Raw genomic sequence first — 50,276 nt, forward strand, 5'->3', positions numbered from 1 at the left:
TGAATCGCCCCGGATTCTTTAGACACCTTGCAAACTCATTGCGTAACGTTTTTCAAACTCTACCGGTGACAGCTGATTGTTGAAACCATGGCGGCGTTTTGCGTTGTAGAACATCTCGATGTAATCGAACACATCACTCCGAGCATCTTCCCGCGTGATGTAGATTTTTCGCTTGATCCGTTCCCGTTTCAGAAGCTGGAAAAAGCTCTCGGCCACGGCGTTGTCATGACAATTGCCTCGGCGGCTCATGCTGGCGACCAAATTGTTTGCCTTCAAAAAGCTGCGCCAATCGGAGCTGCTGTACTGGCTGCCCTGATCAGAGTGAACCATCACCTCCTGTTTCGGTTTTCGCCTCCAAACCGCCATCAATAACGCATCAATGGCCAAATCACTGGTCATCTGCGACTTCATTGACCAGCCAACGACCTGACGGGAAAACAGATCCAGCACCACCGCCAAATACAGCCAGCCTTCATACGTACGAATATAGGTGATGTCGGTGACCCAAACCTTGTTGGGTTCCCCGACATCGAACTGGCGCTTCAGCAAATTGGGTGAGGCGACCGCTGGCTTACCGCCGTACTTTCCAGGGCGACGTCGATACCCTGTCTGAGAGCGTAGACCTTCAAGACGCATCAACCTCGCCACACGATGCCGACCACAATCTTCACCGACCTCGCGCAGGTCGTCATGGATTTTGCGATAGCCATAAACTCCGCCGCTCTCCAGCCACGAGTGCTTGATCAAACCCAGCAATCGCTGGTCGTCTTTAGCGCGTGCAGATTGCGGCTCAGACAACCAAGCGTAATAACCACTGGGATGGACTTTCAGCGTCAGGCAAAGCCGTCGAATGGAATAGTCGCCCGCGCGCTGCTTGATAAAGGCGTACTTCAGCCGCACTCCTTGGCAAAGTACGCGGCGGCCTTTTTTAAGATGTCTCGCTCTTCAGTGACCCGCTTGAGTTCCGCTCGCAGACGACGCAGTTCAGCGTGCTGATCATCGTCTTGCTGCCGTTCTGCCTGAGGTTTGCTGTAGCGCTTTATCCAGGCATAGAGGCTATGCGTCGACACGCCAAGACGCGCCGCTACGTCAGCGACGGGAAGCTTCTTTTCGGTCACTTGATTGACCGCTTGGATTTTGAATTCTTCGGGATAACGTGGGTTGCTCATGGCACCTCCTGATTGGCCTCAGTTTAAGGCATGGAGGTGTCTACGAAACCCGGGGCGATTCAGACCTTTCAAGAGTTCCAAGAGCACGCTCCAACTCGGTTATAGCGAATTCCACCTCATTCACCGCCTTGCTGAGCGCCTCCGGCGAAGCTTGCGGATCCGCACAGACAACCTCCATGCGCCGGCAAGATTCAACCAATTGCTCTCCCTTCACCACACGCGCAGCACCTTTAATTCTGTGAGCCAACGCCCCTAACTTATCAGTCTCACCGTTCTGGAGTAGAACTCTCAGTGACTGACAATCTCTGCGATTATTATTGATCAGCTCGCCGAGTATCTCGCGGAACTTCACCGGGTCGCTGTTGATGAGCAACTCCAAAGGCCCCAGATCAACCAGCCGTTGCGAGTCTGGCGCCATCAGTGGCAATGCGGTCTCAGGATACTCGCTTTCTATTTCCCGATCCTGGTGTAGCGCCAACAACCTCGCGTCCAGTTCGTCGAGACCGATTGGCTTGATCAGGCAATCATTCATGCCGGCTTTAATACACTGCTCTAATTCTTCCGGCTGTGCATCGGCAGTAAGGCCAATAATCACCGTGGGCTCAAGCCCTTGCTCCTGTTCGACTTTGCGAATTGCTCGTGTGAGGTCAACACCATTCATGACCGGCATGTGGCAATCGGTAATGACAACATCGAAGGGCTGCTCGCCCCAGCAGTCGAAGGCACGCTGACCGTCTTCTGCCTCATAGACATCGTGCCCCAAAAATTCTAGTTGTTGGTGTAACACTTGGCGGTTGACCTGGTGATCATCCACAACCAGAACTTGCAAACAGCAACGTGGATGAGTCAATGGTAAGGCAGGCAATTGCGCGATACTGATGCGCTCTAATACCTGAAAGCGCAGCTCTACTTCTATCATCGTGCCACGACCTAACGCACTGCTCATAGTTACACGGCCGCCCATCATTTCGCACAGCGAACGACAGATCACTAGCCCCAGCCCCGTACCTTCGGTCTGTTGCACATTGCGTTGTGCCTGGACGAAAGGTCTGAACAAGCGCTGCTGGTCAGTAGGGCTTATGCCAACCCCGGTGTCTTCCACGCTGAGGTGAATATTGAGCAGGCTGGTATCAATCAAAACCCCGGAAATACTGATCTTGATCGAGCCTTCTTCGGTGAACTTGATGGCATTGCTGATCAAGTTAGAGAGGATTTGCTTGAAGCGCAGGGCATCGACCAGCACATCACAGTTGATGCTCGAATCGATGTCGAGGATAAGGGTCAGGCGCTTTTGCCTAGCTAGCCCCTCGAACACTCTGGCCACCGACTCGATCAGTTCGCGCAAGTTGGCACGCTTGGGCGATAGACTAAGTCGTCCGGATTCGATGCGTGCGATGTCGAGGATATCGCCGATCAACTCCAGCAGGCTTTTTGCCGAAGTATGGGCTATTTCAATACTGGCGCGGTCGATCGGCTGGCTTTCGGCGCGCTTAAGCGCCAGTTCAAGGATGCCGATTACGGCGTTCATCGGCGTGCGGATTTCGTGGCTCATGGTCGCCAGAAAGCTGGTCTTGGCACGGCTGGCGTCATCCGCGTGGACCTTCGCTTCTCGCAACTGCTCCACCAACTGACGGTGCTCGGTGATATCCAACCAGCCACAGATAACCCCCTTTATGTCACCTTTGGAGTCCTGGAACGGTTGCACCCAGTGGTTGATCCACGCCTCCCTGCCCTGGAGCTGAATGGCATGCACCGACTCGATCGTCTGGCCGTCGCGCATCGCCTTAAAGTAGATGCGATGAAAGTCCGGGAGGCTCTCGAAATTTTCCTTGGGTAGCTGGCGCACCGTTTTGTTCAGCACCTGCTCGGCACTTAAGCCGACACTTTTCAGGTAACTGCGATTGCACGAGAGCATGCGCCCCTTGAGATCACGCACGTAAAGCGGCGGCGGCATGCAATCAGTCAGCGTTTCGACAAACTGCAGTTGATCGTTGAGCATTCGCTCTGCCCTCGCCCGGGCTTTGATCTGGCGACGCAGGTATACCACCCAGACCAGCGATATCAACAGCAACAACGCCGCACCCGCGATGATATTGATGATCACCCGTTGGTAGTCGACCCAGGTTTGGCCGCTCATCCCTGGTGGTGAACGCCAGCGGTTGGAAATCGCATTGATCCCATCCGGAGCAATGCTTTGCATGACCTTGTTGATAATCGATTGAAGTTCAACATCACTTCGACGCATCGCAAAGTTGAGCGTGGCCGGCCCAACATCAAGCATCTGGTTGATCACCAATTTGTCGCGAAATAAGCGCTCTATGTAATAACGCGCTGCGGGCAACGCCACGATGGCGGCATCGGCCTTGCCTTTATAGAGCATGTTCATTGTATCCAACGTGGTGCCAGCGTCGATTATCACTGCGTCGGGGTAGCGCTTGCGCAGTTGCTGTGAGCTCACGTGCCCAGTAGGAATCGCCACGCGCTTGTCGGCCAGATTTTGCAGCTTGCCTTGCTGCTCTTTGCTGCTAAGCAACACAAAGGGACTGGCATCCAGTGGTCTGGAAAAGCGCAAGTACGCTTCACGCTCAGGACTAGCCGTCATCAAGGCCAGATCAGCCTCGTTATTTTTCAGTGTTTCGATCATCTGCGGATAGCCGCCGCGGCGCATAACGACATCAAAATTCAGGCCAGTACTTAGTGTTATCACTTCGAGCAGGTCAGCGAACCCGCCGGAAAAGACGCCGTTGGAGTCGAAGTAGGCACCCGGTGCCATGTCGTCATTAATCACCAATCGCGCTACCGGGTTACGCTTGATCCAGCGTAACTGCTCTAAGGTGAGGTCTAAGGGTTCTTCACCTGGAATGAAGCTGTTGCCGACCCACCGCTTGGCCAGGTTGTGCAACGTATCGTCGCCGATAGCCTCGATGGCAACGTTGATGAGCCGCTGCAAGCGTGAGTTATCCGTGCGCAAGGCAAAACCGTAGCCGCCTACCGGTAGGTCGCTGAAACGCTCAAAGCGCAAGTAACCATAATATGAGCTGTTGATTCGGTAGTAGGCGCTGTACAGATCGTCTAGGTAAACGTCAGCTTGGCCAAAGGCGGCAGCGGCAATCGCCTCGTCATGCTCGGCAAACACCCGCAAATCAGCCCGCGGATAGCGTTGCTTGAGCTCGGCGCTATGTTCATCGGTGATCGCTACGCGCAAGCCGGCAAGATCAACGGGAGAATGCCGGGGTTCGGCACTGCGTTTGAACACCGCCAGCCTATCCTGGGCGTAGGGAATGCTCAGTAGCAGGTCCGGGCGTGGCCCAGTGCTGCCGTGAATACTGATCACATCAACGCTTCCGACCTGTAATGCCTTGCGCGCATCTTGCTCATTGGCGAAGACCACAACCTTCACCTGCAGTCCCAATAGCTGCGCGATGAGAGCAGTTGCATCGGCACTGATACCCTCATACAGGTTGTCTTGGGCGTTGATCGAAAACGGCGCAGACGCGGATGCCGATACGCCGACCTTGAGCTCGGACTTGTGCCGCAGCCACTGCCAGTCTTCGCTTGAAACCGCCATATCGGGACGATCAACACGCAACTGGCTGGACAGCACCTGTGGGGCTGGAGGCAACGATGTAGCCATCCCCGGGGTGCAACCCAAAAACAGCCCGACGGACAGACAGAAAAGACGTAGATACATGCGAGATAGAAGACCGAAAGTGCCTGAAGTACGGGAATCCGTTGGCTGAAGGCTATTCATTCAAGAGTCCAGCATGATGCTGGCGCCCCGTCATGGCTGTGGCAATAATAGTTCAAAGTCGTCTCTGTCGTTCAATCTTCAACGGTCCCGATCCGCTTGAACGCTACAAAAGGCAATGAAATGAGTTTCTGGCATGGGGCGTGCAAAAAGAAAGCCCTGGGCAAGGGTGCCACCTAGTTCAATGAGACGTAGCTGTTGCTCGGTGGTCTCTACACCTTCGATGACCAGCGAGACTCCCAACGCTCTGGCTAAAGCAACAGTACAACTAATGATTGCGGCACATTTGGGCTGGCTTTGCATCTTGCGCGTAAACGTCCGATCGAGCTTGATCTGGCTAAACGGAAGCTCGCTGAGCCGGTCCAGTGAAGAATAACCAGCGCCAAAATCATCCATGGCCAGGCCGCAGCCAAGCATGCGTAGCCGCACTAGGTTCTCCAGGCTACTGGCCGGTGCACTAACAACGCCGACTTCAGTGATTTCGAACATCACGCTGCCCGCTGGAACCTGAAATCGCTTGAGCAGAACGGCAATGCGCTCCGCCAGCTCGGCGCAGGCCAGTTGTGCGGCGTGCAGGTTGAATGCCAGGTTGATCATCCGTCCTTGCGTTGCCAGCCTTTGCTGCAGGGCCAGGCCCTGCTCAAACAGTTGCCAGAACATCCTATCGACCAAATTGTGTTCTTCCATGACTGGCAAAAAATGCGCCGGAGATAACACTCCCAACTGCGGATGCGTCCAGCGCGCCAAAACTTCTGCTCCGGCCAGCAATTGCCCCTCGAGGGTAACTTTGGGTTGGTAGTAGGCTTCGAATTCGCCATTATCCAGGCCGCGTTGCAGGTCGCTCAAGGTTGGTAACTCTGCAGGTGACAACAGCCTCGGAACAGAATTGCAGTACTCCCGGTAACGCTTGACCAATAAACTAAATCCATCAAGTTTGAACGGCTTGCCCAAGTCACCCAAAAAAGTTAGGCCCAGACAGCGAATCATCGCGACCGTGGCCTGACGTAGCAGCGGATCCAACTCGCTGCACAACACCACAGCACCGACTTTGCCGCTGCTGCTAGCATGACGCAGGAACGCCAAGCCATCCATACCGGCCATTTTCAGGTCACAGAGGACTATGTCCACGGCGTCACAAGCGTCGAGGACAGCAATGGCTTCTTCTCCGTCAGCCGCTTGCAAAATGGGTCCCGGCAGCACCTTTTCCAACGCGGTCACGGTGACAAGGCGCTGAAAGGGCTCATCCTCCAGCACCAGAACAGTCAAATTTTGCATTGCAGATCTACACGCACGCAATTAAAGGAAGAACAGTCTGCAAGGAGAACTTCCTGCGTCTCCATGAGAGATTTCCCATGCACACTGGGAAATTTCCTAAGGCAGGCACTACCCTGTACGTACAGCTCTGCTGGCAATAGCCAATGGTGTTAACCTTGTACCGCCAAGGCTATACCGCTCCGTAACAAACGCTCTTCAAGGTAGAAATCACACTATGCACAGCGTTCTGATAGTTGACGATCATCCAGTCATTCGTCTTGCCGTCCGGGTACTGCTGGAAAAGCACGGTATGCGTGTGGTGGGCGAAGCAGACAATGGTATCGACGCTGTTCAGCTCGTGAGAGACCTGACGCCACAAGTGGTCGTCCTCGACATTGGTATTCCAAAGCTGGATGGCTATACCGTTATTTCTAGAATCAAGGCCCTAAATGTGCGCAGCGCGATTCTGATATTGACCTCTCAACCCGCTGACGCTGTGTGCCGACGTTGCATCCAGCTGGGTGCTCGTGGCTTCGTCAATAAAGAAGAAGACTTGGGCAGCCTGATCAGCGCAATCAAAGCCGTAGATACCGGCTATACCTTTTTCCCATCTATGACCTTCGACAGCGTCAATGCAGCGGAGCAACTTACTGAGCTCGAACAAATTCAGTCCCTGACAGATCGTGAAGTGACGGTATTGCAGCACTTGGCTCAGGGGTATTCCAATAAGCAGATTGGTGAAATGCTCTTTCTCAGCAATAAAACTGTTAGCACCTATAAAACCCGTTTACTACAAAAGCTGGGGGCTGCCTCGCTGGTCGATCTAGCTGAATTCGCCAAACGCAATGCTTTGATTCCCTAACCGTCAGCCGCAAGCTTGTAGGAAATTTCTCAGGCATGCGTCAGCAACGTCCTACTCACTTCTTCCCCAGTCATTCCTAAAATTACTCCAGCTCAAGGGTGCAGAGATACCCCGGCGTAAAGAGAGTTCAATTGAGTCCCCGTCAAGGACATCAACATCAATTTAGGAGTATCAAATGAAAGTTAGTACGTTGGCCGGCGCGATAATGGCAATCACCTTGGCAGCCACCTCTGCTGTTAGTGTTGCTCAAGATCAGGGCCACGGTGTGATTACCTTCAAGGGCGCGATTATCGATTCGCCGTGCTCGATCTCTCAAGAGTCGCAGTACCAGACTGTCGACATGGATCAAATCTCCAACGTCTCCCTGAAAAACGGTGGCAAATCCAACCCAACCGCTTTCAAAATCGAACTGCGTGGCTGTGACCTGGGCGCTCTGAAGTCCGCGACAGCCACATTCACCGGTTCACCCTCGTCGAACCCTGACCTGCTGTCGCTTAAAGGTACTGCCCAAGGTGCAAGCCTGGCCATTGCCGATCACTCCGGCGCGCTGATCAAACTCGGCAGTACTTCGCCTGCGCAGTCGCTGTCCAATGGCGACACCTACCTGCAGTTCAATGCTTATCTGCAGGGCGACATGGTTGCTCCGGAAGGCGGCGGTGAAGTAGCCGCAGCCGAAATCGTACCGGGTAACTTCGAAACTTTCGCTAATTTCACCCTCGCTTATCAGTAACAGATCTCATTACTGAGACGCCCCGCAGTTCGCACGTGCTGCGTACTGTGGGGAAACTTGCGGAGGTGTAGATGATTCGCTCAACCGCATTGTTACTGCCCCTGGCCCTTTGCACCTTGGGCGTGCCTTTCTGTTTTGCTGAGCCTGTGGTTACCACCGCGCTCAAGGGACGAGTGCAAATGACCGGAAGCATTGTCGATAGCGCCTGCACCATCCGTGTGGGTAATGACAGCCAGACGATTGCGTTTAAGCCTACAGTGCTTAACGGTTTAGTCAATGGAGATACTTCTTCTAAACAGCCCCTTAATATTTATATCAATGATTGTATTGAATACCGCACGGACGACGACACAGAACTTTCGCAGCGTTTCAAGCTGACATTTGAGGGTGCATCCGAAGGCAAATATTTCAGCATCCAAGGTGCCGCACAGGGTATTGCCTTGCAAATAAAAGACTCTCAAGGACAGTTAATTTCACCCGGCATGCTACTTCAACTCAACAGCGCGTCTCCCGACATGCTGACGCTTAACTACTCGCTGTCACTCGTCGGCAGTGGACATACACTGGAAGCGGGCGACTATCACGCCACGATTAAGCTGAGTATTCAGCACTTCTGAACAGCCGTTACGCAGTACGCAGTTTCGCTCAAGGATTTAGTCACGTGGATCACCGTAAGGCATTGGCTGCTACGGCGTTGTGTTGTGTCGCGACGTGGGTAAGTGGCGCCGAAGAATTCCAATTCAACACCGATGTACTAGACCTCAAGGATCGCGAGAACCTTGATCTTGGGGTGTTTGCGTCAGCTAACTTCATCATGCCCGGCCAGTACAGCCTGACGGTCTACGTGAACCGCGATGCGTTGACAGAATTCCCAATCGATTATCTCCCTGCCGAGGACGATCCGAAAAGCAGCGTCGCCTGTCTTTCCCCGGTACTGGTCAATGAACTGGGTCTGAAAGAACACGCCCTCAAGTCCCTGACTTGGTGGCATGACGGCGCCTGCCTGGACCTCAAAAGCGTTCCTGGCATGCAAGTACGTGGCAACCTAGGCACTTCGGCTCTTTACGTGAGTATCCCCCAGGATCAGCTGGAGTACACCGCGGCAAACTGGGACCCGCCTTCACGCTGGGACGACGGCATTGCCGGCGTGCTGTTCGATTACAACCTCAATGCCCAGACCACCGAACGCAAGCAGGGTAAAGGTCGCACCGATAACCTCAGCGGCAACGGTACCGCCGGTATCAACCTGGGTGCCTGGCGCTTTCGCGGCGACTGGCAAAGCCAGCTGCAACGCAGTGCCGACCAGCCTTCACAACAGCAATTCGCCTGGAGCCGCTTTTACGCTTTGCGCGCTGTGCCGTCGCTGCGCTCGAACCTGATCGTCGGTGAAGACTACCTGGACTCAAACCTGTTCGGCAGCTTCCGCTATACCGGCGGCAACCTGAGCAGTAACGACAACATGCTGCCACCCAACCTCCGGGGTTATGCCCCGGAGGTCAGCGGTGTGGCCCGTACCAACGCACGCGTGGTGATTCGCCAGCAAGGCCGGGTGCTCTATGACACCCAGGTCCCCCCCGGCGCTTTTCGTATCCAGGACCTCAACGATGCAGTCTCTGGCCAACTTGACGTGCGCGTTGAAGAGCAGGACGGCAGCATCCAGGAGTTCCAGATAGACACCGCCAGCATCCCCTACCTGACCCGTCCGGGTACGGTGCGCTACAAGCTAGCTGCCGGCAAACCCTCAGACTGGGAGCATCAGCTTGACGGCCCGGCCTTCGCCACCGGTGAGTTTTCCTGGGGCGTGAGCAACGGCTGGTCGCTGTATGGCGGTGGCCTCGGCGCCAAGGACTACGGTTCCTTGGCCGTGGGCGTAGGGCGCGACCTGATGGCATTTGGTGCGCTGTCGTTCGACGTCACCCAATCGCGAGCGACGTTGCCGGAACGCAACACATTGAGCGGTAAGTCCTACCGCGCCAGTTACTCCAAACGCTTCGATGAGTACGACAGCCAGGTCACCTTCGCCGGTTACCGGTTCTCCGAGGAGAACTACATGAGCATGAACGAATTCATCGAAGCCCGGCGAGGTGACCAGCCACTAAACCAGAGCAAGGAGATGTATACCGCTACATTGAGCAAACAGTTTCGCGACTCCGCGCTCAGCGTGTACTTGAACTACAACCACCAGACCTACTGGAACAGCCAGGCGAGCGATCGCTACAGCCTGTCGTTGTCGCGCTACTTCGATGCCGGAGGGTTGAAAAACCTTAGCCTGTCGCTGACCGCCTACCAGAACAAGGCCAACGGCACCTCCGACGACGGCGCCTACCTGTCGGTCAGCATTCCGTGGGGCAACACAGGCTCATTCAGCTACAGCTCATCGGTCAACCAAGGCGAAAGCAGCCATAGCCTGAGTTACTACGACCGTATCGATGAGCGTAACCACTACATGCTCAGCGCCGGCAAGGCCGCAAGCGGTGAAACGGCCAGCGGCTTCCTCTCCCATGATGGTGACCAGGCCCAGGTAACGGCCAGCGCCAGCTACCAGGCCGGTGAGTACACCTCGGCTAGCCTGTCTCTACAAGGCGGCGCAACCTTGACCGGTCAAGGCGCGGCTCTGCACCGCAGCGGTGTCATGGGCGGCACTCGCCTGCTGGTCGATACCCAAGGCGTCGCCGATGTACCGGTTCGCGGCAACGGCGGAGTTACCCGTACCAACCGGTTCGGTAAGGCGGTGGTGGCCGATGTCAACAGCTATTACCGCAACCAAGCCAGCATCGTGCTGGACAGCTTGGCCGAAGATGTCGAAGCCACCCAGTCAGTCACCCAGGCGACCCTGACCGAGGGGGCCATTGGCTATCGCCGTTTCGATGTGATCGCCGGGCACAAGTCCATGGTCATCATTCGCATGGCCAACCACAACGCTCCGCCCTTTGGTGCGACGGCCCAGAACAGCCGCGGCCAGGAAACCGGCATTGTCGGTGAAGAAGGATCGACTTACCTGAGCGGCATGAAGCCTGGCGAAACCATGTCGCTGCATTGGGACGGCAGCGCACGATGCACCTTCACCCTGCCCGACCGGGTTACATCGCTTGAGCGACAACTGGAACTGCTTTGTCAGCCCGTCAGCGAGGCGGATAGCTCCGCCGCTTAATCTATTCAACAGGTACCTTTATGAATACCAGCTTCAAGCGTAACACCCTGCCCCTGCTCGCCTTGATCGGCGTGTGCAGCGCACAAACCTGCCTGGCCGCCGTGTCGCTGGACCGCACCCGGGTGATTTTTACCGGCAGCGAGAAATCGGTCAGCCTCAGCGTCAGCAATCAGAATACGCAACTGCCCTATTTGGCCCAGGCCTGGATTGAAAACGAACAGTCCGAGAAGATCACCAGCCCCCTGGTGGTGCTGCCACCGATCCAGCGCCTGGAAGCCGGTGCCAACAGCCAAGTGAAAATTCAGGGCTTGCCTGAACTGGGCCTGCTGGCCCAGGACCGCGAATCACTGTTCTACTTCAACCTTCGCGAAATTCCGCCGCGCAGTGATAAGCCCAACACCTTGCAGATCGCGCTGCAAACGCGCGTGAAGCTTTTCTATCGACCTGCGGCTATTGCCCCAAAAGCCGGTCTCAATGAAGCCCCCTGGCAGGAAAAGCTAACCCTTACCCGCCAGAACGACCGCTATCTGGTTAACAACCCGACGCCCTACTACATCACCGTGATCGATGCCACGCCCGACCTCAAAACCGCCAACGCAATGGACTTCAAGCCCTTGATGATCGCCCCCCGAGGTCAGCTCGATCTGGGTGTCAGCAACAAGGTTCTGGGCGACAAACCTGTACTGACCTACGTAAATGATTACGGCGGCCGCCCGCAACTACAGTTCAGCTGTACCGCAGGCACCTGCACTGCCAGCCCCGTCACCAGCAAACACTGACACCAAGCCATGACCTGTTCAAGTGAGGGCAAATCATGATGCCTGTAACCCGTAGCTGCCTGGTAGCCTTGCTCTGCAATGCCAGTGTTTCGAGCTGGTCTCACGCCGCCGGCATCGTTGCACAGACGGCCGAATTCCAAGTGACCGGAACCTTGCTTGAAAGCGCCTGTTACCTGGACCCGAGCTCAGCCTATCAGACCTTGGCCCTGGGTGACCTGAGCACCGCGCACCTGTCACGCATTGGCGATCAGGGCACGCCTGTGGCCTTGCACCTCAAGTTGCAAGGCTGTGTGCGCAGCGATGGCGGTCGACGTGATGATCAGCAAGGCACTCTGGTTTGGAGCGCGATCGAGCCGGTGGCCACGCTCGTCTTCAACTCGGTGACCGATGCCGATACCCCCGAGCTGATCAAGGTGGTCGGCGCCGAGGGTTTTGGCCTGCGCGTGCTTGATGTCCAGGGCAACGACGTACGCCTGGGCCGCAGTGCACCGGCCTGGTTCGTCTCTCCTGGAGATAGTCAGCTGACGTATTACATCCGTCCTGAGCGCACCGCAGCCACTTTGCGCCCGGGCGCCTTTCGCGCCAGTCTAAATGTGTACCTGACGTATGATTGAATTTTCCTCGATGAATGTCGGCAGCACTGTACTTCTCGTCGCTCTAACTAGTTGTGCATCCACTTCCCCCGCTGCCGAACAAACACTAAGAATTCAAGGTTTTGTATACGCCGCAATTCCTTGTGTCATTAACAAAAATGAGCCCATCACTCAGACATTTGGCGATGTACAGACCACCAGTATTGATGGACATTACAAGACTATCACTCTTGAGTATTCCCTGGACTGCACAAGATCATTGACATATGACTTACGCATGCAGGTGCGTGGTAGCGACGCTGGTTTCGACTCCACGCTGCTGAGGGTTCCGGGGTATGAAAACATCGGCATTGCCTTAAAAAAAGACGGTGTACCGCTTGCAGTTAACACCTGGGCTAACTTTGACTCTCAAAAACTACCATCATTGCAAGCGGTGCTGGTTAAACGCAAGAACAGCGATGTCAAGTCTGGCCCATTTAGAGCAGGCGCAACCTTAGTGGTCGACTATCAATGAAGACGTTACATTGCATGTTATGGACACTATTGCTCGCAACCTTAAGTTTACCGAGCCTGGGCGAGGAAAATCTGCAATTTACTGGAAGTCTACTGGCGCCTCCCGCCTGCATCATTAGCAATAAGGGTGGCCGTATAGACGTGCGCTTCGAGCGCAATATCGCCGTCAATCGCATTGATGGCGAGCTATATCGCCAGGCGATCGCTTACCAGATCGAATGCCCGAATGCAGATGGCACTGGTATTGCCTGGCACATGCGCCTGACTCTAAAAGGAGCTTATGCGGACTTCGACCCTACAGCCCTCAAGACCTCGGTGGAACATTTAGGCATCAAAGTACTGCTCGGTGGCACTGTGCTGATACCTAACGAATCCCGAGAGATCGATGTCAGCACATCGACACCACCACAACTCGAAGCCGTACCGGTAAAGCTGGCCGCTGCTCAGTTGCCCAGCACTGATTTTACCGCCTCAGCGCTGTTGATGGCCGAACTATATTAGGGGGATCTATGGGTAAGTGCACAACGACCTTAAGTACCTGGATAGTCGTAAGCCTGTGGCTGCCTGCCGTACAGGCGACACCGGATAACCTGTACTTTTCTGGCACGCTGGTAAATGAACCTTGTGTGCTCGCGGAGAATGACAGGCAGATCCTGCAGGACTTCAGCACCGTAATCGACAAGGAACTTTACTTGTACGGCAGAACTAAGGGCTTCCCGATTGACCTGCACCTGACGAATTGCGACCCGGATGTCGGCAAGCGCTTGGTCAGCATCACGTTCAGCGGCAATGAAAGCAAAGACCCTACCGGGCTGCTGGTGCTTCAAAGCGCCACAGTACAAGGTCTGCTGGTCGGGTTAGAAACTAAAGGTGGCACTGCTCTGCCGTTGAACAAGACCCACCGTATGGGGGAGCTTACTAAAGGAGACAATCTTCTCAGCTTCAATGCGTACCTGCAAGGTGAGCCCAAGGCACTTACCGATCACGCCCTAGGGCTAGGTGATTTTGAAGCGTCTCTTACTTTCTCCCTAAGTTACGATTAAACAACACGAGAAGAAAATCCGTGACCAAATTGCAAACAATCCTAGCATCAGCACTACTATTCGGTTCAGTACTAAAAGCACAGGCCTACTACGAAATCATCACGACAGAAAGCCATATAGAGCCTGCCGGAGTGCGCTATTATTTTGTAGTATGGGGATGGACCACTGGCGATAATAGCCCAAACCCTTGCGCATCGGACGACCCAGCTTTCACCATCTGTGGGATTGACATCGTTGCGATGCCGCCACGTTCACTACTCGATGTAGGTAGGTACGGTACCCCTTGGGAAGTACCTGTTCGCCCTAGCTCCTCTACTTTGGGCCAATTACTCTCAGACCTTCAGAGGAAAGGATTCAGAATACCCCTAAGCGGATCGATTCTAGTCCCTCGCCAATCTGCCAACAATGATCTCTGCATAACATTTAGACAAGTTACAACAGGTCCCGGCATGGGAGGCGCCTACAATCGGTTCGGGCCATGTGCAAGAGTAGCCCCTGCAACAGTTCAATGCGATATTTCGGGAAATATAACTATTGACCATAAAAGCCTTCCTGACAATAAGTTAGACGGGGCAAAGGCTTCAACCCAGCTCAATTTGCAGTGCAGGGGCACGACCAGCGTGACTGTCTCGGCCTCCAGAACAAATACATATGGCGTACGACTCAGAGACGACAACAGCCTATACTCGAAGATTACGGTCAATGGCAAGGACGCCACGACGGGCATCAATGTTCCGGTTAACGATAACGTGGCCAGCCCACTCAACATCACCTCGACCTTGATCAGTCGCGGGACCGTCACCCCAGGTGCGTTCTCCGGCTCGACGGTGATTACGGTGTCACCACCTTAAGTTCTAAGTGAACGAAACATTTTGGCAAGGAGTGCACTCAGCCGCCGCCGGCTTTATGGGATGATGAGTTCGACGACCTGGGCCGGCGTCACTTGGCTCAGCGGCCTGATGGGCAGCTCGGTGTTGTTGAGCCTGGCCACGGTGTTGGTGGGGTTCGGGTTTGCGACCGTGCTGGTGTTGGGGCGCAAGGTCAGTAATAACCTGGTGGCACAGCCTGCCTGACCGGGTTGTATGCGCAAAAAAGCCTGCTGAGCGTTGAGTTCAGCAGGCTTTTTTCGTTTCAGGGAGCAGGTATTTATTTGGCCGTGGGGAAATCACGCTCGAGTACGGCGTCCACCAAGGCTTGCGCGTTCTCGATCAATTGAGCCAGGGCCATGATCACGGGCGACTGCGTGCTGTGTGGATCTTCGGCGCATTGGTAGGCGGTTTGAAGGGCGGATGAGAGGATTTCGGTGGCGTTTGTGAGGGCTTCTTCGGTGCCAACATCTGCACCTACATGGAAGATTTTCCGAGGGGAAAATTCGGAGTCAGAATCGAGATTGCTCATTGTGTAGCTCCTGTATGCAATGGGAGCTGCCACATCCCGCTGTCAAACAGAATCAGGTGGCAGCTATGCGCGGGTTGACAGACCGGTATACAGGACCCGGCGCACCCGAAGATGCCCCACGCACAGCCGCCATAAAACGACGTCACAGCAGAAAAGCCTGTAATCGCATGGAGGTCGTACACCTGTAAATCAGTCTGTCAAAACCGGTCGCCATGAGGGCGACGGCGAAAGGTTAGCGTCCTGCCCCAGTCAACGCAACCCTGCTGGAAAACTGTCGAACCGGCACAACGTAAGCACCTGTTTCGGAAAAGCTTGGTAACCAGAATTCCGGCGAGGAACCTTGTGTGCATAAGCCTGCAAGCTAGCCTCAAAAAGGTCGCCGCCGTGGCGACATACTGTCAAGGATGCTGATATGCCAACGAGATATCGCGATGCGGTCACAGGTGAATACGTAACCGAGCAAGAGGCGAAGAAAAGACCAAGGGAAACGGTGAAGGAAACCGATAAAAAGCGCCCGGCAAAGCCGCCGGCCAAGAAGTAGGATCAACAGATGAGAGCGACTGCCGTATGTCCAGACAGACTTGCCAATGAAACCCGATTGCCCCAATGTAATGACCAACGTCATTACACAAGGAGCTATCCCTTGGCATCTATCAACATCCGTATCGATGACGACCTGAAAGCTCGCGCCTACCTTGAGCTGGAGAAACTCGGTGTCACCCCTTCCGAACTGATACGTCAGGCGTTGCAATATGTTGCCGAACGCGGCCAGTTGCCATTTAAGCCTGTCCTCATGACTGAAGAGGATGAAGCCTTGATGGCGACCGTACGTGAGCGCCTTGCGTCGCCTCAACGCGTGAGGGTTTCTTTGGATGACCTATAGCCTTGATTTTGATGCGCGTGCATTGAAGGAATGGCAGAAACTCGGCGACACCCTCCGTCAGCAACTCAAGAAGAAGCTGATGGAAATCCTGAACAACCCACGTATTGAGGCTAACCGCCTACATGGCCTGCCTGACTGCTACAAGATCAAACTGCGTAGTAGCGGGTACAGGCTGGTCTATCAAGTGATAGATCAGGAAGTTACCGTGTTCGTGGTCGCTATTGATAAACGTGAACGAGATCAGGCTTATCGCAAAGCGTCTGAGCGCCTTGATCAGCGCTAGGCAGGACTGGAAAAAATCACTGAAGCAGTCGTAGATAAAGGCTGGAAACGAAAAAGCCCCGCAGCTTATTCAGATACGGGGCTTTCTCTATGTAATGGCGGAGAGATAGGGATTCGAACCCTAGGTACCGGTGAAGGTACAACGGATTTCGAATCCGTCCCATTCGGCCACTCTGGCATCTCTCCAACGGCGCGCATCATAACAGCATGATTGATGGATGCAAAGCGCCGAAGCGATTTTTTTCCGTGCTATCAGATGCTTGCGTCGATTACAGCGGTACGCCGAGACGATTGGCGACTTCTTCGTAGGCTTCGATCACGTCACCGAGGCCCTGGCGGAAGCGGTCTTTGTCCATCTTTTTCTTGGTGTCCTTGTCCCACAGGCGGCAGCCGTCCGGGCTGAATTCGTCGCCCAGGACGATGGAGCCGTCGTGGAACACGCCGAATTCGAGCTTGAAGTCCACCAGCAACAGGCCTGCGTCGTCGAACAGCTTGGTCAGCACGTCGTTGACCTTGAGGGACAACTCCTTCATGCGCGCCAGTTGTTCAGCGGTGCCCCAGCCGAACGCCACAACGTGGGATTCGTTGATGAACGGGTCGCCCTTGGCGTCGTCCTTCAGGAACAGTTCAAACGTGTAAGGGTTGAGCTTGAGGCCCTCTTCCACGCCCAGGCGCTTGACCAGGCTGCCGGCGGCGTAGTTACGCACGACGCATTCCACCGGGATCATGTCGAGCTTCTTGACCAGGCACTCGTTGTCGCCCAGCAGTTTGTCGAATTGGGTCGGGATACCGGCCGCTTCGAGCTTCTGCATGATGAAGGCGTTGAACTTGTTGTTCACCATGCCCTTGCGATCAAGCTGTTCGATGCGCTTGCCGTCGAACGCCGAGGTGTCGTTGCGAAACAGCAGGATCAGGCGGTTGGCGTCGTCGGTCTTGTACACCGACTTGGCTTTGCCGCGGTAGAGTTCTTCACGTTTTTCCATGATGGGCTCCGCTTTGAGTAAGGTGGGCTAGGCGATGTGTCGCCAATCGAGCCCTGAATCTTGATCGGCCAGTTGCAGCCAGTCCGGGTCGCACCCGAGGGTGTCGACAAAACATTGCCGGGCAAGCGTCGGCAGGTTGTTCTTGCTGCTGAGGTGAGCCAGGACCAGGTGTTGCAGGTCTTGCCAGCCCAACTCATACACCAGGTACGCCGCCTGGTGATTGTTCAAATGTCCCAGCTCGCCGCCCACCCGCTGCTTGAGAAAGTAAGGGTAGTGACCGCGCGCCAGCAGATCCCTGCAGTGGTTGGACTCGATCATCAAGGCATCGAGGTCCCGGTAACCGTCCAGCACCCTGGCGCAGTAGGAACCCAGGTCGGTCAGCACGCCAAAACGCCGCTGGCCGTCACTGAATACGTATTGCGTAGGCTCCTGGGCATCGTGGGCAACCGCGATGACATTGATGCTCAAGGCACCGATTTGCAGTTGCTCGCCACCGGCCAGAAAACCTGCCGGCTCGATGGGTTTGCGCATCCCGCGCAGCGTGCCGCGACTCAAGTACACCGGCAGATTGTAGCGCCGAGACAGTAAACCCACGCCATGCACGTGGTCGGCATGTTCGTGGGTGACCAGAATTGCGCTCAACTGCGTGGGGTGAACCCCGAGGCGCAGCAGGCGTCGCTCGGTTTCTCTTAACGAGAAACCACAATCGACCAGCACATACGTGTCATCGTGGGCGACCAGCGTACCGTTCCCTTGGCTACCGCTGCCGAGAACGGCAAAACGCACCGAATCAGCCCAGGTTGTCTTGAATCACGCCCAACACTTTGCGCGCTGTTTCAGCTGGCGCGACGGTGTTGATGTTCTTCTCGACGGTGACTTGCACGCTTTCGCCAACCTTGCTCAAACGAACCTGATAACGCTCGGCACGGGTTTCGATCTCTTCCTTGGTCGGCGCGCTGCCGAACAGTTTGCCGAAGAAACCTGGCTCGTCGTCTTTCTTCTCGGCCTTTTCAGCCACGTTGATGTAGTACAGGCCCAGGCTGCGGTTAATGTCTTCAACGCGCCAAGGGCCTTGCTCCAACGCACGGCCAACACTGGCCCAGGCACGGTCGAGGTCTTCACCCAGGTTGAGCACCACGTTACCGCTGCCGTCTTCGGTGAGGCTGACGCGGTTAGGGGTGTCGTAGTCACGGGCGGCGAGCAGGGAAACGGAACCGCCCTTCTCGGAGATACGGCTCATGCTGGCGAGCATCTCGTCGACCAGCGCGGCATCGACGCCGGTGTTGACCGAACGCGGGGTGAAATCGACGTTGGCCGTGCTGCCGGCAGGGCGCTCGGCGCTGACCACATAGACTTCACTGGTATTGCGCTGCACGCCTGGCTCGATGCGCACACGCACACGGGCCTCGCTGTCGGCGGCTACACCGCCGGCCAGCAGGCGCTGAGCCATGTTGGCGGACAACTCGCGGCCTTGCTGCCACGCCGTGGTGAACTCACCGGTTTGCGGGCGTTGCTGGTCGAGACGGAAACCGTTGTCCTGGAAGAACTGCACTGCCACCGGCCAGACTTCGGCAGGTGGGCGCTGAGCCACGATCCAGCGGTTGTCGCCACTTTTCTGCAGGCTGTAGTCGCTGGCATCGGCCACTGCCGTGATCGGCTGCGGGCGTGGTACTACGTACTCGCCCTTGACGGTGTCGTCGGCAACGTTGCGTGGGATCGGCAACAAGGGGTCAAGACGCTTGGCGACATTGACATCAGGCGGCAACTGCATCGGTTTGGTTGCTTGCGCTTCCAGGTAATCGCTGCCGCGGTCACGGAAGTAGCCTTCCGGGCCCCATACCCAACCGCAGCCACTGGTGCTGGAGATAATCAAGGCAAGTGCGGAAAGTCCGGCCAATCGCTTCATGCGTAGTGCTTCCTCAATTAAACCAGGACGCCGGACTGGCGCAGGGCCTGTCGCAGCGGTTCGTGACAGGCTTCGCTGAGCCGGGTGAGCGGCAGACGGATACCGTCCGGCATCAGGCCCATCTCAGTCAGCGCCCATTTCACGGGAATAGGATTGGATTCGATAAACAGTGTCTTGTTGAGCGGCATCAGCTTCTCGTGGATCGCACGGGCCGTCGCGGCATCGCCGGCGATAGCGGCGGCGCACATTTGGCTCATGGCACGCGGAGCCACGTTGGCGGTCACGGAGATGTTGCCCTTGCCACCCAGCAGGATCAGTTCGACAGCGGTGGCGTCGTCACCGGAATACACCAGGAAGTCACTGCTCACGCCGGCCAGGATGTCCTTGGCGCGCTGCAGGTCGCCAGTGGCTTCCTTGATACCGATGATGTTCGGCACGGTGGACAGGCGGATCACGGTCTCGGCCTTCATATCGCACGCGGTACGACCCGGTACGTTATAGAGGATCTGCGGGATCTGGACGGCTTCGGCGATGGCTTTGAAGTGCTGGTACAAGCCTTCCTGGGTCGGCTTGTTGTAGTACGGGGTCACCAGCAGGCACGCATCGGCGCCGGCTTTCTTGGCGTTGCGGGTCAGCTCGATCGCTTCGCGCGTGGAGTTGGCGCCCGTTCCGGCGATCACGGCGATGCGGCCCGCAACGCGCTTGACCACGAACTCGATCACCTGGATGTGTTCTTCCACATCGAGGGTGGCCGATTCACCTGTGGTGCCGACCGCCACGATGGCGTTGGTGCCCTCTTGCAGGTGGAAGTCCACCAGTTTGCCCAGGCTGTCCCAGTCGAGACGACCTTGTGCATCCATGGGTGTGACCAGTGCCACCATACTGCCCGCAATCATGCAACCGCTCCTGCCGGAAAAAGAGAGCCGTAATGGTACTGGCGCCAAGATGCTTGTACAAGCGAAGTACCGCGTGAGGATGCGTTCTGGAGCAACTAAACGTCGGGCAATGCCATCATTGGGCCAAAGCACCGCTTCAAGCCGGCCGATCACGCAATGAAAACGCCACCTCCTAGCCCTTGGCGACGCTTTTCGCTACCCTTGATCCTTTGATCGATACGGCCCACACAGTATTGACCGCTCATCGCTTTAGGAAGGCTGCATGTCCACCCCCACAGTTCGCGAACAATTCCTTGTTATCAGTGCCCTCGGCGCCAACCCCATGGAGCTGACCAACGTCCTGTGCCGCGCCAGCCATGAGAACCGCTGCGCGGTCGTGACCTCGCGCCTGACTCGCCACGGCGAGTGCAGCGCGCTGGTCTTGCAGATTTCCGGCTCCTGGGACGCATTGGCGCGCCTGGAAACCGGCCTGCCGGGCCTGGCCAAAAAGCACGACTTCACCGTCAATGTGGTGCGCAGCGCCGCCCTGGAAAATCGCCCACAGGCCTTGCCTTATGTGGCGTACGTCAGCTCGGCCTACCGCTCGGACATCGTCAACGAGTTGTGCCAGTTCTTCATCGACCACAACGTCGAGCTGGAAAACCTGACCTGCGACACCTACCAGGCGCCTCAAACCGGCGGCACCATGCTCAACGCCACGTTCACCGTTACCCTGCCGGCCGGCGTACAGATCAGTTGGTTGCGCGACCAGTTCCTGGATTTTGCCGATGCCCTGAACCTCGACGCGCTGATCGAGCCATGGCGCCCACAGAACCCAATGTAAGGAAAGACTCATGCCGGTAGCCATCGACAAACCCGTCGCCGATTTCGAAGCCCAGGCCACCAGCGGCCAGACTTTCAGCCTCGCAGCTATCAAGGGCAAGCAAGTGGTGATCTACTTCTACCCCAAGGACAGCACCCCGGGCTGCACCACTGAAGGCCAGGGCTTTCGTGACCAGTACGCAGCTTTCCAGGCCGCCAACACTGAAGTGTTTGGTGTGTCGCGTGACAGCGTGAAGTCCCACGAAAACTTCAAGGCCAAGCAGGAGTTTCCTTTCGAGCTGATCAGCGACAAGGACGAAGCGGTCTGCCAGCTGTTTGATGTGATCAAGCTCAAGAAGCTGTACGGCAAGGAATACCTGGGCGTGGATCGCAGCACCTTTCTGATCGACAGCGAAGGCGTGCTGCGTCAGGAATGGCGCGGCGTGAAAGTGCCGGGGCATGTGGATGCCGTGTTGGCGGCAGCGCAGGCGCTGAACAAGGCCTGATTATTCGTCGATAAGGCCGTCAGGCCTTGCGCAACCAATACCGGTACACACCCTCGGCGTCTTCTTCATGCTCCAGGGTGTGGCCGGCGAGTTTGGCAAAGGTGCGGAAGTCACGCTGGGAGCCAGCGTCGGTGGCGGTCACCTTGAGCACCGCACCGCGGGCCATTTTATTGAGTTCCATCTTGGCCTTGAGCAAGGGCAACGGGCAGTTGAGGCCGCTGGCATCAAGTTCGGCGTCAAAGGCTAAAGCGTCGGTCATGGTGTTACTCCAGGCAAACATTCGGGTTGCTTAGAATATCTGGTCCCAGGCGCAGTGTCCGGCTACAGTAAGCTCTTTGTCGAAAGGCTTTGTGCATGACTTTTTTGCGCCCTACCCTGCTGACGCTGGCCTGCCTGCTGGCCTCCCCGGCCTTCGCTGATGAGCTGCCGTCACTTGGTGACGCCAGTTCTGCCATTGTCTCGCCCCAACAGGAATATCAACTGGGCCGCGCCTGGCTGGCCTATTTGCGCGGTCAGGTGTCGCAGCTTAACGACCCGCAACTCAAGGACTACGTAGAAACCAGCGTGTACAAGCTGGTGGAAACCAGCCAGGTCAACGATCGGCGCCTGGAATTCATCCTGATCAACAGCCCGCAGCTCAACGCCTTTGCGGCACCCGGGGGGATCATTGGGGTGAACGGCGGCTTGTTCCTCAATGCCCAGACCGAAGGTGAGTACGCGTCGGTACTGGCCCACGAACTGGCGCACTTGTCCCAGCGTCACTTTGCCAGGGGCGTGGAAGCCCAGTCACGCATGCAACTGCCAATGATGGCGGCGCTGCTTGGCGGCATTATTGCCGCCGCCGCGGGTGCCGGCGATGCGGGTATCGCCGCAATTGCCGGCTCACAAGCGGCTGCGATCCAGGAGCAGCGCCGGTTCTCCCGGCAGAACGAACAAGAGGCAGACCGCATCGGCATCCTCAACCTGGAGAAAGCCGGCTACGACCCGCGGTCGATGCCCACCATGTTCGAACGCCTGATGCGTCAGTACCGCTTCGATGCCAAGCCACCGGAGTTCCTGTTGACGCACCCAGTGACCGAATCGCGTATTGCCGACACCCGCAACCGCGCCGAACAGGCCAAACTCGGCGGCAAGGAAGACAGCCTGCGCTATCAACTGATTCGCGCACGCGTGCAATTGAAATACGAAGACACGCCTGGCCTGGCTGCCAAGCGCTTCCAGGCGCAGTTGGACGACAACCCCAAAAACGATGTAGCGCGTTATGGCCTCGCCATTGCGCAGATCAAGGGAGTCCAACTCAAGGAAGCACGGGAAAGCCTGGCACCGCTGCTGGCCAAGGCACCCAATGACATCACCTACAATCTGGCGCAGATCGAACTGGACATTACCAACAACCGCATGGCGGATGCCCAGCAACGGACTGACCGTATGCTCACCCAGTACCCCAGCAACTATCCGCTGAACCAGGTGCGGGTAGACCTGCTGCTTAAGCAGAACCGCACCGCCGATGCCGAAAAGGCGCTGGATGGCTTGCTCAAGTCACGCCCCGACGATCCGGACGTGTGGTATCAGGTGGCCGAAACACGCGGCCTGTCCGGCAACATCATCGGCCTGCATCAGGCCCGCGCCGAATACTTCGCACTGGTGGGGGACTTCCAGCAGGCCATCCAGCAACTGGACTTTGCCAAGCGCCGCGCCGGCAGTAATTTCCCACTGTCCTCACGTATCGACGCACGTCAGCGTGAGCTGATCGAACAGGAACGCCTGGTGAAAGGGATGATGAGCTAAACCCGTCACCCACAAAAAAGCCCCGCTGCCGTTAACCGGCAGCGGGGCTTTTTGTTTCTATTGCAATGCAGGCTTGACGATTACTCGGCCAACTTGAAGGTAATGAAGCTGGCACGACCTTGACGCAGTACGCGCATCGACACCGAACGGTTCTTCGGCAACGCCTTGGCGATGTCGGTGAACTCCTTGGTGGTGTTGATCGCCTGATTGTTCAGGTGAGTGATCACGTCGCCCGGCTGCAGGCCGATCAGGGCGGCTGGGCCGTCCTGGACTTCCTTGATCACCACACCGCTTTGCAGGTCAAACGTCTTCTTCTGCTCGGCGGTCAGTTCAACCACGGCGATGCCCAGGCGGTTACTGCTGCGCTCTGCACCCGGCTTGGCATTACCCAGGGCATCCAGCGTCGCGCCTTCTTCCGGGATCGCACCAACGGTCAGCTCTACGTTCTGGCGCTTGCCGTCACGAATCACTTCCAGTTTGGCCTTGCCGCCAGCCTTGAGCGCGCCGACCAGATGAGGCAGGTCCGCCGACATGACGATGGGTTGGCCGTTCATGCTCAGAATCACGTCGCCGACTTTAAGGCCGCCTTTGGCCGCTGGACCATTGTCCTGGATTTGCGCAACCAGAGCACCGGCCGGCTTGTCGAGGCCGAAGGATTCAGCCAGGTCTTTGTTGACTTCCTGGATCACTACGCCCAACCAGCCACGGCTGACTTTGCCACCGCTTTTGAGCTGATTGGAGACGTCCATGGCTACGTCGATCGGGATCGCGAAAGACACGCCCATGAAACCACCGGAACGGGTGTAGATCTGTGAGTTGATGCCTACCACTTCGCCAGCCAGGTTGAACAATGGCCCCCCAGAGTTGCCCGGGTTGATCGGCACGTCGGTCTGGATAAACGGTACGTAGTTTTCATTCGGCAGGCTGCGGCCAATAGCACTGACGATACCCTGGGTGACGGTATGGTCAAAGCCGAACGGCGAACCGATCGCGACGACCCATTGCCCGGCCTTCAAGTCCTGGGATTTGCCCAGCTTGAGAACCGGCAGGTCCTTGCCATCGATTTTAAGCAAGGCTACGTCGGAACGCGGGTCGGTACCGATCAGCTTGGCCTTGAGCTCACTGCGATCAGCCAGGCGCACGAGGATTTCGTCGGCATCGGCAATCACGTGGTTGTTGGTCAGAATATAGCCGTCAGGCGAAATGATGAAGCCGGACCCCAGGGATTGGGCTTCGCGCTGACCACCGCCACCACGAGGGGTGCGCGGTTGCGGCATACCGCGCTCGAAGAACTCGCGCAGCATGGGCGGCAAGCCTTCCAGGTCGGGCATCTGCTGGTTCGAAACTTTGCGATCCGGCAGTTTCTGGGTGGTACTGATATTCACCACCGCCGGTGAGGCTTGCTCTACCAGTTGGGTGAAGTCAGGCAGCTCAACTGCTTGCGCAGGTAAGGCCTGACCCAGTACCAGCACTGTGGCGACTATGGATAGGTAAGACTTCAAACGTGGTATCGACATACAGCTCCCGTTACGACGAGCAGGGTTAAGCGACAGGGTCCAATAAACGCCGAATGCGGCAAACGACATTTTTGTTCCGCGAACAAAACAAGGCCAGAGCCAACAAACCCTGACCTATAAAAAACATGGGAAGTTTTTGCAAGTGAAAATGCTGATCCAGAAATTTCATACGATCGGCCCTCAACCTAACTTGAGCACAGATTGAAAGGTCAGGATGAACATAGAATTAACAATCTCACGGCCTGGCAGCGGTATTTTCACCGCGTACCGACAGCGCGATACGCTCAGCAGTGCCGACGGGGATCTCCCCTACTACGGTGACCATCATCTCACCGTCAACCGTATTCAAACGCCGAGAAACCGCCACCGTCGGGCCGAGCTGAGCGCGGGTTTCATTCATGTCGGCGCCCTTGGCGGACTCAAGAAATACAGAAAAGCGTGCGAGCCCATCATCATACATCAGGCTATCGACGGTCGATTTCGTTTGGCTGTCTTTGCGCGTGGTGCTGCTGACCTGCTGGAAACCAGGCGGCAGCCAATCCAGATGCCACGCCTGGGAGGCAGGCATGTCAGAGGCTTTATCGGTGGAAGCAGCAACAGGCGAGCATTCGCTGCCAGGCTGTAAGTCATGCTCGGCAGGAACGACCGAGGTATCCAGGCGCGCATACTGAAAGCGCTCCAGCAACTGCCCCTGATCATTGAGCAGCAGGGATTTGAGCGGCAGAGCCGTCTCACGATCCAGGTGCAATTCAAAGCCGTAGCGGTAGTGATCTCGCGGGCTGATTGACACAATCACAGCATGACGACCGGCCACGCGGGATTTGCCAATGACGGCAAGTTCATAGAATTGAGTGAGTTTTTTTGAATCGAGAGCACGCGAAGGTGCATCAGAAGAAGCAACCAACCCAGCACTCAGAGCACCACTGACGCAGTGCGTCCGGCCATCCAACCGTACGGTTTCCTGAGGCGAGCCGTCCAGTTGCAGCAACCGCTCACGGACATGACCGTCCTGCACACGGTGCCAGATAGCGTGGGTAGAAAAACTGCCATTACGTTCGTAAACAAACGTACCTTCAAAGCTTTGCTGCTGCTCTGCACGCCCAAGTCGAGTCAGCCAGTCTTGGGCTTCATCGGCATGGGCGGACTGTGCAATCCAACTACTGAGCAACAGCGCAAGGAGCGGTATGGCGCGCATAGAGCTCCCTAACGGATCAGCGGTTTTCCTGACTGGCTGCGCGAGCGTATGGCAGAGCGCTTTCGGTGCCTTTGGCGGCCGATTCCTGTGCGTGCTGACGCAGGTAGCCTGGTAGACGCTGATCTTGCCAGCCGGATTGCCCTTGAAGCACACCATTGGCCATCGGACCTGTGGTATCAGAGCTTTCCTTGTAGCCTGCCAGTACAGCCGGGCCTTTGACTTGCGGACCCGCCATGACGGGCTGCTGAGTTTGCTGGGCCAGTTCGGCACCGGCAATTTCGTCTTGGTTGTACAGGCGAACACCAGCCAGTACGGCGACGGTCACCGAGGCAGCCACTGCCAGTCGACCCAGGCTACGCCACGGGCCACGAGCAGCTTTGGCCGGAACGGCTTCATCAGCCAGCGCGGCAGAAACGGCCGCAGCAATATCCAGACGAGGGATTAAAAGATCCTTGTGCATCACCGCCCGAGCGACTTGGTAACGAGACCAGGTATCACGGGTTTCGGCATCATCAAATGCGTTAAGCACTCGACGAAGTTCCAGTTCATCCGCTTCGTTATCCATCACTGCGGACAGCGATTCCTGCAGGGCATCACGACTCATGGCGGTTCCTCTCTTGGCTGTCGCCGCTGTCTTTAGTTTTCCTGCAACAATGGTTGCAAGGCTTTGTCGATGGCTTCCCGGGCCCGGAAAATCCGTGACCTTACAGTCCCCACCGGACATTGCATGACGCTCGCAATGTCTTCGTAACTCAGACCATCGAATTCACGTAAAGTTAATGCCGTACGCAAATCTTCTGGCAGTTGCTGAATTGTTCGATGGACGGTGCCTTCGATCTCGTCGCGCAGCAATGCACGCTCCGGCGACTCGAGATCTTTGAGGCCGTGATCACCATCGTAAAATTCAGCATCTTCTGAACTGACATCACTGTCTGGTGGGCGGCGGCCGCGAGACACCAGATAGTTCTTCGCCGTGTTAATGGCGATGCGATATAGCCACGTATAAAACGCACTATCACCGCGGAAATTTCCAAGTGCACGGTACGCCTTGATAAAGGCTTCCTGTGCAACGTCCTGCGCTTCATGGGTGTCGTGCACAAACCGCACGATCAACCCGAGAATTTTGTGCTGGTATTTCAGCACTAGCAGATCAAATGCTCGCTTGTCGCCGCGTTGTACGCGCTCGACCAGCTGCTGATCCTCTTCCTGGGTTAGCATGAACACTCCTCGTTGTACTTGAAGGAGGCTTGCATAACTAAACGATCAGGCTTGCAAACATAGACTCGGGCTTTTCGCAAAAGTTCTCCCCCTTCAAGCAAGTTTCCGGCATGCACTGATTTGGCACACACGAAAAACGCAGCCCGGGCGGGGCCGGCTGCGCGAATAATCTTGTCGCCGGTTTCGTGACGCGTCCAATGCTCCCGACGGGCCAATAAACTCAACGTTTTCCCAGCTTTCGGGCAACCTGCTATTGAGTCGGGGCCCATGCAAAAAGTTCCCGTCCCGCCAACCGGCTGTTTCCCAAAGCTGCGCAGCATAATCTCACAATGCCACGAATGCGTGGCTATTGTGCCGCTCCACCCCTCTATATACTAGTGGCCCGTGTGACCCTTTGATTCGCCGATCCAGGCGTCCTGTTTGCGCCGCTCCTTCGGATCGCTTTTTGCGGAATCCTTCCAATGAGCCAACAGTTTCAACACGATGTGCTGGTGATCGGCAGCGGCGCAGCCGGCTTGAGCCTTGCCCTGACCCTACCCAGCCACCTGCGCATTGCGGTTTTGAGCAAAGGCGACCTGGCCAACGGCTCGACATTCTGGGCCCAGGGCGGTGTCGCGGCGGTACTGGACGACACCGACACGGTGCAATCGCATGTCGAAGACACCCTTAACGCTGGCGGCGGCCTGTGCAATGAGGAGGCCGTGCGCTTCACCGTCGAGCACAGCCGGGAAGCCATCCAATGGCTGATCGACCAAGGTGTGCCCTTCACCCGTGATGAACATGCCGGCAGCGACGACGGCGGCTTTGAGTTCCACCTGACACGCGAAGGCGGCCACAGCCATCGCCGTATCATTCACGCCGCCGACGCCACGGGTGCCGCGATTTTCAAGACCCTGCTCGACCAGGCTCGCCAACGGCCCAACATCCAATTGCTGGAGCAACGCGTCGCTGTCGACCTGATCACCGAAAAACGCCTAGGCCTTGCGGGCGAGCGCTGTCTCGGCGCCTACGTACTCAATCGCACCAGTGGCGAAGTCGATACCTACGGGGCGCGCTTCACTATTCTTGCCTCGGGCGGGGCAGCCAAGGTTTACCTCTATACCAGCAACCCTGACGGCGCCTGCGGTGACGGCATTGCCATGGCCTGGCGCTCGGGCTGCCGGGTGGCCAACCTGGAGTTCAATCAGTTCCACCCCACCTGCCTGTATCACCCGCAAGCCAAGAGTTTCCTGATCACCGAAGCCCTGCGCGGCGAAGGTGCGCACTTGAAGCTGCCCAATGGCGAGCGCTTCATGCAGCGCTTCGACCCACGCGCCGAGCTGGCACCGCGCGACATTGTCGCCCGCGCCATCGACCACGAGATGAAGCGTCTGGGGATCGATTGCGTCTACCTGGACATCAGCCACAAGCCCGAAGCGTTTATCAAGGCCCACTTCCCGACCGTCTATGAACGCTGTCTGACGTTCAATATCGATATCACCAAAGGCCCGATCCCGGTAGTGCCGGCCGCGCACTACACCTGCGGCGGCGTGATGGTTGACCAGCACGGGCGCACCGACGTGCCCGGCCTCTACGCCATCGGCGAAACCAGCTTTACCGGTCTGCACGGCGCCAACCGCATGGCCAGCAATTCGCTGCTCGAGTGCTTCGTGTACGCTCGCTCGGCAGCAGCGGATATCCTTGAACAACTGCCGCGCATCAAGGTTCCAGCCGCCCTGCCCCGCTGGGACGCCAGCCAGGTCACCGATTCGGACGAAGACGTGATCATCGCGCACAACTGGGACGAGTTGCGGCGTTTCATGTGGGACTACGTGGGCATTGTGCGCACCAACAAGCGCCTGCAACGGGCGCAGCACCGGGTACGTTTGCTGTTGGACGAGATCGACGAGTTCTACAGCAACTATAAAGTCAGCCGCGACCTGATCGAATTACGCAACCTGGCGCAAGTAGCCGAGTTGATGATCCGCTCAGCCATGGAGCGCAAGGAAAGCCGGGGCCTGCATTACACCCTCGATTATCCGCAGATGTTGCCCGAAGCCCGCGACACTATTCTGGTGCCAACCACCTACGGCGGCTGAACTTCAGGCGTACCCGCAGGCGCCGATGCACATCGGCGGCCTGCGCGTCCTTGGGCACACAGACCGCGCGTACTCGCCGCTCACCCTGCACGCGATAACGCAACACCACGATCAACGGTAACGCCAGGCTGTCGGGGCGAAGTTGCACGGCGTGCCAGCCGCGCGCAGAGTTCCATAACTGCCAGCCATCTTCGTCGCGGCGCAGGCCACGAATCGACGAACGGTGAGTAAGCAGAACATGGCGCGGTAGCACCCACGCACAGTGTGCCAGGCATAACAGGATGCCGAGGCTCGAATAAGGCAGGTTCAAAACCAGCAGGCTGCCCAGTGCGATCAGCAGGGCAAGCAGATACGCCGCCAGCAACCGCCGCGAGGCCTGCCAGCGGCATTCAAAACGATTACTTGGGCTGGACACGATCCAGGATCATCCGAACCATGCGCTGCAGCTCTGGATCTTCAGATTCAGCGCGCTCCATGAACCAGCCGAACATGTCCTGATCTTCACAGGTCAGCAACCTGACGTAGAGCTCGCGGTCCACCTGATCGAGCGTTGCGTACACCTCTTTGGTGAAAGGCACCAACAACACATCCAGCTCCAGCATGCCACGACGGCTGTGCCAGTAGAGGCGATTGATTTCTACATCTTCGACCATGGAGCCCTCCTCAAATAGAGCGCAAGTATACAGGCCCGGCGACACCGGAACAGTCGGCTTTGGTCGCCCGCGACGAAACTATGCATTTGCCGGACGCCCCTCTATGATGCACCCATGATTTTTTAACCTGCGATGACCCATGGCTGACTCTGCTTTCTTCTGCCCCCTGTCCCACGAAGGCGTTCTCGCCGTCCGCGGTTCTGATGCTGCCAAATTCCTGCAAGGCCAGCTGACCTGCAACCTCAATTACCTGAGTGATACCCAGGCCAGCCTGGGCGCGCGCTGCACGCAAAAAGGCCGGATGCAGTCCAGCTTCCGCATCCTGCTGCAAGGTGACGGCGTACTCCTGGCCATGGCCACGGAGCTGCTCGAACCGCAGTTGGCAGACCTGAAGAAATACGCGGTGTTCTCCAAATCCAAACTTACCGACGAAAGCGCCGCCTGGGTACGCTTCGGATTGGCGAACGCAGACGCGTCCCTGGCCGCCCTTGGCCTGACGCTACCCGCCGAAACCGACAGCGTGGTGCGCACCGACACCTTGATCGCTATTCGCGTGTCCCCTGGCCGTGCCGAACTCTGGGTGCCCACCGAACAAGCCGACACCGTGCGCAACCAACTGGCCGCACAATTGCCACAGGCTGAGTTGAATGCCTGGCTACTTGGCCAGATTCGCGCGGGTATCGGCCAGGTAATGGCGCAGACCCGCGAACTGTTCATCCCGCAGATGCTCAACCTGCAAGCCGTGGGCGGCGTCAGTTTCAAGAAAGGCTGCTACACCGGCCAGGAAATCGTCGCGCGCATGCAATACCTGGGCAAACTCAAGCGACGCCTGTATCGACTGAGCCTTGAAGCCACGCAATTACCCGAGCCCGGCACGCCGTTGTTTTCCCCAGGCCATAACAGCGCGGTTGGCGAGGTCGTGATCGCGGCAAAAGCTGACCAGTCGATTGAACTTCTCGCTGTGCTGCAAGCCGAAGCTGCCGAGAGTGGCGACGTGCGTACAGGCAGCCTGGAAGGGCCCGGCCTGCAGCTGCTTGATCTGCCTTACCAACTGGACCGTGATCGCGAGATCCAGCGTTAATCGCCATACCTTTTTGCAGCACCCTAGAGAGCATGAATGAACAAGCTGGCGGAAAAAGTCCAACAGGCGTTGGTGACGGCCATCGACAACGATGACCTGGTTCTGCCGACATTGCCGGAGGTGGCCCTGAAAATTCGCCAGGCCGCCGAAGACCCTGAGATCAGCATCAGTCATTTGAGCAAGGTGATCAGTCGCGACACCGCCCTGTCGGCGCGCCTGATCAAGGTGGTCAACAGCCCGCTGTTACGGGCGAGCCAGGAAGTCACCGACCTGCACACGGCCATCACGCGGCTGGGCACCAACTACAGCAGCAACCTGGCCATCGGCCTGGTGATGGAGCAGATTTTTCACGCCCGCTCCGAAGTGGTCGCACAGAAAATGCGCGATGTGTGGTGCCGTAGCCTGGAAGTCGCCGGCGTCAGCTATGCCTTGTGTCGCCGGCATAGTCACCTCAAGGCCGACCAGGCGGCCCTCGGCGGGTTGGTGCATCAGATCGGCGTGCTGCCGATCCTCACCTACGCCGAAGACCACTACGAGCTGCTTTCCGACCCGGTCAGCCTCAACCACGTCATCGAAAGCATTCATCCGTTACTGGGCGACAAACTGCTGAGTGGCTGGGACTTCCCCGAAATGCTGGCGAAACTGCCGGGCCAGTACCTGAACCTGGAACGCAACTCTGCCACACTCGACTATGTGGATCTGGTGCAGATCGCCGTGCTCTACTGCCATCACAACACCGACCATCCGCTGGCGAAAGTCGACATTACCAGCGTACCTGCGATGAAAAAGCTGCGAATTGATCTCTACAGCGAGAAATCGCGCACCGAACTGGATGAAGCACGGTCGATGTTCTACTGATCAACCGGCGATAAAACTCACGCGCACTTTCAACCCAGCCAACTCGCCATCATGCAGGCTGATCTGCGCCAGGTGCGCACGGCAGATCTCCCCGACAATTGCCAGCCCCAAGCCCGACCCCATGCCCTGCTGGCTACGGCGATAAAAGCGCTCGAATACCCGGTCCCGCTCATCCAACGGGATGCCTGGGCCATCATCCTCAACCTCCAGCACCGCCGGCGCGGTCACGCGCAAAATCACATTGCCGCCAGGTGGCGTATGGGCCATAGCGTTGTCCACCAGATTGCTCAGCAGCTCATTCAACAGCGTCGGTTCACCGCGCAACCAGACCGGCTCGTCCGCCTCCAGTGCCAGGGCCACCCCGCGTGCGTGAGCCAGCGGCGCCATGGCCATGCCCAGTTCGCGCGCCAACTGGCTGAGGTCGAGCAACTGCGCGCCTCCTTCAGCAATGGCTCGGGCACCGTTTTCGATACGGGCCAGGGACAACAATTGATTAGCCAGATGGGTCAGGCGGTCGGTGCCCTGGGCAGCGCTTTCCAGGGTGCTGTGCCAGGTGGACGGCTCCTGGGCACGCAAGCCCAGTTCCAGGCGAGCCTTGAGCGCCGCCAAGGGCGTACGCAGTTCGTGGGCTGCATCGGCAATAAACTGGGCCTGGCGCTCGAACTGGCCGCGCAGACGTTCGGTGAAATGGTTGAGGGAGCGCACCAGCGGGCCGAACTCATCCTGAACTTCCACCAATGGCAGCGGCCGCAAATCATCGGGTTGGCGTTCTTCCACCGCTGTACGCAGGCGTTCGAGCGGACGCAGTGCAGCGCTCACCGCAAACCACACCAGCAGCAACGCGCCGATGGCCAGCATCCCCAGGCGCAGCAACGTGTCGGCCATCAAGCTGCGGGCCATGGCAACGCGTGCTTCGTCGGTCTCCGCGACACGAATCTCGGCCATCCCATTCATGTTCGGCTCGGAAACGGCCTTGAGCAGGCTCACCACTCGCACGTGCTGGCCCTGGTACATGGCGTTGTAGAAGCGCGCCAAGGCCGGGTAATCGTCGGTGCGGGGAGTGCCGGGCGGCGGGCCTGGGAGGTTTTCGTAACCGGAAATCAGCTTCTGATGGATATCGTTGACCTGATAATAGATGCGCCCGGCACTGTCGTAGGCGAAAGTGTCGAGGGCCACATACGGCACATTGGCGCTGAGGGTGCCGTCCACCTGGGTCAAGCCTGCGGCAATGGTGCGCGCCGAAGCCAACAGCGTGCGGTCATAGGCCGTGTCGGCGGCTTCGCGCCCGTTCCAGTAGGCGCTCATGCCGCTGGCGAGCATCAACAGCACCAGCAACAGCGCCAGGTTCCACAGCAAGCGCCAGCGCAGACTGCTGGGCTTATGCATCGCGGGCTTCCAGCAAGTAGCCCAAGCCGCGGAACGTCACGATGGCGATGGGCTGGCCGTCGAGCTTCTTGCGCAGGCGGTGCACGTAGATTTCGATGGCATCGGGGCTGGCCTCCTCGTCCAGACCGAAAACCTGAGAGGCCAATTGCTCTTTGCTCATCACGCGGCCCGGTCGGGCGATCAAGGCTTCGAGTACGGCTTGTTCGCGGGAGGTCAACGTCATCAATTCACCGCCAACCGTGAAGCGTCGTGTGTCCAGGTCGTATACCAGCACCCCGCACGTCTGCTGGCGCTCCCCGCCCAATACACTGCGGCGCAGCAGCGCCTTGACCCGCGCTTCCAGCTCTGTCAGTTCGAACGGCTTGGCGAGGTAGTCGTCGGCGCCCAGGTTCAGGCCGTGCACGCGGTCTTTGACATCACTGCGTGCCGTCAGCATCAGCACCGGCAGGTTTTTCCCTCGGGCCCGCAAGCGCGCCAGCACCTCGAAACCATCCATGCGCGGCAGGCCCACATCGAGGATCGCCGCCGCGTATTCCTCGCTGCCCAAGGCCAGGTCCGCGGCCACACCATCGTGCAGCACGTCGACGGTCAGACCCATGCCCTTGAGCGCTTGCGCAACACTTTCGGCAAGTTGCAGATGGTCTTCAACCAGGAGGACACGCATGGATTTCTACCTCATGAGGAGTGGTCGGCGCGGCGTTTTATTGGCCCGCTGGCCGGCGAGTTTACAGGCGCAACCTGCCCTGTGAAGCCCGAAAACATTGAAAGACAATTGAAAGGTTAGTGAAAGCTTCGCCCTTTAGCATCCAGCTACGGTGGTTTCTGCCCGCCGAGCTGCCTCACCCGTAGCGCCCGAAAAACGCCTCGAAGCGTTTTCGCCAAAAATAAGAACAATAACGGAGTCCATCACGATGCTGTCGACACAGCCCCAGGCTTGCACGCCTGTTCGTTCTTGCCGTCTGAGCCACACCGCTCTCGCCAGTGCTTGCGCCCTCGCCGGCTTTTCGCCGCTAAGCCAGGCTGCCTTCTTCGAAGACAGTACCGCGACCCTGGAAACCCGCAACATGTACTTCAACCGCGACTTTCGCGACGGTACCCGTGCGCAGCAATCCAAACGCGACGAATGGGCCCAGGGTTTCATGCTCAACCTGCAATCGGGCTACACCGACGGCACTGTCGGTTTTGGCGTGGATGCGCTGGGTATGCTCGGCATCAAGCTCGACTCCAGCCCCGACCGCACCGGCACCGGCCTGCTGCCGACCCACGACGACGGCCGTGCCGCCAATGAGTACTCCAAGCTGGGCCTGACCGGCAAAGTGAAAATCTCCGCCACCGAGCTGAAGATCGGCGCGCTGATACCCGAATTGCCAATCCTCAAGCCCAACGACGGTCGCATCCTGCCGCAGACCTTCAACGGTGGCCTGCTGACGTCCAAGGAATTCAAGAACCTTGTGTTCACTGGTGGCCGCCTGGATAAGGCCAAGGACCGCGACGACACCAATTACGAAGATATTGCGCTCAATAACAAGAACAGCCGCTTCCTCAGTGGCGCCACCGGCAAGCACTTCAACTTCGGCGGCGTGGACTACAAGTTCGCCGACAAAATCACCGGCAGCTATCACTTCGCCCAACTCGATGACGTGTACCGCCAGCATTTCCTCGGCCTGGTCGCCGCGCGCCCGATGGGCCCCGGCACGTTTGCCGCCGACCTGCGCATGGCCATCAGTGACGACACCGGTAGCGCCCGCGGCGGCAATATCGACAACACATCCCTCAACGGCCTGTTCAGCTATGCCCTCAATGGCCATAAGCTCAGCGCCGGCTACCAGCACATGTCCGGCGACAGCGCCTTTCCGTATGTGGATGGCAGCGACCCGTACCTGGTCAACTTCGTACAGATCAACGACTTTGCCGGCGCCGAAGAACGCTCCTGGCAGGCACGCTACGACTACGACTTCGCCAAGCTGGGGATTCCAGGCCTGAGTTTCATGAGCCGTTACCTGTCGGGCGACAACATCAAGCTCAAGAACGGCCAAACGGGCAAAGAGTGGGAGCGCAACAGCGAGATCAAGTACGTGGTGCAAAGCGGCACGTTCAAGGATGTGGCCGTGCGCCTGCGTAACGCGACCTACCGCTCCAACTATTCAGCCCGCGATGCGGATGAAATGCGCTTGCTGGTCAGCTATAGCATTGCCCTTTGGTAAATGTGCGTTGGTACTAAAACCTTATAACAACAACGATGGAGATAACCATGAACCCTTCAGTGCGTAAATTTGCCCTCGCCGCCGGCTGCCTGCTGTTCGCCGGCCAACTGCTGGCCGCTGACGAACCCAAGCGCCCGGAATGCATCGCCCCGGCCTCACCTGGCGGCGGTTTCGACCTGACCTGCAAGCTGGCGCAAAGCGCGCTGGTCAACCAGAAGCTGCTGAGCAAGCCGATGCGTGTGACCTACATGCCCGGCGGCGTTGGCGCGGTGGCCTACAACGCAGTGGTTGCCCAGCGCCCTGCGGACGCAGGCACTTTGGTGGCCTGGTCCAGTGGTTCGCTGTTGAACCTGGCCCAAGGCAAGTTCGGTCGCTTCGACGAAACCAACGTGCGCTGGCTGGCGGCGGTGGGCACCAGCTACGGCGCCATCGCGGTGAAAAGCGACTCGCCCTACAAGACCCTCGACGATCTGGTCCAGGCGTTGAAGAAAGATCCGAGCAAGGTGGTGATTGGTTCCGGTGGCACCGTCGGCAGCCAGGACTGGATGCAAACCGCACTGATCGCCAAGGCCGCCGGCATCAACCCGCGTGACCTGCGTTATGTGGCGCTCGAAGGTGGCGGCGAAATCGCCACGGCGCTGCTGGGCGGCCATATCCAGGTAGGCAGTACCGACATTTCCGACTCCATGCCACACATCCAAAGCGGCGATATGCGCCTACTGGCCGTGTTCGCTGAAAAGCGCCTGGACGAGCCGGAAATGAAAGATATTCCGACGGCCAAGGAGCAAGGCTACGACATCGTCTGGCCGGTGGTACGCGGTTTCTACCTTGGGCCAAAAGTCAGCGATGCCGACTATGCCTGGTGGAAAGACGCGTTCGACAAACTGCTGGCATCCGAGGACTTCGCCAAGCTGCGTGACCAACGCGAGCTGTTCCCGTTCGCCATGACCGGCCCGGAACTGGACACCTACGTGAAGAAACAGGTGGCCGACTACAAAGTATTGGCCAAAGAGTTCGGCCTGATCCAGTAATTGCCTACCTGTTCGCGCGGCCACGCCTTCACGCATCGAGGGCGTGGCCCAGGAGTTTTCCATGCTCTTTCAACGCATTTTCGCTGCCGTGATGTTATTGGCCTGTATCGGCCTGGCATTGATGGCCTGGCCGTATCAGGCGGCCTTTTCCTACGAACCGGTAGGGCCTCGGGCTTTCCCCCTGCTGCTGATTGGGCTGATGGGCCTGGCGCTGATCTACATGCTGATTCGTCCGCAACCGACCAAGCACACCGACGATGAGCCAGCTTTGGACCGCCCGACCCTGATCAAAATCGGGATTTGCGTGGCTTTGCTGCTGGTGTTTGCCAGCACTTTCGAATCCCTGGGTTTCATTCTCAGCAGCATGCTGATCGGTATTCCGATGGCGCGGCTGTATGGCGGCCGCTGGTTGCACAGCGTGGTCATCATCACCTTGATGAGCATCGGTCTTTATCTGTTGTTCGATAAAACCATGGATGTGCCACTGCCCCTCGGTCTGCTCGACGTTCTGGAGAACTGATATGGATACTTTTGGCTATTTGGGCCAGGGTTTCGGCGTCGCGCTGAGCCCCTACAACCTGGTAACCGCATTGTGCGGCACCCTGATCGGCACCGTGGTCGGCCTGCTGCCGGGCCTGGGACCGATCAACGGTGTGGCACTGTTGATCCCCATCGCGTTTGCCCTGGGCCTGCCGCCCGAGTCAGCGCTGATCCTGCTGGCAGCCGTGTACCTGGGTTGTGAATACGGCGGCCGGATCAGCTCGATCCTGCTTAATATCCCGGGCGAAGCCTCCACCGTGATGACCACCCTCGACGGCTACCCGATGGCTCGTAAAGGTATGGCCGGCGTGGCGTTGTCGCTGTCTGCCTGGAGCTCGTTCATTGGTGCTTTTATCGCCACCTGCGGCATGGTGCTGTTCGCCCCGCTGCTGGCCAAATGGGCAATTGCCTTTGGGCCGGCGGAATACTTCGTGTTGATGGTATTTGCGATTGTCTGCCTGGGCGGCATGGCCGGTGACAAACCACTGAAAACCTTTGTGTCGGCGCTGATCGGCCTGTTCCTTGCCTGCGTGGGCATCGACGCCAACAGTGGTGTGTACCGCTTTACCGGCGACAATATTCACCTGACCGACGGCATCCAGTTCGTGGTGCTGGTGCTGGGCCTGTTCTCCATCAGTGAAATCCTGCTGCTGCTGGAGAAAACTCACCGCGGCCAGGAAGCGGTGAAAGCCACCGGGCGCATGATGTTTAACGTCAAGGAAGCCTTGTCGGTGTTGACCGTGAACCTGCGTTGCGGGGTGTCGGGCTTTATCATCGGCGTGTTGCCCGGTGCCGGCGCGACCATGGCCTCGGCCGTGGCCTACATGACCGAAAAACGTATCGCCGGCGCCAGCGGCAAATTCGGCCAAGGCGACATGCGCGGCCTGGCCGCACCGGAAACCGCCATCGGCGCTTCTGTCTGCGGCGCCATGGTGCCGATGCTGACCCTCGGCGTTCCCGGCTCGGGTACCACGGCCGTGATGATCGGCGCGCTGTCGCTGTACAACATCACCCCCGGTCCGCTGCTGTTTCAACAGCAACCTGATATCGTCTGGGGCCTGATCGCCTCGTTGTTTATTGCCAACATCATGCTGGTGGTCCTCAACATCCCGATGATCCGTATCTTCACGCGCATCCTTGCCGTGCCGAACTGGGCGCTGGTACCGGTGATCGCTATCATCACCGCGATTGGCGTGTACGCCGTCCATGCCACCACCTTCGATCTGTTCCTGATGATCGCCATCGGCATCTTCGGCTACATCCTGCGCAAGCTGGACTTCCCACTGTCGCCGTTGCTGCTGGGCTTTATCCTCGGTGGTCTGATGGAGCAGAACCTGCGTCGCGCATTGTCGATTTCCAATGGCGCGCTGGAGATCCTGTGGTCGAGCCCGATCACCTTCGGTGTATGGGTACTGACCGCCATCATGCTGCTCGTGCCATTGCTGCGTATCTGGCGCAAGCGCTCCTTGCAGCGCCGTGCCGTAGCCGATGTCTGAAGTCACCTTCAAACATTGGTGGGGAACACCGCTGGTCGGCCTGGCCGGCGGTTACCTGGCCAGCCTCGTCGGCTGGCCTTTGCCGTATATGGTCGGCGCGTTGCTGGCGATCATCCTGGTTCGCTGCCTCACGCCCTGGCAATTGGCGGAGATTCCCGGCGGGCGCAAGTGCGGCCAATGGGTGGTGGGCATCGGCATCGGCCTGCACTTCACGCCCGTGGTGATCGAACAGGTGATGAGCCACTTCGGCCTGATCTTCTTCGGGGCGCTGGTCACCAGTTTGTCGAGCGTGGTGGGTGTGTGGCTGATGCGCCGCAGCGGTGAAGACCGCGCCACGGCGTTTTTCTCGAGTATGCCGGGCGGCTCCGGGGAGATGGTCAACCTGGGCGCCCGCAATGGTGCGGTACTCAGCCGGGTGGCGGCAGGGCAAAGCCTGCGTGTGCTGGTGGTGGTGTTGTGTGTGCCGGCGATCTTCAAGTATTTGCTGGGCGGCGGTGCACCGCAGTTTCACCCGGCGCCTGTGGACTGGGCCTGGCTGGCCCTGCTGTTCCCGGTAGGTGCGCTGGTGGCCTGGGGCTGGCAGCGTTTGCGCCAACCCAATCCCTGGCTGTTCGGGCCGTTGCTGGTGAGCGCCATCGCCAGTGTGACGTGGGACTTGCACATCGGCCTACCCGACGGCGGCAGCCAGATCGGCCAATGGCTGATCGGCAGCGGTTTGGGCTGCCACTTCAATCGGCAGTTCTTCCGCAGCGCCCCGGCGTTCATGGGCCGCACCTTGATTGGCACGGCCTTGACCATGGCGCTCGCCACGTTGGCAGCGGTAGGGTTGAGTGCGCTGACCCACCTGGACCTGCGCTCACTGACGTTGGGCATGATGCCTGGCGGCATTGCCGAGATGAGCCTGACGGCAGAGACCCTGCAATTGTCGGTGCCGTTGGTGACAGCAATGCAGGTGATGCGTCTGCTGTTTGTGCTGTTTTTGGCAGAGCCGTTGTTCAGGCACTGGAACCGCCAATCTTAACTCTGGAAGTGGCCCCTCAGGGGCCACGACCGTTTGTCTGAACTGGCACTCTTCACAGCTAGCCAAGCTCACCTTATCAGGTGTTCCATGGCGCGACTTCCCTTTGAGGAGCGCAATCGTGGTGACCCCAACCGAAACAACGCTCGAAAACGAGAATGAAGAACCCGCCGCAATCGTCAATACGATTACCGTCCATGGTTCCCCCAATCGCCTTGTACTCAATGGGGATGGAACGCGTCTGTATGTCGCAAGCTCCACATTGCCACAAGGCATTACTGTCATCGACACAGCGAACTTTAGCGTCGTCAGGACCATCACCAATGTGGGATCCCCCATTTGGCTGGCCATGCACCCCACGGCCCCGCGCCTTTACGCCAGCGATAACAGCCAGGCCAGCAATACGCCGATCACAGTGATAGACACCTTGACCGATACCGTCAGTGACCAGATCAGGGGGTTTACTGCCATCAATGGTTTGGCCTTGAATTCTACCGGAGCACGCTTGTACGTCGCCGACCACGCCGCATCGGAAGTGGTGGTGATCGATACCGCCAATCATCAGCGAATCGCCACCACCCCAGTGCGTTACCCTCGAGAGATAGCGATAGCACCCGGCAACGCCCGTTTACACCTTGCCTCGGATTTGGATGGGTGGACCAGCATCCACCTGGGGACCAACAGGGTTGTGACCCAAACCAATACCGTTGCCGGTCAACCTACCTCCATTGCTCACGCTCGCTTCAACGCACGTGTCTACATCACCTACCAGGACCGTGGTGAGGTCTATATCGGCAATACCTCCGCCGCACAGGTCAGTACCATACTGGACGGTTTGCTAGGCCCCTATCAGGTGGCATTTCATACGATGCTCGAATTCGCCTACATCACGGAAACCGATGGCGATCGCGTGAGTATCCTCCACACCCGCACACAAACCGTAACGGACACCCTCACAGGCTTCAACAAACCGCGGGGCATCGTCGTGACACCCAACGGCCGAACCGCCTACGTGGCCAATATTGGCAATAGCACAGTGTCGCAAGTCCGTCTGTAGCCATGGTCGTCCGGTTCAGAGTGGCGGCAGCCGCCACTCGATCGGTGCCTCGCCATTCTGTTCAAGAAACTTGTTAGCCCGGCTGAAATGCCCGCAGCCCAGAAACCCGCGATACGCCGACAACGGCGACGGATGCACCGACGTCAGCACCAGATGCTTGGTGGCATCGATCAGCTTCTGCTTGCTTTGAGCATGAGCGCCCCACAGCAGGAACACCAGGTGCGGCTGATGCTCGCTGACTACCTCGATAATCCGATCGGTGAAGAACTGCCAGCCCTTGCCCGCATGGGCGTTGGCGTTGGCGCGCTCCACGGTCATGGTGGTGTTGAGCATCAGCACGCCCTGATCGGCCCAGCTTTGCAGGTAGCCGTGGTTGGGGATGTCGATGTTCAGGTCGCGCTTGAGCTCTTTATAGATATTGACCAGCGACGGCGGCGCCGGCACCCCCGGTTGTACCGAAAAGCACAGGCCATGGGCCTGGCCGGGACCGTGGTAGGGGTCCTGGCCGAGGATCACGACCTTGACCTTGTCCAGGGGCGTTGAATTGAGAGCGTTGAAAATCAACGGACCGGGCGGGTAGATCTCTTTGCCGGCGGCATGTTCCTGGCGCAGGAATTCGCGCAACTGGGCCATGTAGGACTTCTCGAACTCATCGCGCAAGGCGTGTTTCCAGCTGGGTTCGAGTTTGATACGGTCGCCATCGGTCATAGTTGAATTGTCTTGTAAAAAAGAATGAGGCGAACCCTAGGAAAGCCGACCCCGCTTGTCAATTGATCTGACACACCACCGGCACTTTCCCACGAAGGGATCATACTCATCCTTCACCTTCTCGATTGAGGTCACAATGAACCTGCACTTCGAAGAACTGGCCGGCAACGGCGGTGCGCGCATAGGCATCGCCAGCCTGGACGCTCAAAAATCCCTCAACGCCCTCTCCCTGCCCATGATTCTGGCGTTGGCAGAACGCCTGGATGCCTGGGCCAACGACCCGCAAATCGCCTGTGTGTTGTTGCGCGGCAACGGGCCAAAAGCCTTTTGCGCTGGGGGTGAAGTGCGCAGCCTGGCTCAGGAGTGCCGTGAACAACCCGGCAAAGTACCGGCCCTGGCCGCGCAGTTTTTTGCTGCCGAATATCGCCTCGACTACCGCTTGCATACCTACCCCAAGCCGCTGATTTGCTGGGGCCACGGCTATGTATTGGGCGGTGGCATGGGTTTGTTGCAAAGTGCCTCGGTACGTATTGTTACGCCGAGCAGTCGCCTGGCCATGCCCGAGATCAGCATCGGGTTGTACCCGGATGTAGGTGCCAGCTGGTTTCTGTCTCGCCTGCCGGGCAAGCTCGGTTTGTTCCTGGGCCTTACCGGTACTCATGTCAACGGCCGCGATGCCCTGGAACTGGGCCTGGCTGACCGCTTCCTGCGTGATGACCAGCAAGACGAGCTGCTTGACGGTTTGCTGCAACTGAACTGGCAGGAACAGGCCGCAATGCAGCTCAACAGTTTGCTCAAGGCCCTTTCCCAGGAAGCGGTCGGCCACCAACCCGAAGCGCAATGGTTGCCGCGCCGTGGGCTGATCGACGAATGGCTGGATGTGGGTGATATACGGTGTGCCTGGCGTGCATTGAGCCTGTTGCGTGATCACAGCGATCCGCTCTTGGCCCGCGCGGGTAAAACCCTCAGTGAAGGCTGCCCGCTGACGGCACACCTGGTGTGGGAGCAGATTCAGCGTGCCCGTCATCTATCCCTGGCACAGGTGTTTCAGATGGAGTACACCATGAGCCTCAATTGCTGCCGTCATCCAGAGTTCGCCGAAGGTGTTCGAGCACGCCTGATCGACAAGGACCAGACACCTCATTGGCATTGGCCGGATATCAATACCCTTCCGGAAGCGGTGGTGCACGCGCATTTCAGCAAGGCATGGGAAGGTAGGAATCCTCTGGCGGATTTATCTGACTACTGACAGGTCCGTTCGCTTGTCGTTGACGTTGAAAGCGCAGTTGTCCGGCTGGCTGTCCGTGCAGGTATATACCGGCAGTGTGAACGCGCCGGGCCGCAGTTCCCAATACAAGGTGCTGGTCAATGACATGTTGATAATTTTACTGTCCTTGTAGGGCCTCAGCGCTACAACCCCGTCCCAACCGGTGCGGTAGATGCACTTATCCATGTAGCCGTTTTCCCTCTGCTCGTCCTCACCCGGTATGAAGACCGCGCCGATGAATCCGTCGATAAGGCCCCGATACTTGACCTTCGGGCTTTGCCACCGCAGGCCGTTATCCTCGACGCGATAATGCCCGTCGACATACAAGACCTGCACCGGGTAAGGACAGCCTTGCTCCGCTATGGCCGATGCAACGATGCAGCTCGTCAGCAGGAGCACGCAAATAAGTTGTTTGAACATAGGGATTCCATCTGCTCAGTTTCACCACGCAAAGCGCAGGGCTTTTCGCTAGTGAAATACAGCTATCGCCTCAAAGATAGCTGTTAAATCTGACAGTACGGACATACGGTACCTATAAAAAACGGCGCTTGATGCGCCGCTTGTTTTTCAAGATATTTAACGATGACCGCCGCGGCCACCTCCGTGATCGGAACCACGCCCATGCCCGCCATGCCCGCCGTTGCCCCAGCGATTACCCCACCCTTGATTGGAGTAAGGTCGGTAACCCGCCCTTGGGTAATAACGCGGGGCCGGCTGGTAATAACGCGGCGCCGAATAATAGCGAGGTTGTGGTGCATAGTAGCGAGGCGCTGGGGTGTAATAACTGCGCCCATAGGGAGAATAACGCGGGCCGCCGTAATAATAGGCGGGCGCCGGTGCGGTATAGACTTCGGAGCGATAGTAAGTGGCGCCTCCATCGTAGTAGGGCACACAAGCTGACAAGGTCAGGCCGAGCAAAGCGATAAGCAGCAGTCGTCTATACATGGCGGCCTCCTGGACCGCGGAAGAGCTCCTCCAGCGACGCTGGAGAGCGGCATTCAGCCTTCACTGAATGACGAAATATCTGACATCAAAAACCGAATCTGGTGCGCCTACGACACAAGTCGAAACATCTGTTTCAGACGAAGTGAATGCTCGCCTTCAGGACGCGGCGATGGAACCGGACTCAGCGGCGCTGTATCGTGCAAGGACTTGTGCGCCCCTGCCCGATTCCTGCCTGAACCGACCGATGACCACACCCACCCTTTGCCCTGCCTGCGGCGCTCGCAACGACTGCACCCTGGCCGATCCGCGTACCGCCGACCAGCCCTGCTGGTGCTTCAGCGTAACCATCGATCCGGCGGTGCTTGAAGCCTTGTCCGATGAACTGCGCAATAAAGCCTGCCTGTGCCCGCGCTGTGCCCAGGCGGACGAACAGTTGCGTAACCGCAATGCGCGTTGATCGTTTCCTCAGCAACCTGGCGCAGTTCAATCGCCAGCAAGTGCGCCTGCTGCTGGCGGGGCGCCGGGTGACCGTCGACGGGGTCGAGATCAGCGACCCTCATCATCCAGTGCGCGAATTCAGCCATGTCTGCGTTGACGGTGAAGTACTGCAGGCAGGCAAACCGGCGCGCTATTTCATGCTGCACAAACCCCAGGGCTGCGTGAGTGCCACATCGGACCCGCAACACCCCACTGTCCTGGACTTGCTGGATGTACCAGACAAGGCCGAGCTGCATATCGCCGGTCGCCTGGATTTCAATACCACCGGCCTGATGCTGATTACCAACGACGGCCAGTGGTCGCGGCGCCTGACGCAACCACAGACCAAGTTGCCCAAGGTTTACCGCGTGGAAACCGAGCAGGACATCGGTGCACAGTACGCGGTGACTTTTGCCGAGGGTGTGTATTTCGCTTTCGAAGATCTCACCACCCAACCTGCCGAACTTGAGTTGCTGGGCCCAAGGACAGCGCGCTTGAGCATCATCGAAGGCCGCTATCACCAAGTGAAGCGGATGTTTGGCCATTTCGACAATAAGGTGACCGGCCTGCATCGCGAGCGGATGGGCCCCTTGGCTCTGGATAAAAGCCTTGCGCCGGGCCAATACCGGCCATTGACCGACGACGAAATCCGACAGGTCTGACGACCGTTCGGCCAGCGCCGGCAAAAATCCGGCCGTTCAACTTGCGGCCTGCCGGTTGTGCTGCTTGACTCAGGGCTTGCGCCACATCATGACTGATGAGTCGCCCTATAATCTCCAAGAAACACCTTGCCTCGCCCGCGCTTGATCTGCGGGCCATCCCGGCAAACCGCCCTTCATAACAATACCCGCCGGCCAGCCGTCATCGGACCGACATGGGCCCTCATTTCAAGGCGTATGCCTACCTGTCACAAAGCTCGTGCAGAGTGATCTGCGCGCACTACCCGCTTGCCAGGAGTCTTACGACATGAGGCCAGAAATCGCTGTGCTGGATATACAGGGTCAGTATCGGGTGTACACGGAGTTCTATCGCGCGGACGCGGCTGAAAAGACCATCGTCCTGGTCAACGGCTCCATGGCGACCACGGCGTCCTTCGCTCAAACCGTGAAAAGCCTGTACCCGCAATTCAATGTGGTTTTGTACGACCAGCCTTACGCCGGCCGTTCCAAAATCCATAACCGCCATGAGCAGATGCTGACAAAGGAAGTTGAGGGTCAGATTCTCCTGGAACTGCTCGATCACTTCGCCGCAGAGCATGTGCTGTCCTTTTCGTGGGGCGGTGCCGCCACGCTGGTCGCGCTTGCACACCGGCCTCGACGTGTGGAAAAAGCCGTGATCAGCTCATTCTCGCCAGTGATCAATGCGCCGATGCGCGATTACCTTGAGCGCGGTGTCGACTACCTCGGCAACCTCGACCGCGACCGCGTCGGCCACCTGGTCAACAGCACCATCGGCAAGCATCTGCCGTCGCTGTTCAAGCGCTTCAACTACCGCCACGTCAGCAACCTGGCCGAGCACGAATATGGGCAGATGCACTTTCACATCAGCCACGTACTCAACAGCGACCGGCTGTGCTACCTCAGGGCGGCCAAACAGATCGACATTCCGGTGTTGTTCTTGAACGGCGAATGGGACGAATACACCAGCGCCGAGGATGCCAGGCTGTTTGGCCAGCATGTGGCCAAGAGCAGCTTCAGCACCATCCAGGCCACGGGGCACTTTCTGGATATGGAGCACAAAGCGGCGTGCCGGGATAGCCGTGAGGCAGTGGTGGGCTTCTTGAAACCAGAGCGACAGGTGAGCCGGCTGCGATATCACCAGGGGCAGACGCAGCATGCAGCTACCCTTTGAAATGGAGACTAGCGACGGCGAACAAGCGCCCTCGCCACACGCAACCCACACATTTTTCAAAGAAAAACTTCAAATTGCGGCGAACATCTGGTACAAAGTCAGCCGCTCTGAGCGGGTATAGTTTAGTGGCAAAACGAAAGCTTCCCAAGCTTTAGTTGAGGGTTCGATTCCCTCTACCCGCTCCACTTGAAAGTGGCACCTGCGTCAGGCTAAATCTGGCGAAGGATGCATAGAAACCGGTCCCTGGTGACCGGTTTTTTTATGCCTGGGATTTGAGATTCAAGAACGTTGTGCACTGACCCGTTCGGGTTTGACAGGCTTCCAGCCCACCAACGCGATCAACAGGGTCAGCAGTTGCAAACCGATGATCAGCCCCACACACCCGGCCCAGCCCCAGCGCTCCCAAATCAGCGCCGGCACGATAGCTCCGCAGCTACCGCCCAGGTAGTAACAGGTCAGGTAGACCCCCACTACTCTTGCTTTGCTGTCGCCAGCGTTGGCGGTGATGAAGGCATTGGCAGCGGCTTGGGCGAGGAACACGCCGGTGGAGCTGAAGGCCAGGCCTACCACGATGCACCCCAGGGAAGGCACCAGGGTCAGGGCCGAACCACAAACGCCCAGCACCGCGGCGATGCTCAGCAGTTCTGCCTGTGGGCGGGCTTTGCTGAGGCGGCCGGCGATGGGTATCACGATCAGCGCCAACAGAAATACGGTGTACAGCGCTCCCAAGGCCGCAGGCCCGAGGTTGAAAGGCGGTAGGCCAAGGTACTAACCTGCGTAGGTGAAGGCGGCGACCTGTGAAAATAACACGCAAAAACCTACGGCATACGCAGCCATCAGCGGCGTGCGTAAAACACCTGACCAAGCCGCCTTGGCCAGCTTCGCCCGCGGGCGATTGGCGGGCAGCAGAAACTGGATAAAACCGCCGACCATCAAGCTCAACACGGCCAGCCACTCAAACGCTTCGCGCCAGCCCACGTACTCGGTCACCACTCCGGTGACGAACCGCCCGGCGAACCCACCCAGCACGGTACCCGCCACATACAGGCTGGTGACTTCAGTCACCGTGCCACCGCTCCAGCGATCGCCGATGTAAGCCACGCTCGTGGCAAACACTATGGGGATCAGCATGCCCTCGACAAAGCGCCAGACCAACACTCCGGCGAAGCTGTCAGCATAAGCCGTCATCAACGCCGGCCCCGCCAGCAACAGCGCCGCCAGGCTTATCACCGTGCGTTGCTCGAAGCGTCGGGTCAGGTGGCTGACAAATGGCGCAGTGATCGCCACCGCCAGCGTGGTCACGGTAATGCTCCAGCCGGCAGCCTTGGCGCTGATGTCGAACTGCGCCGCAAACACCTGCAGGATGCTCTGGGTGGCGTAGAGGTTGAGGAACGCCGCGCAGCCACACAGGAACAGGGCAAGGCGGGCACAATGCAGGCGCGGTTTCATGAAACCTCTCGTTTTATTTTGTGCGGCCTTTATAGAATGGCCGGCGTGCCTTTAACCAATACCGAATTCCGACCGATTGATACCCAAGGATCAGGATGCTCGACCTACGCAAGCTGCGTTACTTTCTGACGGTCGCTGAAGAACTGCACTTCGGCCGTGCGGCACTTCGCCTGCATCTGGCCCAACCGCCGCTGACTCGGCAGATTTCTGCGCTGGAGGCAGAGTTGGGGTTCAAGCTGTTTGACCGCACCAGCCGCACGGTCACCCTCACCGCTCAGGGACGTTCGTTCCTGCCCTATGCCCGCGGTGTGTTGGAGCAAGTAGAACTGGCGCAAGTGATCGCGCGTAAATTGGCCGCCGGCACTGTGGGCCAACTGGCACTGGGATATGCCAGTTCAATCGCGCTGTCGGACCTGTTCAGCCAGGCGATCCAGGCATTCGCCCAGCGCTTTCCCGATGTGCAGTTGACCCTGGTGGAATGCGCCTCCGGCAGCCTGGGCGCCCAGGTGGCGGACGGACGCCTGGATATCGGCTTGAGCCGCCTGATGCCGCAAAGCGCCGATGTCCAGGCGTTATCGCTGGGTGAGGAGCGGTTGGTGGCCGCCGTCTCCAGCGACAGCCCATTGGCCAGCCAAACGATGCTCGGCGTGGCGCAACTCAGCACTTATCCGCTGATTCTGTTTCCGGCCGATTACGGGTCTGGCTTGAACCAGTCCATCGAGCAACTTTACCGACACCACGGCCAGCCCCTGCGCCCTGGGCCGACCGGGCGACAGATCACTTCGATCATTGCCTTGGTGGCAGCCGGGCAAGGCGTTGCGCTGGTCCCGGAATGTACCCAGAGCTTGATGAACAAAGGCGTGACGTATCGACCGCTGCAGGAAGTGGACGCATGTGCGCAGTTATTGGTACTTACCACGACATCAGGAAGAGGCGTATTAGTGGACGCATTTATTGGTGTACTTGAACAGGCATTACACATCCCGTAATACCGCGAAAAATCCCGCAATACGTCTCGGCGGCGCCATTCCAGCGCCGCCATACACTTCCTTCAACCGCTACCGAAATACCGGACATCGACCATCGGTAGGTAGAGTGTTGATAATTTTTTTTCAGTAGTTATAGTCACCACCAACACACACCACAAGGAGGTGATGTGGATAGCCGCTATTTGATAGGTAACATCGTTGCAGACGGTTGGTATCTGGTGCGCATCAGGGGCAGTCATCATCACTTCAAGCACCGGACAAAGCCCGGTCTGGTCACGATTCCTCATCCAAAAAAGGACCTGCTGGATAAAACCGCCAAGAGCATTTTGAAACAGGCTCTGCTGAGTTAACCGTCCCTGGAGGGCAACACACATGCTTTATCCCATCGCAATTTCAACGGGCGACGAGGACCACGCCTGGGGCGTGGAAGTCCCGGATATTCCCGGGTGCTATTCCGCCGGCGATGACCTGGACGACGCCATGGCCATGGCCCGCGAAGCCATCGAGGGGCACTTCGAGATCCTTGCAGAAGATGGCGCGCCGATCCCCAGTGCCCAGAAAGTCACCTTGCACGCCGCCAACCCACAGTACGCAGGCTGCACCTGGGCGGTGGTAGACATCGACGTCACCAAGTACCTGGGCAAGGCGCAAAAACTCAACATCACCCTGCCGGGGTATCTGTTGAATCGCATCGATGACTATGTACTGAATCACCCGGAAGAAAAAAGCCGCTCGGGGTTTCTGGCGTCCGCGGCACTCAAGGTATTGCAACAGGATCGATAATCGCGGCGAAGCAACACCGAAGGGTTTACCGCAACGTTCAACTGACAAGAATTTGACCGCAAGAAACGTAGTTTCCAGGCCCGCTGGCGGAAATAGAGTAGCGTCATCCCCATTAAACGCCTGTTCGAGGAGCACGCTCATGACTTACCAATTCAAGCTCATGCCTTCCCCTGTCGGAGAACTGACCCTGGTGGCGCGCAACGGCAAACTGAGCGCCATTTTATGGGAAGTGGAACGCGCGAACCGTGTGCGCCTGGGTGAATTGGTCGAGGCCAATGACAGCCCGGTATTGCTGGAAACCCAACGCCAGTTAACGGAATACTTTGCCGGATCGCGCAATCGGTTTGAGCTGGAGCTGGATTTCGCCGGTACCGATTTTCAGAAACAGGTTTGGCGGGCTCTGCTGACAATTCCCTTCGGCGAAACGCGCAGCTACAGCCAGATTGCCCAACAGATCGGCAACCCCAAGGCTGTACGCGCAGTCGGTGCGGCGAATGGGCGTAATCCGATCTCGATTGTCGCCCCCTGCCACCGGGTGATTGGCGCATCAGGCGGGCTGACCGGATTTGCCGGGGGGTTGCAGGCCAAGCAGTATTTGCTGGCGCTGGAAGGCGCAGGTCAGGCAGAGCTGGCGCTCTGACTTTGGCGGCGACTGAACTGCTTGCCGAGATATTTGTTAAAAGAAATTTCAGAGAACTGCCGTGGTCAATTATTCATCACCTCTTCACACAGGAAACGGTAATGAAATTCTCCACGGTCTCGCAAACCCTGTCCCGCTGGGCAGGCAGCCCCCGAACCTTCTACACAGCCGTCGCACTGATCCTGATATGGAGCCTGAGCGGACCCTATTTCCACTACAACGACACCTGGCAACTGATCATCAATACCTCGACGACCATTATCACGTTCCTGATGGTGTTCCTGATCCAGAACACGCAAAACCGCGACAACGATATCCTGCATATCAAGATTGATGAGCTGCTGCGCGTATCCAAGGATGCCCAGAATGCCGTGCTCAGCCTCGATGGCCTGGACCGCAAGGAACTGGAAAAGCTGCGCCAGGAATACCGCGACATTGGCAACACCAGCAGCCTGAGTTTGAACAACGGTTGCGCTGACAACGCTGCGCCGACCAAGACAGACCTGAACCAGGCATAAAAAAACGGCGGTTGGGTAGGCCCCAACCCCCG

Annotated in this window: 53 protein-coding genes, 2 tRNA genes and 1 pseudogene; 34 read left to right on the plus strand and 22 right to left on the minus strand. The window is 58.0% G+C overall.

Annotated features, from left to right (window positions below; genetic code table 11):
• Positions 1-18 precede the first annotated feature (18 nt).
• The 3 genes from E4O97_RS09820 to E4O97_RS09830 form a co-directional block, all read right to left on the minus strand.
• Positions 19-1,169, minus strand: a protein-coding gene (locus E4O97_RS09820; RefSeq protein WP_143508439.1) for an IS3 family transposase whose coding sequence is annotated in 2 segments (ribosomal slippage) — positions 19-935 and positions 935-1,169 — 1,152 coding nt in all. Because the reading frame shifts where the segments join, the coding sequence is not laid out codon by codon here.
• A 40-nt stretch (positions 1,170-1,209) separates the two neighbouring features.
• Entirely contained in the window at positions 1,210-4,920 is a 3,711-nt protein-coding gene (locus E4O97_RS09825; protein WP_248161248.1) for a transporter substrate-binding domain-containing protein, read from the minus strand.
• Positions 4,921-4,998: 78 nt separating this feature from the next.
• The gene (locus tag E4O97_RS09830) at positions 4,999-6,192 is read right to left on the minus strand and encodes an EAL domain-containing response regulator (RefSeq protein WP_248161250.1); all 1,194 of its coding nucleotides are present in this window, start codon (positions 6,190-6,192) and stop codon (positions 4,999-5,001) included.
• 214 nt (positions 6,193-6,406) lie between these two features.
• Here E4O97_RS09830 and E4O97_RS09835 point away from each other — a divergent pair, with 214 nt between their 5' ends.
• From E4O97_RS09835 to E4O97_RS09880, 10 genes are all read left to right on the plus strand, one after another.
• Positions 6,407-7,033 carry a response regulator transcription factor gene (locus tag E4O97_RS09835; protein ID WP_248161252.1) on the plus strand — a complete coding sequence of 209 codons (627 nt, stop codon included), beginning with the start codon at positions 6,407-6,409 and terminating at the stop codon, positions 7,031-7,033.
• A gap of 175 nt (positions 7,034-7,208) precedes the next feature.
• Positions 7,209-7,763 carry a fimbrial protein gene (locus tag E4O97_RS09840; RefSeq protein WP_248161254.1) on the plus strand — a complete coding sequence of 185 codons (555 nt, stop codon included), beginning with the start codon at positions 7,209-7,211 and terminating at the stop codon, positions 7,761-7,763.
• Positions 7,764-7,834: 71 nt separating this feature from the next.
• Entirely contained in the window at positions 7,835-8,380 is a 546-nt protein-coding gene (locus E4O97_RS09845) for a fimbrial protein (RefSeq protein ID WP_248161256.1), read from the plus strand.
• Between the two features lie 44 nt (positions 8,381-8,424).
• Entirely contained in the window at positions 8,425-10,914 is a 2,490-nt protein-coding gene (locus E4O97_RS09850) for an outer membrane usher protein (protein WP_248161258.1), read from the plus strand.
• A gap of 20 nt (positions 10,915-10,934) precedes the next feature.
• On the plus strand, positions 10,935-11,693 hold the full coding sequence (locus E4O97_RS09855; RefSeq protein WP_248161259.1) for a fimbria/pilus periplasmic chaperone: 759 nt from the start codon (positions 10,935-10,937) through the stop codon (positions 11,691-11,693).
• 35 nt (positions 11,694-11,728) lie between these two features.
• The gene (locus tag E4O97_RS09860) at positions 11,729-12,307 is read left to right on the plus strand and encodes a fimbrial protein (protein WP_248161261.1); all 579 of its coding nucleotides are present in this window, start codon (positions 11,729-11,731) and stop codon (positions 12,305-12,307) included.
• Complete coding sequence (locus tag E4O97_RS09865) at positions 12,300-12,800, plus strand: fimbrial protein (protein ID WP_248161263.1); 501 nt, start codon at positions 12,300-12,302, stop codon at positions 12,798-12,800. Before E4O97_RS09860 ends, E4O97_RS09865 begins: the two co-directional genes overlap by 8 nt.
• Complete coding sequence (locus E4O97_RS09870; RefSeq protein ID WP_248161264.1) at positions 12,797-13,300, plus strand: fimbrial protein; 504 nt, start codon at positions 12,797-12,799, stop codon at positions 13,298-13,300. The genes E4O97_RS09865 and E4O97_RS09870 overlap by 4 nt, the downstream gene beginning before the upstream one ends.
• A gap of 8 nt (positions 13,301-13,308) precedes the next feature.
• Positions 13,309-13,842, plus strand: a complete 534-nt coding sequence (locus E4O97_RS09875) for a fimbrial protein (protein WP_248161266.1) — start codon at positions 13,309-13,311, stop codon at positions 13,840-13,842.
• A 911-nt stretch (positions 13,843-14,753) separates the two neighbouring features.
• Positions 14,754-14,915, plus strand: a complete 162-nt coding sequence (locus E4O97_RS09880; RefSeq protein ID WP_248161328.1) for a hypothetical protein — start codon at positions 14,754-14,756, stop codon at positions 14,913-14,915.
• Positions 14,916-14,988: 73 nt separating this feature from the next.
• On the opposite strand, the gene E4O97_RS09885 is transcribed toward E4O97_RS09880, so the two are convergent.
• Entirely contained in the window at positions 14,989-15,240 is a 252-nt protein-coding gene (locus E4O97_RS09885; RefSeq protein WP_103733513.1) for a DUF3077 domain-containing protein, read from the minus strand.
• 643 nt (positions 15,241-15,883) lie between these two features.
• Here E4O97_RS09885 and E4O97_RS09890 point away from each other — a divergent pair.
• Together E4O97_RS09890 and E4O97_RS09895 are read left to right on the plus strand one after the other, a co-directional pair.
• Entirely contained in the window at positions 15,884-16,123 is a 240-nt protein-coding gene (locus tag E4O97_RS09890) for a type II toxin-antitoxin system RelB/DinJ family antitoxin (RefSeq protein ID WP_014717442.1), read from the plus strand.
• Positions 16,113-16,406, plus strand: a complete 294-nt coding sequence (locus E4O97_RS09895) for a type II toxin-antitoxin system RelE/ParE family toxin (RefSeq protein ID WP_057022032.1) — start codon at positions 16,113-16,115, stop codon at positions 16,404-16,406. The genes E4O97_RS09890 and E4O97_RS09895 overlap by 11 nt, the downstream gene beginning before the upstream one ends.
• Before the next feature lie 95 nt (positions 16,407-16,501).
• Here E4O97_RS09895 and E4O97_RS09900 read toward each other — a convergent pair.
• From E4O97_RS09900 to dapA, 5 genes are all read right to left on the minus strand, one after another.
• Positions 16,502-16,591, minus strand: a tRNA-Ser gene (locus E4O97_RS09900).
• Positions 16,592-16,674: 83 nt separating this feature from the next.
• Positions 16,675-17,388, minus strand: a complete 714-nt coding sequence (gene purC / locus E4O97_RS09905) for a phosphoribosylaminoimidazolesuccinocarboxamide synthase (protein ID WP_005786030.1) — start codon at positions 17,386-17,388, stop codon at positions 16,675-16,677.
• 27 nt (positions 17,389-17,415) lie between these two features.
• A complete protein-coding gene (locus E4O97_RS09910) occupies positions 17,416-18,174 on the minus strand; it encodes an MBL fold metallo-hydrolase (RefSeq protein ID WP_005786028.1) in 759 nt (252 codons plus the stop codon).
• Positions 18,175-18,178: 4 nt separating this feature from the next.
• Positions 18,179-19,294, minus strand: a complete 1,116-nt coding sequence (gene bamC, locus E4O97_RS09915) for an outer membrane protein assembly factor BamC (RefSeq protein WP_005786026.1) — start codon at positions 19,292-19,294, stop codon at positions 18,179-18,181.
• 17 nt (positions 19,295-19,311) lie between these two features.
• Positions 19,312-20,190, minus strand: a complete 879-nt coding sequence (gene dapA / locus E4O97_RS09920) for a 4-hydroxy-tetrahydrodipicolinate synthase (RefSeq protein WP_032877264.1) — start codon at positions 20,188-20,190, stop codon at positions 19,312-19,314.
• A 262-nt stretch (positions 20,191-20,452) separates the two neighbouring features.
• Here dapA and E4O97_RS09925 point away from each other — a divergent pair, with 262 nt between their 5' ends.
• Positions 20,453-21,013 (plus strand): glycine cleavage system protein R, encoded by a 561-nt coding sequence (locus E4O97_RS09925; protein ID WP_003189463.1) that lies wholly within the window; start codon positions 20,453-20,455, stop codon positions 21,011-21,013.
• A gap of 10 nt (positions 21,014-21,023) precedes the next feature.
• Entirely contained in the window at positions 21,024-21,497 is a 474-nt protein-coding gene (locus tag E4O97_RS09930) for a peroxiredoxin (RefSeq protein ID WP_248161269.1), read from the plus strand.
• Positions 21,498-21,516: 19 nt separating this feature from the next.
• Here E4O97_RS09930 and E4O97_RS09935 read toward each other — a convergent pair whose 3' ends face one another.
• Positions 21,517-21,756 (minus strand): sulfurtransferase TusA family protein, encoded by a 240-nt coding sequence (locus E4O97_RS09935; RefSeq protein ID WP_078820544.1) that lies wholly within the window; start codon positions 21,754-21,756, stop codon positions 21,517-21,519.
• Between the two features lie 95 nt (positions 21,757-21,851).
• Between E4O97_RS09935 and E4O97_RS09940 the strand changes: the two genes are divergently transcribed.
• On the plus strand, positions 21,852-23,285 hold the full coding sequence (locus tag E4O97_RS09940; RefSeq protein ID WP_032877266.1) for a M48 family metalloprotease: 1,434 nt from the start codon (positions 21,852-21,854) through the stop codon (positions 23,283-23,285).
• 80 nt (positions 23,286-23,365) lie between these two features.
• Here E4O97_RS09940 and E4O97_RS09945 read toward each other — a convergent pair whose 3' ends face one another.
• The 4 genes from E4O97_RS09945 to rpoE form a co-directional block, all read right to left on the minus strand.
• Positions 23,366-24,802 carry a DegQ family serine endoprotease gene (locus E4O97_RS09945; protein ID WP_005786015.1) on the minus strand — a complete coding sequence of 479 codons (1,437 nt, stop codon included), beginning with the start codon at positions 24,800-24,802 and terminating at the stop codon, positions 23,366-23,368.
• Positions 24,803-25,037: 235 nt separating this feature from the next.
• Positions 25,038-25,997, minus strand: coding sequence for a MucB/RseB C-terminal domain-containing protein (locus tag E4O97_RS09950; protein WP_248161271.1), 960 nt, complete (start codon positions 25,995-25,997; stop codon positions 25,038-25,040).
• Positions 25,998-26,013: 16 nt separating this feature from the next.
• Entirely contained in the window at positions 26,014-26,601 is a 588-nt protein-coding gene (locus E4O97_RS09955; protein ID WP_005786011.1) for an RseA family anti-sigma factor, read from the minus strand.
• 32 nt (positions 26,602-26,633) lie between these two features.
• A complete protein-coding gene (gene rpoE, locus E4O97_RS09960; RefSeq protein WP_003172477.1) occupies positions 26,634-27,215 on the minus strand; it encodes an RNA polymerase sigma factor RpoE in 582 nt (193 codons plus the stop codon).
• A 461-nt stretch (positions 27,216-27,676) separates the two neighbouring features.
• Between rpoE and nadB the strand changes: the two genes are divergently transcribed.
• Positions 27,677-29,293 carry an L-aspartate oxidase gene (gene nadB, locus E4O97_RS09965; RefSeq protein WP_032877268.1) on the plus strand — a complete coding sequence of 539 codons (1,617 nt, stop codon included), beginning with the start codon at positions 27,677-27,679 and terminating at the stop codon, positions 29,291-29,293.
• Here the strand turns inward: nadB and E4O97_RS09970 are convergent.
• Positions 29,262-29,708 carry a protein YgfX gene (locus E4O97_RS09970; RefSeq protein WP_248161275.1) on the minus strand — a complete coding sequence of 149 codons (447 nt, stop codon included), beginning with the start codon at positions 29,706-29,708 and terminating at the stop codon, positions 29,262-29,264. The two genes, nadB and E4O97_RS09970, sit on opposite strands and share 32 nt — an antisense overlap.
• Positions 29,692-29,946, minus strand: coding sequence for a succinate dehydrogenase assembly factor 2 (locus tag E4O97_RS09975; RefSeq protein WP_005785986.1), 255 nt, complete (start codon positions 29,944-29,946; stop codon positions 29,692-29,694). Before E4O97_RS09975 ends, E4O97_RS09970 begins: the two co-directional genes overlap by 17 nt.
• 139 nt (positions 29,947-30,085) lie before the next feature.
• On the opposite strand from E4O97_RS09975, the gene E4O97_RS09980 reads away from it, so the two are divergent.
• Both E4O97_RS09980 and E4O97_RS09985 read left to right on the plus strand, forming a co-directional pair.
• On the plus strand, positions 30,086-31,027 hold the full coding sequence (locus E4O97_RS09980; protein WP_248130509.1) for a folate-binding protein YgfZ: 942 nt from the start codon (positions 30,086-30,088) through the stop codon (positions 31,025-31,027).
• Positions 31,028-31,063: 36 nt separating this feature from the next.
• Positions 31,064-31,885, plus strand: a complete 822-nt coding sequence (locus E4O97_RS09985) for an HDOD domain-containing protein (protein WP_032877272.1) — start codon at positions 31,064-31,066, stop codon at positions 31,883-31,885.
• Here E4O97_RS09985 and E4O97_RS09990 read toward each other — a convergent pair whose 3' ends face one another.
• Both E4O97_RS09990 and E4O97_RS09995 read right to left on the minus strand, forming a co-directional pair.
• The gene (locus E4O97_RS09990; protein ID WP_078820540.1) at positions 31,886-33,271 is read right to left on the minus strand and encodes a sensor histidine kinase; all 1,386 of its coding nucleotides are present in this window, start codon (positions 33,269-33,271) and stop codon (positions 31,886-31,888) included.
• Complete coding sequence (locus E4O97_RS09995) at positions 33,264-33,935, minus strand: response regulator (RefSeq protein ID WP_005785982.1); 672 nt, start codon at positions 33,933-33,935, stop codon at positions 33,264-33,266. The genes E4O97_RS09990 and E4O97_RS09995 overlap by 8 nt, the downstream gene beginning before the upstream one ends.
• A 247-nt stretch (positions 33,936-34,182) precedes the next feature.
• On the opposite strand from E4O97_RS09995, the gene E4O97_RS10000 reads away from it, so the two are divergent.
• From E4O97_RS10000 to E4O97_RS10025, 6 genes are all read left to right on the plus strand, one after another.
• Complete coding sequence (locus E4O97_RS10000) at positions 34,183-35,475, plus strand: OprD family porin (RefSeq protein WP_032877274.1); 1,293 nt, start codon at positions 34,183-34,185, stop codon at positions 35,473-35,475.
• A gap of 47 nt (positions 35,476-35,522) precedes the next feature.
• The gene (locus tag E4O97_RS10005; RefSeq protein WP_248161276.1) at positions 35,523-36,506 is read left to right on the plus strand and encodes a tripartite tricarboxylate transporter substrate binding protein; all 984 of its coding nucleotides are present in this window, start codon (positions 35,523-35,525) and stop codon (positions 36,504-36,506) included.
• Between the two features lie 61 nt (positions 36,507-36,567).
• Positions 36,568-37,026, plus strand: coding sequence for a tripartite tricarboxylate transporter TctB family protein (locus tag E4O97_RS10010; RefSeq protein WP_078820537.1), 459 nt, complete (start codon positions 36,568-36,570; stop codon positions 37,024-37,026).
• A 1-nt stretch (position 37,027) separates the two neighbouring features.
• Complete coding sequence (locus tag E4O97_RS10015; RefSeq protein WP_057701193.1) at positions 37,028-38,542, plus strand: tripartite tricarboxylate transporter permease; 1,515 nt, start codon at positions 37,028-37,030, stop codon at positions 38,540-38,542.
• A complete protein-coding gene (locus E4O97_RS10020) occupies positions 38,535-39,563 on the plus strand; it encodes an AbrB family transcriptional regulator (RefSeq protein ID WP_078820536.1) in 1,029 nt (342 codons plus the stop codon). The genes E4O97_RS10015 and E4O97_RS10020 overlap by 8 nt, the downstream gene beginning before the upstream one ends.
• Positions 39,564-39,681: 118 nt before the next feature.
• Positions 39,682-40,617, plus strand: coding sequence for a YncE family protein (locus E4O97_RS10025; RefSeq protein WP_164699505.1), 936 nt, complete (start codon positions 39,682-39,684; stop codon positions 40,615-40,617).
• Between the two features lie 15 nt (positions 40,618-40,632).
• On the opposite strand, the gene ung is transcribed toward E4O97_RS10025, so the two are convergent.
• Positions 40,633-41,325, minus strand: coding sequence for a uracil-DNA glycosylase (ung, locus tag E4O97_RS10030; RefSeq protein ID WP_032877279.1), 693 nt, complete (start codon positions 41,323-41,325; stop codon positions 40,633-40,635).
• A gap of 136 nt (positions 41,326-41,461) precedes the next feature.
• On the opposite strand from ung, the gene E4O97_RS10035 reads away from it, so the two are divergent.
• A complete protein-coding gene (locus tag E4O97_RS10035) occupies positions 41,462-42,574 on the plus strand; it encodes an enoyl-CoA hydratase/isomerase family protein (protein WP_248161278.1) in 1,113 nt (370 codons plus the stop codon).
• Here E4O97_RS10035 and E4O97_RS10040 read toward each other — a convergent pair.
• Together E4O97_RS10040 and E4O97_RS10045 are read right to left on the minus strand one after the other, a co-directional pair.
• Positions 42,560-43,012 (minus strand): DUF3757 domain-containing protein, encoded by a 453-nt coding sequence (locus E4O97_RS10040; RefSeq protein WP_248161281.1) that lies wholly within the window; start codon positions 43,010-43,012, stop codon positions 42,560-42,562. The two genes, E4O97_RS10035 and E4O97_RS10040, sit on opposite strands and share 15 nt — an antisense overlap.
• 156 nt (positions 43,013-43,168) lie before the next feature.
• Entirely contained in the window at positions 43,169-43,537 is a 369-nt protein-coding gene (locus E4O97_RS10045) for a hypothetical protein (protein WP_078820533.1), read from the minus strand.
• A gap of 244 nt (positions 43,538-43,781) precedes the next feature.
• Here E4O97_RS10045 and E4O97_RS10050 point away from each other — a divergent pair, with 244 nt between their 5' ends.
• The 4 genes from E4O97_RS10050 to E4O97_RS10065 all read left to right on the plus strand — a co-directional run bounded on the left by E4O97_RS10050 (position 43,782) and on the right by E4O97_RS10065 (position 46,050).
• Positions 43,782-43,994, plus strand: coding sequence for a cysteine-rich CWC family protein (locus E4O97_RS10050; RefSeq protein WP_032877283.1), 213 nt, complete (start codon positions 43,782-43,784; stop codon positions 43,992-43,994).
• A complete protein-coding gene (locus tag E4O97_RS10055) occupies positions 43,984-44,676 on the plus strand; it encodes a pseudouridine synthase (protein WP_078820532.1) in 693 nt (230 codons plus the stop codon). Before E4O97_RS10050 ends, E4O97_RS10055 begins: the two co-directional genes overlap by 11 nt.
• Before the next feature lie 304 nt (positions 44,677-44,980).
• Positions 44,981-45,865 (plus strand): alpha/beta hydrolase, encoded by an 885-nt coding sequence (locus E4O97_RS10060; RefSeq protein ID WP_005785967.1) that lies wholly within the window; start codon positions 44,981-44,983, stop codon positions 45,863-45,865.
• A gap of 111 nt (positions 45,866-45,976) precedes the next feature.
• A tRNA-Gly gene (locus tag E4O97_RS10065) sits at positions 45,977-46,050 on the plus strand.
• A gap of 94 nt (positions 46,051-46,144) precedes the next feature.
• On the opposite strand, the pseudogene E4O97_RS10070 reads toward E4O97_RS10065, so the two are convergent.
• Positions 46,145-47,314 (minus strand): annotated as a pseudogene (locus E4O97_RS10070) (MFS transporter).
• A gap of 95 nt (positions 47,315-47,409) precedes the next feature.
• Here E4O97_RS10070 and E4O97_RS10075 point away from each other — a divergent pair.
• The 5 genes from E4O97_RS10075 (at position 47,410) to E4O97_RS10095 (ending at position 50,244) form a co-directional block, all read left to right on the plus strand.
• Positions 47,410-48,303: a LysR family transcriptional regulator gene (locus E4O97_RS10075; RefSeq protein ID WP_248161283.1), complete on the plus strand. Its 894-nt coding sequence runs from the start codon at positions 47,410-47,412 to the stop codon at positions 48,301-48,303.
• A 167-nt stretch (positions 48,304-48,470) separates the two neighbouring features.
• Entirely contained in the window at positions 48,471-48,653 is a 183-nt protein-coding gene (locus tag E4O97_RS10080; protein ID WP_078820528.1) for a type II toxin-antitoxin system HicA family toxin, read from the plus strand.
• Between the two features lie 22 nt (positions 48,654-48,675).
• A complete protein-coding gene (locus E4O97_RS10085; RefSeq protein WP_032877288.1) occupies positions 48,676-49,086 on the plus strand; it encodes a type II toxin-antitoxin system HicB family antitoxin in 411 nt (136 codons plus the stop codon).
• A gap of 139 nt (positions 49,087-49,225) precedes the next feature.
• Positions 49,226-49,726 (plus strand): methylated-DNA--[protein]-cysteine S-methyltransferase, encoded by a 501-nt coding sequence (locus E4O97_RS10090; RefSeq protein ID WP_032877289.1) that lies wholly within the window; start codon positions 49,226-49,228, stop codon positions 49,724-49,726.
• 101 nt (positions 49,727-49,827) lie between these two features.
• Positions 49,828-50,244 carry a low affinity iron permease family protein gene (locus E4O97_RS10095; RefSeq protein WP_103733494.1) on the plus strand — a complete coding sequence of 139 codons (417 nt, stop codon included), beginning with the start codon at positions 49,828-49,830 and terminating at the stop codon, positions 50,242-50,244.
• The last annotated feature ends 32 nt before the right edge of the window (positions 50,245-50,276 follow it).

The sequence above is a fragment of the Pseudomonas sp. W15Feb34 genome (assembly GCF_023127765.1).
Taxonomy (GTDB): domain Bacteria; phylum Pseudomonadota; class Gammaproteobacteria; order Pseudomonadales; family Pseudomonadaceae; genus Aquipseudomonas; species Aquipseudomonas synxantha_A.

Coding starts and splice junctions, on each gene's coding strand:
- E4O97_RS09825 (WP_248161248.1), bottom strand. CDS start 4,920: ATGAATAGCCTTCAGCCAACGGATTCCCGTACTTCAGGCACTTTCGGT.
- E4O97_RS09830 (WP_248161250.1), bottom strand. CDS start 6,192: ATGCAAAATTTGACTGTTCTGGTGCTGGAGGATGAGCCCTTTCAGCGC.
- E4O97_RS09835 (WP_248161252.1), top strand. CDS start 6,407: ATGCACAGCGTTCTGATAGTTGACGATCATCCAGTCATTCGTCTTGCC.
- E4O97_RS09840 (WP_248161254.1), top strand. CDS start 7,209: ATGAAAGTTAGTACGTTGGCCGGCGCGATAATGGCAATCACCTTGGCA.
- E4O97_RS09845 (WP_248161256.1), top strand. CDS start 7,835: ATGATTCGCTCAACCGCATTGTTACTGCCCCTGGCCCTTTGCACCTTG.
- E4O97_RS09855 (WP_248161259.1), top strand. CDS start 10,935: ATGAATACCAGCTTCAAGCGTAACACCCTGCCCCTGCTCGCCTTGATC.
- E4O97_RS09860 (WP_248161261.1), top strand. CDS start 11,729: ATGATGCCTGTAACCCGTAGCTGCCTGGTAGCCTTGCTCTGCAATGCC.
- E4O97_RS09865 (WP_248161263.1), top strand. CDS start 12,300: ATGATTGAATTTTCCTCGATGAATGTCGGCAGCACTGTACTTCTCGTC.
- E4O97_RS09870 (WP_248161264.1), top strand. CDS start 12,797: ATGAAGACGTTACATTGCATGTTATGGACACTATTGCTCGCAACCTTA.
- E4O97_RS09875 (WP_248161266.1), top strand. CDS start 13,309: ATGGGTAAGTGCACAACGACCTTAAGTACCTGGATAGTCGTAAGCCTG.
- E4O97_RS09880 (WP_248161328.1), top strand. CDS start 14,754: ATGATGAGTTCGACGACCTGGGCCGGCGTCACTTGGCTCAGCGGCCTG.
- E4O97_RS09885 (WP_103733513.1), bottom strand. CDS start 15,240: ATGAGCAATCTCGATTCTGACTCCGAATTTTCCCCTCGGAAAATCTTC.
- E4O97_RS09895 (WP_057022032.1), top strand. CDS start 16,113: ATGACCTATAGCCTTGATTTTGATGCGCGTGCATTGAAGGAATGGCAG.
- purC (WP_005786030.1), bottom strand. CDS start 17,388: ATGGAAAAACGTGAAGAACTCTACCGCGGCAAAGCCAAGTCGGTGTAC.
- bamC (WP_005786026.1), bottom strand. CDS start 19,294: ATGAAGCGATTGGCCGGACTTTCCGCACTTGCCTTGATTATCTCCAGC.
- dapA (WP_032877264.1), bottom strand. CDS start 20,190: ATGATTGCGGGCAGTATGGTGGCACTGGTCACACCCATGGATGCACAA.
- E4O97_RS09925 (WP_003189463.1), top strand. CDS start 20,453: ATGTCCACCCCCACAGTTCGCGAACAATTCCTTGTTATCAGTGCCCTC.
- E4O97_RS09930 (WP_248161269.1), top strand. CDS start 21,024: ATGCCGGTAGCCATCGACAAACCCGTCGCCGATTTCGAAGCCCAGGCC.
- E4O97_RS09935 (WP_078820544.1), bottom strand. CDS start 21,756: ATGACCGACGCTTTAGCCTTTGACGCCGAACTTGATGCCAGCGGCCTC.
- E4O97_RS09940 (WP_032877266.1), top strand. CDS start 21,852: ATGACTTTTTTGCGCCCTACCCTGCTGACGCTGGCCTGCCTGCTGGCC.
- E4O97_RS09945 (WP_005786015.1), bottom strand. CDS start 24,802: ATGTCGATACCACGTTTGAAGTCTTACCTATCCATAGTCGCCACAGTG.
- E4O97_RS09950 (WP_248161271.1), bottom strand. CDS start 25,997: ATGCGCGCCATACCGCTCCTTGCGCTGTTGCTCAGTAGTTGGATTGCA.
- E4O97_RS09955 (WP_005786011.1), bottom strand. CDS start 26,601: ATGAGTCGTGATGCCCTGCAGGAATCGCTGTCCGCAGTGATGGATAAC.
- rpoE (WP_003172477.1), bottom strand. CDS start 27,215: ATGCTAACCCAGGAAGAGGATCAGCAGCTGGTCGAGCGCGTACAACGC.
- nadB (WP_032877268.1), top strand. CDS start 27,677: ATGAGCCAACAGTTTCAACACGATGTGCTGGTGATCGGCAGCGGCGCA.
- E4O97_RS09975 (WP_005785986.1), bottom strand. CDS start 29,946: ATGGTCGAAGATGTAGAAATCAATCGCCTCTACTGGCACAGCCGTCGT.
- E4O97_RS09980 (WP_248130509.1), top strand. CDS start 30,086: ATGGCTGACTCTGCTTTCTTCTGCCCCCTGTCCCACGAAGGCGTTCTC.
- E4O97_RS09985 (WP_032877272.1), top strand. CDS start 31,064: ATGAACAAGCTGGCGGAAAAAGTCCAACAGGCGTTGGTGACGGCCATC.
- E4O97_RS09990 (WP_078820540.1), bottom strand. CDS start 33,271: ATGCATAAGCCCAGCAGTCTGCGCTGGCGCTTGCTGTGGAACCTGGCG.
- E4O97_RS09995 (WP_005785982.1), bottom strand. CDS start 33,935: ATGCGTGTCCTCCTGGTTGAAGACCATCTGCAACTTGCCGAAAGTGTT.
- E4O97_RS10000 (WP_032877274.1), top strand. CDS start 34,183: ATGCTGTCGACACAGCCCCAGGCTTGCACGCCTGTTCGTTCTTGCCGT.
- E4O97_RS10005 (WP_248161276.1), top strand. CDS start 35,523: ATGAACCCTTCAGTGCGTAAATTTGCCCTCGCCGCCGGCTGCCTGCTG.
- E4O97_RS10010 (WP_078820537.1), top strand. CDS start 36,568: ATGCTCTTTCAACGCATTTTCGCTGCCGTGATGTTATTGGCCTGTATC.
- E4O97_RS10015 (WP_057701193.1), top strand. CDS start 37,028: ATGGATACTTTTGGCTATTTGGGCCAGGGTTTCGGCGTCGCGCTGAGC.
- E4O97_RS10020 (WP_078820536.1), top strand. CDS start 38,535: ATGTCTGAAGTCACCTTCAAACATTGGTGGGGAACACCGCTGGTCGGC.
- ung (WP_032877279.1), bottom strand. CDS start 41,325: ATGACCGATGGCGACCGTATCAAACTCGAACCCAGCTGGAAACACGCC.
- E4O97_RS10035 (WP_248161278.1), top strand. CDS start 41,462: ATGAACCTGCACTTCGAAGAACTGGCCGGCAACGGCGGTGCGCGCATA.
- E4O97_RS10040 (WP_248161281.1), bottom strand. CDS start 43,012: ATGTTCAAACAACTTATTTGCGTGCTCCTGCTGACGAGCTGCATCGTT.
- E4O97_RS10045 (WP_078820533.1), bottom strand. CDS start 43,537: ATGTATAGACGACTGCTGCTTATCGCTTTGCTCGGCCTGACCTTGTCA.
- E4O97_RS10050 (WP_032877283.1), top strand. CDS start 43,782: ATGACCACACCCACCCTTTGCCCTGCCTGCGGCGCTCGCAACGACTGC.
- E4O97_RS10055 (WP_078820532.1), top strand. CDS start 43,984: ATGCGCGTTGATCGTTTCCTCAGCAACCTGGCGCAGTTCAATCGCCAG.
- E4O97_RS10060 (WP_005785967.1), top strand. CDS start 44,981: ATGAGGCCAGAAATCGCTGTGCTGGATATACAGGGTCAGTATCGGGTG.
- E4O97_RS10075 (WP_248161283.1), top strand. CDS start 47,410: ATGCTCGACCTACGCAAGCTGCGTTACTTTCTGACGGTCGCTGAAGAA.
- E4O97_RS10085 (WP_032877288.1), top strand. CDS start 48,676: ATGCTTTATCCCATCGCAATTTCAACGGGCGACGAGGACCACGCCTGG.
- E4O97_RS10090 (WP_032877289.1), top strand. CDS start 49,226: ATGACTTACCAATTCAAGCTCATGCCTTCCCCTGTCGGAGAACTGACC.
- E4O97_RS10095 (WP_103733494.1), top strand. CDS start 49,828: ATGAAATTCTCCACGGTCTCGCAAACCCTGTCCCGCTGGGCAGGCAGC.